The sequence below is a fragment of the Paenarthrobacter nitroguajacolicus genome (genome assembly GCF_007786235.1).
Classification (GTDB): Bacteria; Actinomycetota; Actinomycetes; order Actinomycetales; family Micrococcaceae; genus Arthrobacter; species Arthrobacter nitroguajacolicus_A.
This window is the reverse complement of record NZ_VNFK01000005.1, coordinates 57,672-113,949: the sequence shown is the minus strand read 5'-3', so window position 1 is coordinate 113,949 and position 56,278 is coordinate 57,672. Positions and strand designations below refer to the sequence as shown.

General features: G+C 63.9%; 55 protein-coding genes, 1 tRNA gene and 2 riboswitches (2 of these 58 only partly in view). Of the genes, 30 read left to right on the top strand and 26 right to left on the bottom strand.

Annotated features, from left to right (window positions below):
• Positions 1–1,117: the 3' portion of an aminodeoxychorismate synthase component I gene (gene pabB / locus FQP90_RS08060; protein WP_144649216.1), read on the top strand. 962 nt of this gene lie to the left of the window's left edge; only the last 1,117 of its 2,079 coding nucleotides appear in the window; the start codon falls outside the window, past its left edge; the stop codon is at positions 1,115–1,117.
• A gap of 29 nt (positions 1,118–1,146) precedes the next feature.
• Here the strand turns inward: pabB and cls are convergent, their stop codons facing one another.
• Positions 1,147–2,619 carry a cardiolipin synthase gene (gene cls, locus FQP90_RS08055; protein ID WP_144649215.1) on the bottom strand — a complete coding sequence of 491 codons (1,473 nt, stop codon included), beginning with the start codon at positions 2,617–2,619 and terminating at the stop codon, positions 1,147–1,149.
• A gap of 87 nt (positions 2,620–2,706) precedes the next feature.
• Here cls and FQP90_RS08050 point away from each other — a divergent pair, with 87 nt between their 5' ends.
• Both FQP90_RS08050 and FQP90_RS08045 read left to right on the top strand, forming a co-directional pair.
• Entirely contained in the window at positions 2,707–3,648 is a 942-nt protein-coding gene (locus FQP90_RS08050) for an aminodeoxychorismate lyase (RefSeq protein WP_144649214.1), read from the top strand.
• Between the two features lie 254 nt (positions 3,649–3,902).
• Positions 3,903–5,357 carry an amino acid permease gene (locus tag FQP90_RS08045; RefSeq protein ID WP_144649213.1) on the top strand — a complete coding sequence of 485 codons (1,455 nt, stop codon included), beginning with the start codon at positions 3,903–3,905 and terminating at the stop codon, positions 5,355–5,357.
• A 129-nt stretch (positions 5,358–5,486) separates the two neighbouring features.
• Here FQP90_RS08045 and FQP90_RS08040 read toward each other — a convergent pair whose 3' ends face one another.
• From FQP90_RS08040 to FQP90_RS08025, 4 genes are all read right to left on the bottom strand, one after another.
• The gene (locus FQP90_RS08040; RefSeq protein ID WP_144649212.1) at positions 5,487–5,969 is read right to left on the bottom strand and encodes a carboxymuconolactone decarboxylase family protein; all 483 of its coding nucleotides are present in this window, start codon (positions 5,967–5,969) and stop codon (positions 5,487–5,489) included.
• A 140-nt stretch (positions 5,970–6,109) separates the two neighbouring features.
• Positions 6,110–7,192: a PLP-dependent cysteine synthase family protein gene (locus FQP90_RS08035; protein ID WP_144649211.1), complete on the bottom strand. Its 1,083-nt coding sequence runs from the start codon at positions 7,190–7,192 to the stop codon at positions 6,110–6,112.
• Positions 7,186–8,748, bottom strand: a complete 1,563-nt coding sequence (locus FQP90_RS08030) for an aromatic amino acid ammonia-lyase (protein WP_144649210.1) — start codon at positions 8,746–8,748, stop codon at positions 7,186–7,188. Before FQP90_RS08030 ends, FQP90_RS08035 begins: the two co-directional genes overlap by 7 nt.
• A complete protein-coding gene (locus FQP90_RS08025) occupies positions 8,748–10,076 on the bottom strand; it encodes an NtaA/DmoA family FMN-dependent monooxygenase (RefSeq protein WP_144649209.1) in 1,329 nt (442 codons plus the stop codon). The genes FQP90_RS08030 and FQP90_RS08025 overlap by 1 nt, the downstream gene beginning before the upstream one ends.
• 129 nt (positions 10,077–10,205) lie before the next feature.
• On the opposite strand from FQP90_RS08025, the gene FQP90_RS08020 reads away from it, so the two are divergent.
• From FQP90_RS08020 to FQP90_RS08000, 5 genes are all read left to right on the top strand, one after another.
• Complete coding sequence (locus tag FQP90_RS08020) at positions 10,206–11,909, top strand: SulP family inorganic anion transporter (RefSeq protein WP_144649208.1); 1,704 nt, start codon at positions 10,206–10,208, stop codon at positions 11,907–11,909.
• A gap of 86 nt (positions 11,910–11,995) precedes the next feature.
• Positions 11,996–12,107: riboswitch (SAM riboswitch) on the top strand.
• 13 nt (positions 12,108–12,120) lie between these two features.
• On the top strand, positions 12,121–12,387 hold the full coding sequence (locus FQP90_RS08015) for a DUF1737 domain-containing protein (RefSeq protein ID WP_144649207.1): 267 nt from the start codon (positions 12,121–12,123) through the stop codon (positions 12,385–12,387).
• Complete coding sequence (locus FQP90_RS08010; RefSeq protein WP_144649206.1) at positions 12,384–12,794, top strand: rhodanese-like domain-containing protein; 411 nt, start codon at positions 12,384–12,386, stop codon at positions 12,792–12,794. Before FQP90_RS08015 ends, FQP90_RS08010 begins: the two co-directional genes overlap by 4 nt.
• Positions 12,795–14,003, top strand: a complete 1,209-nt coding sequence (locus FQP90_RS08005) for an O-succinylhomoserine sulfhydrylase (RefSeq protein WP_144649205.1) — start codon at positions 12,795–12,797, stop codon at positions 14,001–14,003.
• 10 nt (positions 14,004–14,013) lie between these two features.
• Positions 14,014–14,616 carry a hypothetical protein gene (locus FQP90_RS08000; protein ID WP_144649204.1) on the top strand — a complete coding sequence of 201 codons (603 nt, stop codon included), beginning with the start codon at positions 14,014–14,016 and terminating at the stop codon, positions 14,614–14,616.
• On the opposite strand, the gene FQP90_RS07995 is transcribed toward FQP90_RS08000, so the two are convergent.
• Positions 14,613–15,806, bottom strand: coding sequence for a glutamate--cysteine ligase 2 (locus FQP90_RS07995; protein WP_144649203.1), 1,194 nt, complete (start codon positions 15,804–15,806; stop codon positions 14,613–14,615). The two genes, FQP90_RS08000 and FQP90_RS07995, sit on opposite strands and share 4 nt — an antisense overlap.
• Before the next feature lie 517 nt (positions 15,807–16,323).
• Between FQP90_RS07995 and FQP90_RS23265 the strand changes: the two genes are divergently transcribed.
• Positions 16,324–16,845, top strand: a complete 522-nt coding sequence (locus FQP90_RS23265) for an endonuclease domain-containing protein (RefSeq protein WP_167510438.1) — start codon at positions 16,324–16,326, stop codon at positions 16,843–16,845.
• 91 nt (positions 16,846–16,936) lie between these two features.
• Here the strand turns inward: FQP90_RS23265 and FQP90_RS07985 are convergent, their stop codons facing one another.
• A complete protein-coding gene (locus tag FQP90_RS07985) occupies positions 16,937–18,460 on the bottom strand; it encodes a UDP-N-acetylglucosamine 1-carboxyvinyltransferase (protein WP_144649201.1) in 1,524 nt (507 codons plus the stop codon).
• 132 nt (positions 18,461–18,592) lie between these two features.
• The gene (locus FQP90_RS07980) at positions 18,593–19,327 is read right to left on the bottom strand and encodes a siderophore-interacting protein (protein ID WP_144649200.1); all 735 of its coding nucleotides are present in this window, start codon (positions 19,325–19,327) and stop codon (positions 18,593–18,595) included.
• A gap of 101 nt (positions 19,328–19,428) precedes the next feature.
• On the opposite strand from FQP90_RS07980, the gene FQP90_RS07975 reads away from it, so the two are divergent.
• Positions 19,429–21,552 (top strand): penicillin acylase family protein, encoded by a 2,124-nt coding sequence (locus FQP90_RS07975; RefSeq protein WP_144649199.1) that lies wholly within the window; start codon positions 19,429–19,431, stop codon positions 21,550–21,552.
• A gap of 31 nt (positions 21,553–21,583) precedes the next feature.
• Complete coding sequence (locus FQP90_RS07970) at positions 21,584–22,180, top strand: GNAT family N-acetyltransferase (RefSeq protein WP_144649198.1); 597 nt, start codon at positions 21,584–21,586, stop codon at positions 22,178–22,180.
• Positions 22,181–22,264: 84 nt separating this feature from the next.
• Here the strand turns inward: FQP90_RS07970 and FQP90_RS07965 are convergent, their stop codons facing one another.
• From FQP90_RS07965 to FQP90_RS07955, 3 genes are read right to left on the bottom strand one after another with little or no spacing between them, the layout of a single operon-like run.
• Entirely contained in the window at positions 22,265–23,059 is a 795-nt protein-coding gene (locus FQP90_RS07965) for an energy-coupling factor transporter transmembrane component T family protein (protein WP_144649197.1), read from the bottom strand.
• The gene (locus FQP90_RS07960) at positions 23,056–24,624 is read right to left on the bottom strand and encodes an ABC transporter ATP-binding protein (protein WP_144649196.1); all 1,569 of its coding nucleotides are present in this window, start codon (positions 24,622–24,624) and stop codon (positions 23,056–23,058) included. The genes FQP90_RS07965 and FQP90_RS07960 overlap by 4 nt, the downstream gene beginning before the upstream one ends.
• Positions 24,624–25,244, bottom strand: coding sequence for an ECF transporter S component (locus tag FQP90_RS07955; RefSeq protein WP_144649195.1), 621 nt, complete (start codon positions 25,242–25,244; stop codon positions 24,624–24,626). Before FQP90_RS07955 ends, FQP90_RS07960 begins: the two co-directional genes overlap by 1 nt.
• A 77-nt stretch (positions 25,245–25,321) precedes the next feature.
• Positions 25,322–25,458, bottom strand: a riboswitch (TPP riboswitch).
• A gap of 117 nt (positions 25,459–25,575) precedes the next feature.
• On the opposite strand from FQP90_RS07955, the gene FQP90_RS07950 reads away from it, so the two are divergent.
• Positions 25,576–26,253, top strand: coding sequence for an NUDIX hydrolase (locus FQP90_RS07950; RefSeq protein ID WP_144649194.1), 678 nt, complete (start codon positions 25,576–25,578; stop codon positions 26,251–26,253).
• Positions 26,254–26,289: 36 nt separating this feature from the next.
• Positions 26,290–26,550 carry a DUF4235 domain-containing protein gene (locus FQP90_RS07945; RefSeq protein ID WP_144649193.1) on the top strand — a complete coding sequence of 87 codons (261 nt, stop codon included), beginning with the start codon at positions 26,290–26,292 and terminating at the stop codon, positions 26,548–26,550.
• A gap of 61 nt (positions 26,551–26,611) precedes the next feature.
• On the opposite strand, the gene mnhG is transcribed toward FQP90_RS07945, so the two are convergent.
• The 6 genes from mnhG to FQP90_RS07915 are packed head-to-tail and all read right to left on the bottom strand — an operon-like array spanning position 26,612 to position 32,929.
• Positions 26,612–27,004, bottom strand: coding sequence for a monovalent cation/H(+) antiporter subunit G (gene mnhG, locus FQP90_RS07940; protein WP_144649192.1), 393 nt, complete (start codon positions 27,002–27,004; stop codon positions 26,612–26,614).
• Positions 26,994–27,272 carry a monovalent cation/H+ antiporter complex subunit F gene (locus FQP90_RS07935; protein WP_144649191.1) on the bottom strand — a complete coding sequence of 93 codons (279 nt, stop codon included), beginning with the start codon at positions 27,270–27,272 and terminating at the stop codon, positions 26,994–26,996. Before FQP90_RS07935 ends, mnhG begins: the two co-directional genes overlap by 11 nt.
• Positions 27,269–27,835 (bottom strand): Na+/H+ antiporter subunit E, encoded by a 567-nt coding sequence (locus tag FQP90_RS07930; protein ID WP_144649190.1) that lies wholly within the window; start codon positions 27,833–27,835, stop codon positions 27,269–27,271. The genes FQP90_RS07935 and FQP90_RS07930 overlap by 4 nt, the downstream gene beginning before the upstream one ends.
• A complete protein-coding gene (locus FQP90_RS07925; RefSeq protein WP_144649189.1) occupies positions 27,832–29,415 on the bottom strand; it encodes a Na+/H+ antiporter subunit D in 1,584 nt (527 codons plus the stop codon). Before FQP90_RS07925 ends, FQP90_RS07930 begins: the two co-directional genes overlap by 4 nt.
• Complete coding sequence (locus tag FQP90_RS07920) at positions 29,412–29,912, bottom strand: Na(+)/H(+) antiporter subunit C (protein ID WP_144649188.1); 501 nt, start codon at positions 29,910–29,912, stop codon at positions 29,412–29,414. The genes FQP90_RS07925 and FQP90_RS07920 overlap by 4 nt, the downstream gene beginning before the upstream one ends.
• On the bottom strand, positions 29,909–32,929 hold the full coding sequence (locus tag FQP90_RS07915) for a Na+/H+ antiporter subunit A (RefSeq protein WP_144649187.1): 3,021 nt from the start codon (positions 32,927–32,929) through the stop codon (positions 29,909–29,911). The genes FQP90_RS07920 and FQP90_RS07915 overlap by 4 nt, the downstream gene beginning before the upstream one ends.
• Positions 32,930–33,131: 202 nt before the next feature.
• Between FQP90_RS07915 and FQP90_RS07910 the strand changes: the two genes are divergently transcribed.
• The 3 genes from FQP90_RS07910 (at position 33,132) to FQP90_RS07900 (ending at position 36,287) form a co-directional block, all read left to right on the top strand.
• Positions 33,132–34,535, top strand: coding sequence for an MFS transporter (locus FQP90_RS07910; protein WP_144649186.1), 1,404 nt, complete (start codon positions 33,132–33,134; stop codon positions 34,533–34,535).
• Positions 34,536–34,599: 64 nt separating this feature from the next.
• On the top strand, positions 34,600–35,082 hold the full coding sequence (locus FQP90_RS07905; protein ID WP_144649185.1) for a cation:proton antiporter regulatory subunit: 483 nt from the start codon (positions 34,600–34,602) through the stop codon (positions 35,080–35,082).
• Between the two features lie 5 nt (positions 35,083–35,087).
• Positions 35,088–36,287, top strand: coding sequence for a cation:proton antiporter (locus FQP90_RS07900; RefSeq protein ID WP_144649184.1), 1,200 nt, complete (start codon positions 35,088–35,090; stop codon positions 36,285–36,287).
• A gap of 81 nt (positions 36,288–36,368) precedes the next feature.
• Here FQP90_RS07900 and dcd read toward each other — a convergent pair whose 3' ends face one another.
• Positions 36,369–36,944, bottom strand: coding sequence for a dCTP deaminase (gene dcd / locus FQP90_RS07895; protein WP_011776299.1), 576 nt, complete (start codon positions 36,942–36,944; stop codon positions 36,369–36,371).
• Between the two features lie 125 nt (positions 36,945–37,069).
• Between dcd and FQP90_RS07890 the strand changes: the two genes are divergently transcribed.
• Complete coding sequence (locus tag FQP90_RS07890) at positions 37,070–39,010, top strand: CAP domain-containing protein (RefSeq protein WP_244296595.1); 1,941 nt, start codon at positions 37,070–37,072, stop codon at positions 39,008–39,010.
• Positions 39,011–39,025: 15 nt separating this feature from the next.
• Here FQP90_RS07890 and FQP90_RS07885 read toward each other — a convergent pair whose 3' ends face one another.
• Positions 39,026–39,469, bottom strand: coding sequence for an SRPBCC family protein (locus FQP90_RS07885; protein WP_144649183.1), 444 nt, complete (start codon positions 39,467–39,469; stop codon positions 39,026–39,028).
• Between the two features lie 214 nt (positions 39,470–39,683).
• On the opposite strand from FQP90_RS07885, the gene FQP90_RS07880 reads away from it, so the two are divergent.
• From FQP90_RS07880 to FQP90_RS07865, 5 genes are all read left to right on the top strand, one after another.
• On the top strand, positions 39,684–41,204 hold the full coding sequence (locus FQP90_RS07880; protein WP_144649182.1) for a M15 family metallopeptidase: 1,521 nt from the start codon (positions 39,684–39,686) through the stop codon (positions 41,202–41,204).
• An 89-nt stretch (positions 41,205–41,293) separates the two neighbouring features.
• Positions 41,294–41,364: transfer RNA gene (locus FQP90_RS07875), tRNA-Gly, on the top strand.
• Between the two features lie 157 nt (positions 41,365–41,521).
• Entirely contained in the window at positions 41,522–41,980 is a 459-nt protein-coding gene (locus FQP90_RS07870) for a nuclear transport factor 2 family protein (protein ID WP_144649181.1), read from the top strand.
• A 97-nt stretch (positions 41,981–42,077) separates the two neighbouring features.
• A complete protein-coding gene (locus tag FQP90_RS23755) occupies positions 42,078–42,212 on the top strand; it encodes a hypothetical protein (RefSeq protein WP_011776304.1) in 135 nt (44 codons plus the stop codon).
• On the top strand, positions 42,209–43,366 hold the full coding sequence (locus tag FQP90_RS07865) for a N(5)-(carboxyethyl)ornithine synthase (RefSeq protein ID WP_144649180.1): 1,158 nt from the start codon (positions 42,209–42,211) through the stop codon (positions 43,364–43,366). Before FQP90_RS23755 ends, FQP90_RS07865 begins: the two co-directional genes overlap by 4 nt.
• 49 nt (positions 43,367–43,415) lie before the next feature.
• Here FQP90_RS07865 and FQP90_RS07860 read toward each other — a convergent pair whose 3' ends face one another.
• Positions 43,416–44,801 carry an MFS transporter gene (locus tag FQP90_RS07860; RefSeq protein WP_144649179.1) on the bottom strand — a complete coding sequence of 462 codons (1,386 nt, stop codon included), beginning with the start codon at positions 44,799–44,801 and terminating at the stop codon, positions 43,416–43,418.
• A gap of 165 nt (positions 44,802–44,966) precedes the next feature.
• Between FQP90_RS07860 and FQP90_RS07855 the strand changes: the two genes are divergently transcribed.
• From FQP90_RS07855 to FQP90_RS07845, 3 genes are all read left to right on the top strand, one after another.
• The gene (locus FQP90_RS07855; RefSeq protein ID WP_144649178.1) at positions 44,967–45,821 is read left to right on the top strand and encodes a LysR substrate-binding domain-containing protein; all 855 of its coding nucleotides are present in this window, start codon (positions 44,967–44,969) and stop codon (positions 45,819–45,821) included.
• 43 nt (positions 45,822–45,864) lie between these two features.
• Positions 45,865–46,431: a GNAT family N-acetyltransferase gene (locus tag FQP90_RS07850; protein ID WP_144649177.1), complete on the top strand. Its 567-nt coding sequence runs from the start codon at positions 45,865–45,867 to the stop codon at positions 46,429–46,431.
• 70 nt (positions 46,432–46,501) lie between these two features.
• Positions 46,502–47,275: a sugar phosphate isomerase/epimerase family protein gene (locus FQP90_RS07845; protein ID WP_144649176.1), complete on the top strand. Its 774-nt coding sequence runs from the start codon at positions 46,502–46,504 to the stop codon at positions 47,273–47,275.
• Here the strand turns inward: FQP90_RS07845 and FQP90_RS07840 are convergent.
• Both FQP90_RS07840 and FQP90_RS07835 read right to left on the bottom strand, forming a co-directional pair.
• Positions 47,272–48,024, bottom strand: a complete 753-nt coding sequence (locus tag FQP90_RS07840; RefSeq protein ID WP_144649175.1) for an alpha/beta hydrolase — start codon at positions 48,022–48,024, stop codon at positions 47,272–47,274. The two genes, FQP90_RS07845 and FQP90_RS07840, sit on opposite strands and share 4 nt — an antisense overlap.
• Entirely contained in the window at positions 48,021–49,058 is a 1,038-nt protein-coding gene (locus tag FQP90_RS07835) for a LacI family DNA-binding transcriptional regulator (protein ID WP_144649174.1), read from the bottom strand. The genes FQP90_RS07840 and FQP90_RS07835 overlap by 4 nt, the downstream gene beginning before the upstream one ends.
• Before the next feature lie 196 nt (positions 49,059–49,254).
• Between FQP90_RS07835 and FQP90_RS07830 the strand changes: the two genes are divergently transcribed.
• The 4 genes from FQP90_RS07830 (at position 49,255) to FQP90_RS23260 (ending at position 52,933) form a co-directional block, all read left to right on the top strand.
• The gene (locus FQP90_RS07830; RefSeq protein ID WP_141284948.1) at positions 49,255–50,424 is read left to right on the top strand and encodes a Gfo/Idh/MocA family protein; all 1,170 of its coding nucleotides are present in this window, start codon (positions 49,255–49,257) and stop codon (positions 50,422–50,424) included.
• Complete coding sequence (locus FQP90_RS07825) at positions 50,424–51,638, top strand: dihydrodipicolinate synthase family protein (RefSeq protein ID WP_144649173.1); 1,215 nt, start codon at positions 50,424–50,426, stop codon at positions 51,636–51,638. The genes FQP90_RS07830 and FQP90_RS07825 overlap by 1 nt, the downstream gene beginning before the upstream one ends.
• Entirely contained in the window at positions 51,635–52,477 is an 843-nt protein-coding gene (locus tag FQP90_RS07820) for a sugar phosphate isomerase/epimerase family protein (RefSeq protein WP_144649172.1), read from the top strand. Before FQP90_RS07825 ends, FQP90_RS07820 begins: the two co-directional genes overlap by 4 nt.
• A 285-nt stretch (positions 52,478–52,762) precedes the next feature.
• Positions 52,763–52,933 carry a hypothetical protein gene (locus FQP90_RS23260; protein WP_167510437.1) on the top strand — a complete coding sequence of 57 codons (171 nt, stop codon included), beginning with the start codon at positions 52,763–52,765 and terminating at the stop codon, positions 52,931–52,933.
• 95 nt (positions 52,934–53,028) lie between these two features.
• Here FQP90_RS23260 and FQP90_RS07815 read toward each other — a convergent pair whose 3' ends face one another.
• The 4 genes from FQP90_RS07815 to FQP90_RS07800 form a co-directional block, all read right to left on the bottom strand.
• Positions 53,029–53,238, bottom strand: a complete 210-nt coding sequence (locus FQP90_RS07815) for a hypothetical protein (RefSeq protein WP_144649171.1) — start codon at positions 53,236–53,238, stop codon at positions 53,029–53,031.
• Positions 53,239–53,243: 5 nt separating this feature from the next.
• The gene (locus tag FQP90_RS07810) at positions 53,244–54,323 is read right to left on the bottom strand and encodes a YihY/virulence factor BrkB family protein (RefSeq protein WP_144649170.1); all 1,080 of its coding nucleotides are present in this window, start codon (positions 54,321–54,323) and stop codon (positions 53,244–53,246) included.
• A gap of 89 nt (positions 54,324–54,412) precedes the next feature.
• Positions 54,413–55,174 carry an ABC transporter permease gene (locus FQP90_RS07805; protein ID WP_144649169.1) on the bottom strand — a complete coding sequence of 254 codons (762 nt, stop codon included), beginning with the start codon at positions 55,172–55,174 and terminating at the stop codon, positions 54,413–54,415.
• Complete coding sequence (locus tag FQP90_RS07800) at positions 55,171–56,103, bottom strand: ATP-binding cassette domain-containing protein (RefSeq protein ID WP_244296593.1); 933 nt, start codon at positions 56,101–56,103, stop codon at positions 55,171–55,173. Before FQP90_RS07800 ends, FQP90_RS07805 begins: the two co-directional genes overlap by 4 nt.
• Positions 56,104–56,222: 119 nt before the next feature.
• On the opposite strand from FQP90_RS07800, the gene FQP90_RS07795 reads away from it, so the two are divergent.
• A protein-coding gene (locus FQP90_RS07795; protein WP_144649167.1) for a TetR/AcrR family transcriptional regulator crosses the window boundary here: on the top strand, positions 56,223–56,278 show its beginning. It continues 718 nt past the right edge of the window; only the first 56 of its 774 coding nucleotides appear in the window; its start codon is at positions 56,223–56,225; its stop codon lies beyond the right edge, outside the window.

Sequence of the window (56,278 nt, the reverse complement as noted above, 5' to 3'; positions counted from 1 at the left end):
CAAGCGCGAAACCGGCGGCAACGACGTCCAGTCCGACACCCCTGACGCTGCCCTGCTCTTCGCTGGACGGGCCGTGGTGCTGGACCACCGTGAGCGCACCGTGTGGCTGCTCGCTCTGGACGCGCCCGACGCCGATGCGTGGCTCCGCGAGGCGCGCGCCGCCGTCGTCGGGGCTTCCGGTGGCGTTGACGCAGGCGGCGGTGCCGCTTCAGCCGCTGTCCCAGCGTCCGCTGTCCCGGCGTCCGCTGTCCCGGCGTCCGCTGCCCCCGAGTTCGCCAGCAGGGATTCCGCAACGGACTACAAGCGCAAGATCGCCGACTCCCAGCACCAGATCAGCGAAGGCAACACCTATGAGGTCTGCCTGACCACTACCCTCGAAGCGCCCGCCGGGGACCTTGATCCATGGCAGAGCTACCTGGCCCTTCGACGCCGGAACCCGGCTCCGTTCGCCAGTTACCTCCGGTTTGGCGAACTTGTGGTGGCCAGCACATCGCCCGAACGTTTCCTCCGTATCCTGTCCGACGGCGGTATGCGCGCCGAGCCGATCAAGGGAACCCGGGGCCGGGCTGCTGATCCGCATGAGGACGATGCCTTGAGGCACGACCTTGAGACGTCCCTGAAGGACCGCGCCGAGAACATCATGATCGTGGACCTGCTGCGCAACGACCTCAGCCACTTCGCCATCCCGGGATCCGTCACCGTTAGCCGACTCTGCGTGATCGAAAGCTACGCCACCGTCCACCAAATGGTGAGCACCGTGGATGCGCACCTACGTCCCGGGGCCCCTCGAGCCGAAGCCGTGGCGGCTGCCTTCCCGGCCGGCTCCATGACGGGAGCGCCCAAGATCAGCACCATGGACATCCTGGATCAGCTGGAATCGGGGCCACGAGGCATCTACTCGGGCGCCATTGGCTACTTTTCCCTGAACGCGGCAACAGACCTCGCGGTGGTGATCCGTACCCTGGTGGTGAACCCCGACGGTGCCGACGGACCAACGCTGAGCCTCGGCGTGGGCGGGGCCATTACAGCTGACTCCGTGGCCGACGACGAGTACGAGGAAATCCGGACCAAGGCATTCGGGGTGCTGTCCACGCTGGGCGCTGAATTTCCCGGCTGATTTCCCGAGGTGATTTCCTCTGTTGAGGGCTACTGGAGCGTGGCCGTCAATCTGGCCACGTTATCCACATACTTGGCCAGCGGGGGCCTGTCCATCCAGTCATCCAACATAAGCTCACGGGACACCTCGCGATACGTGGACTCCACGGCACGCATGAGGGTCACGGTTTCGGCACCCAGGAGCATCACCGAAACCTCCATGTTCAGGGAGAAGGAGCGCATGTCCATGTTGCTGGAGCCAAGAACCGCCACCTCGTCATCAATGGTGAAGTGCTTGGCGTGGAGGACGTACGGAGCCCGGTACAGGTAGATACGCACTCCAGCTTCCAGCAGGGCCTCGTAGTAGGACCTCTGCGCATGGTGGACCAGGAACTGGTCGCCCTTCTCGGACACGAAGAGCTCAACGTCCACGCCCCGCTGCGCCGCTGTGGTGATGGCGTACAGCAATGAGTCGTCGGGCACGAAGTACGGGCTGCAAATGGAGATTCGGTGCTGTGCCGAGTAGATGAGCGTATTGAACAGGCGAAGGTTGTTTTCGGTGGCGAATCCCGGCCCGCTTGGTACCACCTGCGCCGTCACCTTACCCGGCGACGGCTGGGTTGGCAGGCGCAGCTGGTCTTCCAGGGACTCGTCCGTTTCACTCAGCCAGTCCGTGGCGAAGACGACGTTCAGCGTGGCCACGATCGGGCCTTCAAGGCGGGACATGAGCTCAACCCATTTGCGGCCCACCTTGTGGTGCTTGGGGTTGTTGTAGGAGGGCTCGATCAGGTTTTGCGAGCCGGTGAACGCAACCTCGCCGTCGATCACCATGATCTTGCGGTGGTTCCGGAGGTCCGGGCGTCGCCATTGGCCGTGGATGGGCAGCAGCGGGAGCATCCGCTTCCACTGGATCTTGCCTGCCTTGAGCCTACGGATCAGGCGACGGTACCCCTTGACGCGCAGTGTTCCGATGTGGTCGAAGAGCAGCCTGACGGTGACACCCCGATCAGCTGCCTTCTCCAGTTCGGTGAGCAGCTCGTCCGTCACGGAGTCGCTGCTCATGATGTAGAACTCGGCATTGACGTAGCTCTTGGCACCGCTGACCGCTTGGGCCATGGCCTTGATGGATTCCTCATATCCGGGAATGAGCTCCACCTTGTTGCCGTCCACCATGGGCAGCGAACCGAGCCGATGGTTCAGTTCCCCCGCAGACTTCACCCACTCCGGACCGGAGTAGACGCTCACGGGGTCCGCGAGGTCCGAGGTGACAGCACGGACGCGTCGATTGACTTCTTCCTGCTGCTCACGCCGGCGCTTGGACAGCTTGAAATTTCCAAAGAGCAGGAACAGGACAAAACCCACGGAAGGGATCAGGAACACAGCCAACAGCCAGGCCATGGCTGTGGTGGGGCGTCGGTTACCGGGAATGATGCCCAGCAACACTATGCGCATGATGACTTCCGCAATGGCCCACACGCCCAGTAACCAGGTCCACTCCTGGCCAAACGGAAAAGGAAAGAGCACCCGACAAACCCCCACAGTTCATGAACAACAGTGACCACAGCCTATCCGGCAAAGTCCCCTCCACCGGGTCCGCACTAAGCTGGGGGCATGACTTCACCTGCTCCGACGGTCCTTGTTTTCCTGGACCCCGCCTTCGAAAACGGCCGAATCGCCGACTCCAGCCAACCCCAGCTCATGGCAACGGACTTGGGCGCCACGCGCGGCGACGGCGTCTTCGAATCCCTTTTGGCTGTCCAAGGACGTCCCCGCAAGGTCCAGGCACACCTGAACCGGCTGGGCAGCTCCGCGGCAGCACTGGACCTGGCACTCCCGGAGCAGGACGCGTGGCGCAAGGCGATCGACACTGCCATCAACGAATTCCGCAATGTCCACCCCGCCCCCACCCCGGAGGAGGACGAGGTCGTCGTCAAGCTGATCGTCACCCGCGGCGTCGAAGGCGCCGCCAGCCCCACCTGCTGGGTTCAGGCTTCGCCCTCACCCGCAGGGAGTCGCCGGCAACGCGAGACGGGTATCGACGTCGTGCTGTTGGACCGCGGCTTCGATACCGAAGCCGGTGAGCGCGCGCCTTGGCTGCTGCTGGGCGCCAAGACGCTCTCCTACGCCGTCAACATGGCTGCGCTGCGCTACGCCCACAAACAGGGCGCCGATGACGCGATCTTCACTTCCACCGACGGCCGCGTCCTGGAAGGGCCGACATCCACTGTGCTGTTGGCCCACCTTGAAACAGTCGACGACGGCGACGGTTCAGTCCGGACTGTCCGGCGCCTCATCACGCCGCAGCATGACAGTGGCATCCTCCCGGGCACCTCGCAGGGGGCGCTGTTCGCGGCGGCGAAAGCTGCCGGCTGGGAGCTTGGCTACGGACCCCTTGTGCCGCAGGACCTGTTCGATGCCGACGCCGTGTGGCTCATCTCAAGCATCCGTTTGATCGCCCCGGTCAACCACATCAACGGCAAGGAAATCGGCACCCCGGCCGTGCGCAAACAACTCACCGCAGAATTGAATGAACTGTTCGCGGGGATCGAGTAAATCACTCGGCTTCGGAGGCGGCTGCCTACGAAGCTCCGCTTGGAACCTAGCAGGTCGCAAGTAGAGTAATCGCTCGCATGACTCAATGATTAGCAAATCTTAGTCTCGGCCTTGGGCGGTTTGCGCGTGAAATCGCGTTTCTTATCCTCCTTGAATTGGCCGTCCGTCATGTGATGAATCTTGTTCTCGTGTTAGTTGGATCACGTCCTCCTGGCACTACTTCAGACTTTGCTGGCTAACTTCCCGGAGGGAACATGGGACTCAGCTCCCCCACAAAAGCCGAAGCATCGGCAACCGAGGCACAGTCCCAGACTGGCGCCTCACAGCCAGGACTCCGCCGGTCCATGGAGGCCCGGCACCTGGTGATGATCGCCATGGGTGGCGTCATCGGCTCAGGCCTGTTCGTCAGTTCCGGATACACCATCGCAACTGCCGGCCCGCTGGGTGCCGTGATTGCCTTCCTCATCGGCGCCGTAGTCGTTTACTTGGTAATGGCATGCCTCGGGGAGCTCGCCGTAGCGTTCCCCGTGTCAGGCGCTTTCCACATCTACGCTGCCCGAACCATCGGCCCAGCCACCGGTTTTGCTACCGCTTGGCTGTATTGGCTCTGCTGGGCGGTGGCTTTGGGCTCCGAATTCACCGCAGCGGGCCTACTCATGCAGCGCTGGTTCCCAGGCGTCGACGTCTGGATCTGGTGTTTCGTGTTCGCCACCGTCCTGTTCACACTGAACGCCATCTCATCGCGTGTCTTTGGTGAATCGGAGTTCTGGTTCGCGCTCATCAAGGTCGCCGCCGTCGTCGGCCTCATCATCCTGGGCGGCGCTGCGCTGGCAGGCTTCCATCCCCTTGCCGCGGGCGACTACCCGTCATTCGGCGAGAACTTCGCCACCTCGGACGGACTGTTCCCGAACGGCTTCACGGGTGTCTTCGTCACGTGCCTGGCCGTTTTCTACGCCTTCTCCGGCTCCGAGTTGATCGGCGTCGCTGCCGGCGAAACGGCCAACCCGGGCGCGAACATCCCCAAGGCCATGCGGACCACGGTCATCCGGCTGCTGATCTTCTTCGTCGGGGCCATCACGGTTATCGCGGCCACCATTCCCTACGAGAAAGTCAGCGTGGACGAGAGCCCGTTCGTGACGGTCTTCTCCATGCTCGGCATCCCGTATGCAGCGGACATCATGAACTTCGTGATCATCACTGCGCTGCTCTCGGCCGGCAACTGTGGGCTCTTCTCCTGCGCCCGCATGCTCTTCTCGTTGGCCGACGAAGGCCATGCGCCCAAGGCGTTCCGCAAGTTGACCAAGCGGGGCATCCCCATGGTTGCCCTCTGCGTGAGCATGCTCGGCGGCCTCGCGTCGCTGATCAGCAGCGTGGTGGCGCCAGCCACCGTCTACCTGGTGCTCGTCTCCGTGGCGGGTTTCGCAACGGTGGGCGTCTGGATGTCCATCGTCGCCTCGCACTTCATCTACCGGCGGACCTTCGTGAAGAACGGTGGCGACCTGAGCACCCTGGCCTACAAGGCTCCGCTGTTCCCGTTGGTTCCGATCCTCGCCTTTGCGCTGTGCGTTGTTTCGCTGATCGGCATCGCGTTCGACCCCAATCAAGTGGCAGCGCTGCTCTTCGGTGTTCCCTTTGTGGGGGCCTGCTACGCGTTCTTCTACTTCAAATACGGCCGACGCCGGTCGCTCAAGAAGGTCGTCGACGCTTAGTATTCGCGGCTTCCCGACCCCGGTCCCCCACCACCTACTTTGAATCGCCGGCCGCCTCGACACGCCCTCCAGAGGGGCGGGTCGAGGCGGCCCCAGCCGCCAAAGTAGATGGTGGGGGCGCAGGTCTTGCTACTTCTTGGCCGCGCGCACCGGGTGCTCGCTCAGGATGGACAGCCGGTTGAAGGCGTTGATTCCGATCGCTGCCATGCAGAGGACACTGATCTGCTCGTCGCTGTAGTATTGCCGCGCCTGTTCGAAGAGCTCGGGGCTGGGCCGCGACGAACTCATGCGGGTGATCTGCTCGGCGATCTCCATGGCCACCACCTCGGCCGGTTCGAAGAGTTGCACTTCCCTGTACACAGCAACCAGGGACAGCCGCTGTTCCGTTTCACCGTATTTCAAAGCTCGGCGATGGTGGAGGTCCAGGCAGAAGGCACAACCGTTGATCTGCGAGGACAGGTAGTTGATGAGTTCGAGGGTGCGTCGCTGGATACCAAGCCGGTCAGCTTCGTCGACGAGTTGCTGGGAGTAGTGGCTTAGCGTCGCATAAAGGTCGGGCTGTTGCTTGTCCAGATAGCCGGCCAGCCGTGGTTTTGTTTCCTGTTCGGGCATGGTTGGAGCCTAACGCAACGATTCACGGCAGCAGGAATGATCTCAGCGCGGTGCAGACGGGATGTGAGAGAGCGTCCACCAAAAACGGGTGGGAAGTGAGAGAGCGTCCACCAAAAACGGGTGGGATGTGAGAGAGCGTCCTAGCCCTGGATGTCCTGGATGTCCCGGGCGGCGGGGACGTCGGCGGCGAGGCGGATTCCGTGCTCTGCCAGCCACACCGGGTTGAAGGCCTTGCTCAGGTAGTTGGTGCCGGCGTCGGGGGCTATGGCTACCACCACCGAGCCGTGGGGTGCGGCGCGCGCCACCCGCACAGCGGCTGCCACCGCGAGGCCGGACGACGGGCCCAGCGCGAGACCTTCTTCGTCGAGGAGCCGATGCACCGTGGTGTAGACCTCGTCGTTAGGAATGCGCAGGAAGCGGTCAACGATGGAGCGGTCAAAGATCTTGGGCCACTCGGCTTGCGGCCAGGAGTTGCCCACTCCGTCCACCAGGATCTCGCCGGGATGACCGCCGCTGTAGGCGGAGCCATAGGGGTCGGCGCCGACAACTTCCACGTGCCCACCCGGTCGCAAGGCAGCAACGCGCTCCTTCAAAAACCGGCCGTTCCCGCTGATGGTCCCGCCGGTCCCGATGCCAGCCACGAAGTGTGTCACCAAGCCACCGGTTTGCTCCCAGATTTCCGGTCCAGTGGTTTCATAGTGCGCGGCGGGGTTGGCAGGGTTGTCGAACTGCATGGGCCGCCACGCGCCAGGGGTCTCAGCAGTGATGCGGGCAGCCACGGCCCGGGCGTTCTCCGGCGACTCGGACGGCGCATTCCAATCAGTCAGGATCACCCTGGCACCGTAATTGTGGAGCGCGGCAAGCTTCTCCTGCGAAATGGTGTCGCCCGTAACCACCACCACGGGATGGCCGGTCAGGTGCCCAATGAGGGCCAGCCCAATGCCGGTGTTCCCGGAGGTGCTCTCCACGATGGTCGCCCCAGGCCGCAGTTCACCAGATCTCTCAGCCGCCCGCACCATGCTCAGCGCCGTGCGGTCCTTGATGGAGCCGCCGGGGTTCTCGGACTCGAGCTTGATGTGGATGGCGCTGCCCAGCCCACGGCTCAGGGACTCCAACTTCACCAGCGGCGTGTTGCCCACCTTGTCCAGGACCGAGGCATCCAATCCGTCCGGCACCGAAGTCGCCGCGTGCACACCATGTTTGCGGATCGCCGTACTCACCACGCTTCCTCCCCTGTCTCCAAAAATTCCTGGGCTACGGCCTCGCGCAGTTCGGCCCGCGCCCGCTCCACGAGGTCAGGCGCCGACGGCCGGTCCGCCAGCACATCGGCCAAACGACCCACGACGGCGCCGGTCCCCTTCCCGAGCGGTTGCGCGGCTCCCGCTTCGAGCAGCAGATACGACGCCGTCAAGGCCTCTATTGCCAAGAGCTTTTCCAAGGCGTCCAACGACTTTTCCAGTTGCTGGAGGGCGAGCGGGGCGAGCGTCGAGTGGTCCTCGACGTCGGCCGAAAGTGTCGGGGCGCCGAGGGTCGCCGGTGCTGCCAGGACCTTCAGTTCGGCCAGCAGACCAGCGGCGGAGTACCAGAGCAGCCCGGGCAATTCTTCCTGCGCCAAGCCGGAGGCCGAAGAGGCCGCACCCTGCAAATGCTTCGCCCGGATGGCGCGCTGCGGCGGATACAACTTGGCAATGCGCCGCTCGCTGGAAATCCCTACATGCGCCAAAGCCAGTCGCAAACCCTCATAGGCAAGGGCCAACTGCATGGGTTGGAAGTTCCCGCCGGATACCATCAACCCGGATTCGACGTCGGCCAAGGGGTTGTCTCCGCGCCCGTTCAGCTCTACCTCCAGGGCCACACCAAGCTGATTCACCAGGGAACGGAAAGCCCCGTGCGTCTGGGGTGCGGCCCGAAATGACAACGCATCCTGCACCGATACCTCCGGCCGAACATCCTCCAACCATCCATTGCTCAACAGGCGGCGCACAACGGCAGCCGAGTCCCGCTGACCGTCCACCGCCTTGGCCGCCTGGATGGCCGGCGAGAACGGGCTGAGGTTCCCGCCGCCGTCGTACCGTGCGATGGTCTCCAGCGAGAGGGAAAGTGCGACGTCGGCCAGCTCGCTCAGGTGCTGCAGCCGCAGCAACGCCAGGGTTCCGGCACCTACCGAGTAGGCGTTGGCGCTCACCAGGGCGAGGGCCTCTCCGGGTGCGAGAACCAAGGGCTGGAGCCCTGCATCGGCCAGCGCCTTGGCGCCCGATACCAGCGTTCCGGACGCGTCTAATGCTTGGCCTTCACCGATGGCAACAGCGGCGACGGCGGCAAGCTGGGTCAGGTCCGATGAGCCCACCGAGCCTTCGCGCGGGATGGCGGGAATGACGCCACGGTTGAGCAGTTCGACATAGAAAAGGGCGGTCTCCGGGCGCACCCCCGAGCCCCCGCGGCTGAATCCGATGAGCCGGGCGAGGATCACTGCACGGGCAGCGGCGCGGTCCAGGTACGAGCCGACTCCGCTGTTGTGATACCTGACCACTTGGACTTGGTACGCCAGGAGGGACTTCTCCTCCACAGCGGTGTCCCGGCCGGAGCCGAGCAGGGTGTTGAGTCCGTAGACCCGTTGCCCGGAGGCAGCAGCCTTCTCCACGACCGCCCGGGATCGGTCGATCAGAGACAACGCATCTTGGTTGAGTTTCACGTGAAACGACGGATCAGATGCCGTCAAAGCCACGTCCACGGCGCGCACCGGCGCCGTACCAATCGTCAACGGCTCAGCAGAAGCCATCAGAAGTCCAGAAGGTTCTGGCGGAACCCACCGTTGCCGTAACTCGTCCTCAACAGGCCGCGGCGCCGCAGTTCGGGCGTGAGCTTGTCCAGCACACTGTGCACCGTCACCGGGTCGACAAAGCCGGAGAAGAGGAAGCCGTCGCCCCCTACGGCCGCGCCGGTTTCCTCCAGATAGTCGGCGATCTCGCCCACCGTGCCGATGATCGAGTCTCCGGCCCCGCCACTGCGTGCCTGCAGGATCTGGCGCAGCGTGGAACCGGGAGGCGCGGCCTTGGCGAAGTGTTCCAACGTGCCTTGGTTGCTGTTGGTGCTCAGCTCGGGAAGCGGGGCATCGAGGTCGAACCGCTTGAAGTCGATCACGGACAGGTAGGAGATGGAGTTGAGCTGGCTGTCGATATCGCGCTGGGTGAGTTCACGGCGCTGCGCCCGTAGCTCCTCCGCCTCTGCAGTAGAACCAACAACGGTGGGCTTCAGCACGAAAAGTACCTTCACGTCGTCGGGGTTCCTCCCGGCCTTGGCAGCCTCGGCGCGGATCGAATCCCGGTAGGCCTTCATGCCGTCAACGCCGCGGGCGAGCGCAATTGCCACATCAGCGTGACCGCCGGCGAACGCTTTGCCTCGGGGAGAGGCGCCGGCTTGGACCAGCACGGGCTCCTCGGGCAGCGGTGCCGTGTTCAGTGGACCACGAACCTTGAAGAAGTCGCCTTCGTGGTTGATCGGATGCACCTTGGTATGGTCCGCGAACACGCCGGCGGCAACATCCTCAAGCACAGCGCCAGGTTCCCAGCTCCGCCACAGGCGCCTGACGACGTCGACGAACTCTTCAGCCTTCTCATACCGGAGGTCGTGTTCAATCTGCTGGTCCAGTCCGTAGTTCTGGGCGGCGAGGTCGCTGCCGGAAGTGACCACGTTCCAGCCAAGCTGGCCCTCCGAGAAGTGCTGAAGGGTAGCGAGCAGCCGGGCCGCTGTGAACGGCGGATAGAACGAGGCACTGACGGTAGGAACAATTCCCAAGTGCTCCGTGGCAGACAGAAGGTATGGGACCAACGCGAGCGGATCATGCTTCGGGGCGAAGGACGCGTGGGCCAGAGAAACCTCGGCGGTGCCGCCATAAGTGTCCGGGACGGTCAGGGAATCCTCGATGATGAACAGGTCCAGTCCGGATCGCTCAAACGCGCGCACGGCTTCCTGGTACAGGGCGGGTTTCTTCCAGTCGTAGCCCAGGGCGTAACCGGGAGTCCCCCACCCCTGGACTCCGAAACCGTGGCCCACGAACCAACCAAAATGCAGCATGGGCTTGAGTGTAGAACTGCTCTGTCCGTTCACCGCGACCTGATTTCATGCGAAGTTACAGGGGGTCGTACTGCGTCAATTATGCTCCCGCGGCGTCACAAAAGAAGGGGCTGGGCGTTGCTCCGGGTTCCGCAAACAGCCCCCATCCGGAATGATCGCTGTATGAGTGCGCCAACCGCCCGCCGATCCGCCAAGGACCGGCTGTCCGGCGTCTGGGCGCTCAAGGGATACAAGCGCGAATGGCTCCGGCACGACGTCGTGGCGGGTGCTGCCCTGTTCGCCTTGCTGGTCCCGGCAGGCATGGCGTACGCGCAGGCTGCCGGGCTGCCGCCTGTCACCGGGCTTTACGCAACGGTGGTCCCCTTGCTGGTTTACGCCGTCGTCGGGCCTTCCCGCATCCTGGTCCTCGGCCCCGACTCCGCCCTCGCCCCGCTGATCGCAGCGGCGGTCATCCCGCTGGCGGCGGGGAGCAGCGAGAAATCCGTGGCATTGGCGGGGCTCTTGGCCGTGCTGGTAGGGGTGATCATGCTGGCGGGTTCCGCGCTGAAGCTGGGGACCATCACCGGCCTGCTCTCCAAGCCCATCCGGCTGGGGTACCTGAACGGGATCGCGCTGCTGGTAGCCCTCTCACAGCTGCCGGCCTTCCTGGGGATAGAGGCCGACGGCGACATCTGGCAGAAGCTGGCGAAGGTCACCACCGGGATACTCACGGGCGGTGTCAACGTCGCCGCGCTGCTGCTGGGGGTTGGTTCGTTGGCGCTCATTTGGATCCCGAAACTCCTGAAGTGGAAGGTGCCGGGCGTGCTTTTTGCCGTGGTTGGCTCGTGCGTTGCCACCGCGGTTTTGGGTTTGCACCACCACGTCAAGGTCACCGGAATCTTGCCGCAGGGCCTGCCCATGCCCGCGCTCGGCGGGCTTGGCTGGGCCGATGCCCTCACCCTGCTGCCCGCCGCCGCCGGCATTGCCCTCATGGCCTTCGCGGACACCGGCGTCCTGTCCCAAACACTGGCGGCAAAGGAAGGCAAGAGAGTGTCCGGGAACAGGGAGATGGCGGCGCTCGGTGCGGCCAATGCTGCGACGGGGCTGTTGGGTGGCTTCCCCGTTTCCGGAAGCACCTCCAGGACCCCAGTGGCCGTGGATGCGGGTGCCAAATCCCAAATGACCGGTGTGGTGGGTTCGGTGCTGGTGCTGGCCTTCATGCTCCTGGCCCCCGGCGTCACTGAGTACTTGCCGTCCGCAACGTTGGCCGCCGTCGTGATCGCTGCGGCCATCGCCCTCGCGGATCCGGCCGGCGTCAGGCGGCTCCTCAGCCTGAGCCGCAGCGAATCCGTGGTGATGCTCGCAGCGTTCCTCGGCGTCCTGACCGTCGGTGTCCTGCAGGGAATCGTGGTGGCCATCGCCTTGGCACTTCTGGACTTTGTTCGCCGGGCCTGGGATCCGTACCGCACCGAGCTTGGCGCAGAGGAAGGCCTCCCCGGCTATCACGATCTCGAGAGGCACCCCGACGGCGAGCGTGTTCCCGGGCTCCTGATCCTGCGTTTTGATGCCCCGCTCTTCTTCGGCAACGGTCAGGTTCTGGCGGAGTTTGTCCGGGAGCAGCTGGATGAGGCGCCGGACGAAGCGTCAGACGACATTTCCCACGTGATTCTCGCCGCCGAACCCATCACCGGGATCGACACCACGGCGTTGGATGACCTGGTCACCCTGGATGAATGGCTTGCCAGAAAGGGCGTGGACCTGGTGTTCGCCGAGCTCAAAGGGCCTGTCAAGGACAAACTGCTCCACCTCGGTACTGCGGCCCGTTTCACGCCCGACCATTTCTTCCCCACCATCGGCGCCGCAGTGCGCGCGCTCAGGCGCGAATAGCTCCGGCACCTCCGATTACGCAACATGACGAGCCCGCAGCCACCCGCAAGTGCAGGCCGATGCCCGTGGATGTTACGTTTTTCTTGAGTAATGAGTACCAGCGCAAAGCCCTGACTTGCTGGTCGGCAACCCTCTCTCCGGCGGGGTGCCTCAGGTGACTACTCGGCGTATCGACAACTCGAACTGCAAGCGTGACTGAGGAGCACCAGCAATGCCTGAACCCACTGAAGAAAAACTCTCTTACCGCCTGATTACGGGCCCGGACAATCGTGATTTTTGCGAACGTATCCACAACTCCCTCGCCGAGGGCTATGTGCTCCATGGCAGCCCGGCAGCCACGTTCAACGGAACGGACGTCATCGTCGCGCAGGCCATCGTGCTGCCCGCAGCCATCGCCAACGCCGATGCGGCCGTCGCCAACGCCGTTGACCAGCTGGAGAACTACGACGACGAAGAAGCATTCGAGGGCCACGCATGAGCTACGCAGGTGACCTGACCCCGCAGGACGCGTGGGCGAAGCTTGAAGAAGGCGCCATCCTGGTGGATGTCCGTACCGAGGGCGAATGGGCCCACATCGGCATCCCGGACACCAAAGCCACCGAGAACGATCCCCTGTTCATCCAGTGGAACCTCGCAGGCGGGGTTCCGAACTCCCGCTTCATCGAGGACCTTCAGCTGCAAGCCCCCGAGGGCGACGACGTTGAACTGGTCTTCCTGTGCCGCTCCGGGCAGCGTTCCATTTCCGCTGCCATCGCCGCAACGCAGGCCGGCTTCACCGCCTACAACGTCCTTGAGGGTTTTGAAGGCGAACCGGACCGTTACGGCGAGCGAACTGTGAATGGTTGGAAGAACCGTGGCCTGCCGACGAACCTGGGGACCGAGTAAGTGACTTTCAATCCCGACGCCGCCGGCTGGAGCCCAGACACCCAGGCCGTCCGAGGTGGCCTTGACCGCACCAATTTCCAGGAAACGGCCGAGCCTGTTTTCCTGAACTCCGGCTTCGTTTACGAATCCGCCGCAGCCGCCGAACGCGCCTTCACCGGCGAGGACGAACGCTTTGTCTACTCCCGTTACGGCAACCCCTCCGTGGCAACCTTCCAAGAGCGACTCCGGCTGCTCGAAGGAACCGAAGCGTGCTTTGCGACGGCGTCCGGCATGTCCGCGGTCTTCACCGCCTTGGGTGCGCTGCTGGCTGCCGGCGACCGCGTCGTTGCTGCCCGCTCCCTCTTCGGTTCCTGCTTTGTGATCCTCAACGAAATCCTGCCGCGCTGGGGTGTGGAGACCGTATTCGTGGATGGCCCGGACCTGGAGCAGTGGCGTGAGGCCCTCTCCGAACCGACCACTGCGGTGTTCTTCGAGTCTCCCTCCAACCCCATGCAGGAAATCGTGGACATCGCCGCCGTGAGCCAACTGGCGCATGCCGCCGGAGCGACCGTCGTCGTCGACAATGTCTTTGCCACTCCCCTGCTGCAGCGCTGCGGCGAGCTGGGTGCGGACGTGATCGTGTATTCGGGCACCAAGCACATTGACGGCCAGGGTCGTGTCCTCGGCGGCGCGATCCTGGGCACCAAGGAGTTCATCGACGGCCCGGTCAAGCAGCTCATGCGGCACACCGGCCCTTCGCTGTCCGCCTTCAACGCCTGGGTCCTGACCAAGGGCCTGGAAACCATCGGCCTCCGGGTAAACCACAGCTCGGCGTCCGCTTTGAAAATCGCGGAGTGGCTCGAGCAGCAGCCCGCCATCAGCTGGGTCAAATACCCGTTGTTGAAGTCACACCCGCAGTATGAGCTGGCCGCGAAGCAGATGAAGGCGGGCGGCACCGTGCTGACCTTCGAGCTCTCGCCGTCCGCTGGGCGTTCGGCCAAGGAAGCGGCTTTTGCGCTGCTCGATGGACTGCGCGTCATAGACATCTCCAACAACCTGGGCGATTCCAAGTCCCTCATCACCCACCCGGCCACCACCACTCACCGGGCCATGGGCCCTGAGGGCCGTGCGGCGATTGGGCTGAGCGACGGCGTGGTCCGCCTGTCGGTGGGCCTGGAAGACGTGGACGACCTCATCCTGGATCTGGAGAAGGCCCTCAAACAGGTCTAACCTTGCTGCCATGAGCGGGAAGTATCCGTATCGCCGTGCCGGAGCGGTCATCGTTGCCGGCACGGTGGTGTGGTTCGTTGGCATCTCACCGGTCAGCCGCGTTTACATCACGCCGGACGCTGCCGAACGGCTGCGGATGCTCCAGGCCGGCCAGCGTGGTTGGGTGGTGGGGCAGCACCTGACCGCCGCGGGAACCGTGGCAGTGCCGGTAGGTTTCGCAGCCTACGCGAGCGCGGTTCAGGGCACGGACGCTTCGCATCGTCAGGGCAAAAAGTGGGCAGTCGCAGCTGCCGCCGCCCTGCTCGCCGGCGCTCCGCCCTTTGTGTACAGCCTCACCCGGAGGGCTTCGGACCTGGAGCGCTTCGCCGACCGCAGGGGGTCCAACGCGCCGTTTCTGCTGTACTCCGGATTGCATGTTGTGGCGTTGGCTGCCCTCGGCGGGAGCCTGCTGACTTTGCCCGCGAAACGATGGATCGGAATCACGGCGGCGGCCAGCGCACCCGTCTACGGCGCCATCCTGGTGGCCAAGAAGGATATCCCCCCGTTCTGTTTCTACTTGGTGGAGGGGCTCACCGGCGCCTACCTGATGACGTGGAAAGAGCCGAAAGGCTAGGGCCTCCTCACCCTGGTCAGAATCGGAGCGGGGTCCTTAAGCGCGTCAGCGGCGACACCGCGCACAGTCACCCTTGCTGCATGCCCGACGACGGCGGCCAGGGCTTCGTCGTTGGGCGGACTGCCCGGCTGGCTGTGTCCGTCGCGCCGCCTGTTGCTGTATCGCACCGCCGCTTCGCGTTGCTCGTGGGCACCGTTGCCGCGCTCCAGAATGTCCGCGATCCCGGCTTTGACGAGTTTGAGTTCTCCTTGGTCGTCCAGCACGGGACTCACGTAGTCAACCAGCGCCCACACCACGTCCGCCGCCGGCTGGGGACGGAAATCGCCGAAGTCCAGGAGGTCTCCACGCAACCCCGAATTGCTGGCCTGCCAACTCGCCATCCGCAGCAGGGCAGTAGGCACTGAGGTGGGCTCGACGCCGTCGAGCATTTCCAGCGAAGCCGTCTCCACCAAAGCCCGCACCAGCACCGCAACCAGTGCCGCGTCTTCGGCCCGGAGGCAGACGTCGGCCACGCGCACCTCCACGGTGGGGTGGTTCCTGGAGATGCGGGCATCGAAGTAGATCATGCCCTCATCCATGATCACGCCCGTTTCCAGGAGACGCTTCACGATGCGCCGGTAGGCTGTCAGCGAGCCGAAGACCGATGAGGGTCCGGACGTGGGCCACCGGTTCCATGCCTGTGTGCGGTAGCTGTCAAAGCCCGTGGGGAGTCCGCGCCAATACGGCGAATTGGCGGCGAGGGCCGTGAGCACTGCGAGTTTGTCCCGCATGTGGTCCAGCACCACAACACCTTCCTCCGGTGACTCCACCGACGTGTGCACGTGGAACCCACAGGTCAACTGCTCTGTGGCGATAATCCCGAAGCGGTCCAGCATCGCGGCGTACCGAGGATCCGGGGTGGTGTGCGTGTTCGAGGCAAGTGGCGACGTGGCGATCGCAGCCACCCGGGCTCCGTGCCGGCGGGCGGCCTGGTTGGCCATGGCCCTGCCGCGGCGAATCTGGTGCAGGAGCTCGCCGTACGTGTGGCATGGACGGGTCTGGGTTTCGATCTGCTCCAGCTTCAGTTCATGGCTCAGGCCGGTCTCCGCGGGCTCATCGTGGCCGGCCAGCAGCGCATCAGCGAGGGCCAGGGGCTCCCCCGTCACAGGATCGACGATGAGCAGCTCTTCCTCAACCCCGAAAGTCCGCATGCTCCATTCTGCGTCACGAGGGCGAGGGAGGACAGGGCTGCTGCGTGCCCCCTTCCGTTCTGCTGGATCATCGCTCCATTGCGGTCTCCGAACGCCCGGATACTCCACCCCTCGTGAGCGCATACGCGAATGATCCAGCAGAAGTTCGGCGCTTTCATCCACATACGCCAGTATTTCCATGCCCCACCGCAGCAGTTCGTGGCCAGCTTGGACCATGGACGCACTCGAATTCCTGAGATCAGTGGGCGGAGTGGCACGAGTGGGGCTGCTCCGCGGTCATGGTTTCACTCCCTCGTCGGTTCGGAGAATCGCAGGGGCGTATCAACCCCGGAAGGGCATTTGGGCGTTGCCGTCCGCAGATACGGAGTACCTCTCGGCCCTCACGAACAATGGGCAGCTGACGTGCGCCAGTGCCGCTGTCAGATACGGGCTTTGGCTTAAGACGAAACCCAACAAAATCCACCTGGCAACAAGGCACAACCGAGGCCGGGGATTCGTTCGGCATGGTGGGCTCAGGGTGGGATCGGAGGCCCTTCTTCCCTTGGCATCCGTGGAAGACACCGTCATCCATGCGCTGACGTGCTTGGCGGAAGTTGACGCGATATCCGTAGCCCAGTCTGCGATGACGAGATTCGGGATTGCCCGGCATGTCCTCGAAAGTGAGCTCACCGCCAAATACTTCGGAGTAGCGAGGAAACGGTTGGCCATGGCAGATGGATTATCCGAATCGGTCCCCGAGATCAGTGCACGGCTACTCTTCGAATCGGAAGGGCTTTCGTTCAAGCGGCAAGTGGGCATCGAAGGTGTAGGTCGGGTGGACATCCTGATCGACGGGTGGCTCATCGTCGAGATCAACGGATACCAGTTCCACAGTTCCAGGTCCGCCTGGCGAAAGGACATGGGCAGGCTGAATGCTGCGCAAGTCCGTGGCTATCACGTGTTAAGTTACGCACCCGAGCAGATCTGGAACTCGCAGGAGCATGTCATGGCCCAGATCCGGGGACTACTGGCCCGGGGAAGGGACGGCAGACGCGGATAGGCAGGATTTTGCTGGATCATTCGTTCTCTGTCCATTCGGAAGCCCGGAATGGCGGGCCTCCTGAAGGCCACCGAGGAATGATCCAGCAAAACTAGTCCTGGAAGTACTCGATCTTCGCGCCAATGGTGTTCAGGCGCTCTGCAAGGTCCTCGTAACCACGCTCGATCACGTAGATGTTGCGCAGCTCTGAGGTTCCCCTCGCTGCCAGCATCGCCAGGAGCAGGCAAGCGGCGGGGCGCAGGGCGGGCGGGCAGCCGATTTCCGCCGCGCGCCACTTAGTGGGCCCGTTGACGTAGATCCGGTGTGGATCCAGCAGCTGCACCTGGGCGCCCAACTTGTTGAGTTCGGTCAAGTAGATGGCACGGTTCTCGTAGACCCAGTCGTGGATCATGGTCTGGCCCTCGGCGTTGCCCGCGATCACGGCGAAGAACGGCAGGTTGTCGATGTTGAGGCCGGGGAACGGCATCGGGTGGATCTTGTCCTGCGGGGCGCGGAGTTCGGAGGGCTTGGTGGTCACGTCCACCAGGCGCGTGCGGCCATTACGGGCCATGTATTCGCCGGAGATTTCCAGGTTTTGGCCCATCTGCTCCAACGTGGCGAGTTCGATTTCCATGAACTCGATGGGGACCCTGCGGATGGTGACCTCGGAGTTGGTGACGATTCCCGCGGTGATCAGGCTCATGGCCTCGATGGGGTCCTCGGACGGGAAGTACTCGATGTCCACGTCGATGGCGGGGCGGCCGGTGATCTTCAGGGTGGTGGTCCCCACGCCTTCGATATCCACGCCGAGTCCCTGCAGGTAGAAGCAGAGGTCCTGGACCATGTAGTTGGGGCTGGCGTTGCGGATCACCGTGGTGCCTTCGCGGTGGGCGGCAGCCATGATGGCGTTCTCGGTGACGGTATCGCCACGCTCAGTCAGCACGAACGAGCGGCTATGCCCATCGGCGGGAGGCGCAGTCACGGAGTAGAAACCGGACCTGGCTTCCACGGACAGTCCGAACTGGCGCAGGGCCTGCATGTGGGGCTCGACGGTACGCGTTCCGAGGTCGCAACCACCGGCATAGGGCAGCAAGTATTCGTTGGTCTCATCCAGGAGCGGCCCAAGCAGCATGATGACGCTGCGGGTTCGGCGGGCAGCATCGACGTCCATCGAACCGAGATCCAAGACCTCGGGCCTGCGGATGCGGAGGTCGCTTCCGTTAAGCCAGGTGCATTCGACGCCGATGGAGGTCAGGACTTCGACGATCCTGTTGACTTCTTCAATGCGGGCCAGCCGGCGCAGCGTGGTGGTGCCACGGTTGATCAAGCTGGCGCACAAGAGCGCGACGCCGGCGTTCTTACTGCTGTTCACATCGACTTCGCCGGACAGCGTCCGGCCGCCCTCCACACGGAGATGGGTCATCTGCGGCTTGCCGACTTTGACGATGGAACGCCCGAAGATCGCTTCGAGCCGCTCGATCATTCGCAGGCTGAGATTCTGTTTACCCTGTTCCATCCGGGCGATTGCGCTCTGGCTGGTTCCCAGCTCAGTAGCCAACTGCCCCTGCGTCCAACCCTTTTCACTGCGGGCGTTACGGAGCAGGAGGCCAACATGTTCGGGCGTAGCTTGCGTCATAACCCAGAAATATCACAAGTGAGTTAGAAGCTGCACGCAAATCGCCGTTTGAGCGGCAAAGATCACACCATACCCGTCCTGTGCGATAAACGGCGCCGGACGTCGCCCGTCAGCGCGACTAGCCCAGAGGGGTTAGACGCGCCAGTATCCCAAGGCGTCGATCCGATGTTTATCCACGCCCAAGCCCTTCCGCAAGTGCTTCACGATTGCACGGGTACTGGACGCCTCGCACGCTATCCAGAAGAAGTCGTCCGCCACGGACACCGTCTCCTCGGTCAGCGCACCGCAGACTTCCTCCACCAGCGCGGCACCGTCGCGTTTGCGCGGAATCCAGGTGACGACGTCGGATCCGGAGGTCCGCACCTCGAGCGAAGGGTCGGCGTCATGCTGGTATTCAAGCCAGGCCGTCACCGGGGATCCGTGGCCAGCCGAAAGCTGACGCTCATCCAGGAGTGAGTTGATGGCCGGGATGGACGCGGGATCGCCCACCACCCAGATCCGACGCGGAGCGGGCTGCGGGAAGCTGAAGGAACTGCCTTGGACCGTGGCGTCGATGGTGTCGCCGGCTTGCACTGAGCGGGCCCAGTCGGCCGCGACGCCATGGTGCATAGCGAAGTCCATACTGAACGTTCCTGCCACTGGATCCGCGTTCACCAGGGTGTAGGCGCGTTGGTGGGCCTTGCCGGAATCGTCGAACCACAGCCGGATCCACATGGTGGGGTGCAGGCCACTGCGCTCCAAGAGTCCACCATCGCGCACATGCACGCGCAGGAAGTCGGGGGTGATCTCCTCCCGCCCGGTGACTTCCAAGGTGAAGTCCTTGGCGCCCATCACTTTGAGGACGACGCCTTCCCAATTGCGCTTCAAGCAACACTCCTTCACGAACGGCCACGATTTGTGAACGGGGCCAAAGCCATTTATCTTGAGCTTAAGTAAGCCTAACCTAAGCTCGAAAGCGGCCTGAGATTATGACGCCTGCCCCGACTCACAATCCCGCCCCGGCAGGCGGCCCCGGCACCTACCGTGACTCGTGGGGGATCCCGCACTTGTGGGCGGAATCCGCCGACGACCTCGCCTACCTCCAAGGCCTGAACGCCGCCAGCGACCGCTCATGGCAGATCGAGCTGGAACGCTGGCGTTCCGAAGGCCGCGCGGCAGAAGTGCTGGGCCCTGACGCGGTGGTGTGGGACCGGTTCGCCCGGCAGGCCCGGTTGGATGACACCGCCCGCCGCTGCTTCGAGAACTTCGACGACGACACAAAACGCTGGTGCGGACAGTACGTCGCCGGCGTCAACCAGGCCTTGTCCGAAGGCCTCCGCGGTGGCCCGGAGTTCGATGAATCCGGCGGCGCCCCCGAGCTTTGGAACCCGTGGACACCGCTGGGCGTCTTCCTGGTCCACCACATCCTGTTCTCCACGTTCCCCAACAAACTCTTCCGCGCGCACGTCGCACGGACTCTCGGGGACGACGCCGTAGGCCTGTTCAGCATCGAAGCTCCCGTGTGGTCCGGCAGCAATGCCTGGGCTGCCCACGGTTCGGAGACAGCCAGCGGCCTTCCCCTGGTTGCCGGCGACCCCCACCGTTTGATGGAGCTGCCCGGCGTGTACCAGCAAGTGCGGCTGGCATGCCCCGAGTTCGACGCCATCGGGTTCGCCTTCCCAGGTGTCCCCGGCCTCCCGCACTTCGCCCACACCGGGCATACCGCCTGGGCCATCACCAACGCCATGGCCGACTACCAGGACCTTTTCGAAGAGGAACTGCGCCGGGTCACCGATGTGGATGGCGAGCGCGTGGAGGCTCGTGGAGCGGAAGGCTGGGAACCCGTCGTCGTCAGTACCGAGACTGTTCGCGTCCGCGGAGGTGACGCCGTTGACGTTGAGGTCATGGAGACCATGCGTGGGTCGGTGATCTCTGCAGCGCCCGACGGCGGTGCCCTCAGCTTGCGTTTCCCCGCACGGGTTGAGGGGCGGCTGGGTTTCGAGGCCCTCCTGCCGCTGTTGCGGAGCCGGAACGTGTCCGAGGTAGAGGCAGCGTTCGATGCCTGGGTGGAGCCTGTCAACAGTGTGGTGGCCGCGGACGACTCCGGGGCCGTCCGCCACTTTGTTGCCGGGCTTGTTCCGCAGCGGAATCCCTCCAACCGCCGCCTGCCGGCGCCCGCCTTCTCCGCCCGCCACGCGTGGGACGGGCAGTACGTGGTCCTCCCCCGTACCAAGGTCCAGCGTTTCGCGGTCAGCGCTAATGATCGGGCCGCGGGCGGCGGAGATGCGGTGGCCATGGAGTTCGCTCCTGCGCATCGTGCGCTGCGGATCCGGGAACTATTGGAGGCCGCTCCCGGAGGGTCACTCACCGTGGACACCATGCAGGCCATCCACACGGACACGCAGCTGGGTCCATGGCCGGTGTTCCGATCCATCCTCAGTGGCCTGGACGCCGATGACCTGTCCGGCGAAGCCAAGGAACTCCGGTCAGAGTTGTTGGGATGGGACGGCCGCATGGACGCGGCCAGTCACCAGGCAGCCGTGCTCGCGGCGTGGCGGGGAGTCTTGGTTCAACGCATTGCCAGGCATTCCGCGTTGGCCCCACTGCACGAGCCCACGGCATACTCCCCCTTGTTCGGGCCCTGGCTGTCTGTTCCTTCGCGCATCGGATTTGCTCTTGAAACGCTGCTGGCCCGGGGCTCCGAGCTTGGTATCAGTGTTGGTGTTGAAGCTGCCGCAGCGCTTGAGGACGTTGCCCTGGAGGAAGCGCTGCTGGACGGTGCGTCGTGGGGCGAGCGACACCAGCTCCTGGCCGTTCACGTCCTCCCGGGCGCTCTTTCCGAGGCCGCCCCCGCCGCCGACCTCAGTGGGGATACCGGTTGCGTGCTCTGCACCGAAAGCCTCCCTGGCGTGGACGACCGAAGCTTCCGTGGACCCGTGGCCCGCTACGTCTGGGACCTGTCCGATCGAGCCAACAGCCGGTGGATCGTCCCCTTCGGCGCCGCGGGTACACCCGAGCATGAGCATTTCGCCGACCAACTGCCACTCTGGACCGCCGGGAAGCTTGCCCCAGTGGTCACGGATTGGTCGGTCCTGACCAAAGACACGCCCTAGCCAATTCCGTTCGCAGCCCTAGAAGGAAACCATGACCACCACCACCCAGGACTTCGCCGTCCGCACCACCATCTACTCCGAAGAACTCGACGGTTGGGGTTCCCTGCGGATAGTCCCCCTGATCCCCAGCGAGGACATCGGCCTCATCTACGAGTGGGTGACCCAGCCCCGCGCAAAGTTCTGGGGAATGACCGAGCACTCCCGCGAACACGTCCGGGAGATCTACGAGTTCCTTGACTCATTGGAGACCCACCACGCGTTCCTGGTGGTGCTCGACGGGGAGCCGCTGGCCCTGTTCCAGACGTACGAACCACTGCACGACCCCGTGGGCGAGGCCTACCCTGCGCGCGAGGAGGACATTGGGATGCACCTGTTGCTGGCTCCGGCCACGCGGCCCATTCCACACTTCACGCCGAGGCTCGGAACGTCGCTGATCAAGTACATGTTCTCGCTGCCGGGCAAGGACCGGATCATCGTGGAGCCGGACTCCCGCAATGCCAAGGCCCTGCGTCGCCTGGAAGCCACCTGCTTCGAGCTCGGTCCCATCATCCAGCTCGCCGAGAAGGAAGCCCAACTGGGGTTCCTGACACGCGCCGGCTTTGACGAGATCCAGGAACAGCAGCGCTAAACCGCCACAAGGGAAGTGCCGCCGGCGGCCCCCCAACGCTACCGGCGGCACGTTTGGTGTCCAGCGTTCCAGCGCATGTCAGCGCTAGCGCCAGACGAAACTCCATGTCCCCGCGCCCACAGCGGCCAGCACTGCTCCCGCTGCAATCACCAACCCGCCAAGGACCACCCAAACGTCCAGCAACGAGTACGTTGATTCTCGTGCCCACGTGCGTTGACCGCCCCCAAAACCGCGGGCTTCCATGGTCACCGCTAGCCTCGACGCCCGGCGAACCGCCTGCACCAAGAGCCCGAAGCTCTGCCCGAGCGTAGCCTTGAGGCGCTGGAACGGGCTGCCCTGCGAGCCGACGCCGCGTGCCCGGCGGGCCATGCCGATGGTCTGCCACTCCTCTGCCATGAGGCCCACTAAACGCATGGCTGCCAGAGACCCGAGGACAAAGCGGTGCGGCAGCTTTGCTTTCTGCGCCAGCGCATCGGCCAGGTCCGTCGGATCGGTGCAGGTCATCAGCAGGATCGCCGGGAGCGCGATCGCCAAGCCGCGGAGCATGAAACCCAGCCCCAGCTCGAGGGAACCTTCGCTGATGGACCAGAGTCCGACGTCGAGCAGGACAGCGCCGCTGTCAGCAGCCACGATCGCTGTGCTCCACCCGCCGATCGCTGCCGCGATGATCAGCGGCCAGGCACGCTGCCACAGCAAGCGGAGAGTGAGGCCGGCCAGCGGGAAGAGCGCCAACTCCGCAACAAGCGCCGTAGACGCCGACACCCAGTCGATGGACAGCGCCAGCACCAGGGAGATGAGGAAGACCGAGCCGAACTTGGCCAAAGGATTCGCGCGGGTCAGCAGCGCCTGGTTACCCCGCAGGTTCAGTGCATCCCTCATGCTGCACCGGCTTCCTGGCGGTCGTTTTCCGTGCGCGTGGACGGGCCGAGCTGCAGTTCCGTGCCGCCGAGCACGGCGCTGAACTCTTGGTCATGGGTTACTGAGACCACGGCAGTTCCGGCGTCCAGCAATTCGGACAGGAAGGACGCCAATTCGGCCCAGGTGTTCGCATCCTGGCCAAACGTCGGCTCATCGAGCACCAAGACCTTCGGATGCGCCGCGAGCACGGTGGCCACCGAGAGCCGACGCTTCTCGCCGCCGGACAAGGTGTACGGATTGGCGTCCACCAGATGGGTGAGGCGCAACCGCTCCAACAGTTCGTCCACGCGTTCCTCGCCATGGCCCAGGTGCCTCGGGCCAAACATGAGTTCGTCCAGGACCTTGCCCGTGACGAACTGGTGCTCCGGCTCCTGGAAAACGGTTCCGATACGGGAAATCAGCTGCTCGGCTTTCCACTTGAAGGGGTCCATGCCCACTCCCTCTGAAAGCTCGACGGCGGCACTCACCGTGCCATCCACCGGCGCCAGAAGACCGGCCAACGTGAGCGCGAAGGTGGACTTTCCGGCACCGTTGGGACCCGTGATGGTGAGCGCCTGGCCTGCCCGGACCTGGGCACTGATGCCGGATTGCACGGGAACCGGCGGGATGGTCCTGAAGCCCTTCCTGCGTGGTTTCTCCCGTGAAACTGAGAGGTCCTGCGCCGCAAGGAGGAGCTGGGCGGTCCGGGGTTCGTTGCGGCGGGCGCGGGTTGCCGGGACATACCCCGGAACCCAAACGCCGGCACCCATCAGCATGGTGCGGGCCTCGGATAGGACGTGGTCCGGCGGGCCGTCCAGGAGGACGCCCGGCGTACCGGCTTCTGAGCCGGTACCCGGCTGCAGGACCACGATCCTGTCCACCAGGTCCTTCCACACAGACACCCGGTGCTCCACCACCACCAACGTGGCGCCGGTCTTGTCCACGCAGCGCTTCACGGCATCGCGGACCTCCAACACCCCTGCAGGATCGAGGTTGGCCGTAGGTTCATCCAGCAGGATCAGCCCGGGCCGCATCGCCAGGATGCCGGCCAGCGCAAGGCGCTGCTTCTGCCCACCGGAGAGTGCCGCCGTCGGGTGATCCAACGCCAAGCCGCCGCCTGCTGCGGTACGCAACCCGACGTCGTCGAGCGCTTCATGGACGCGGGACCAAATCTCGTCCCGCGGTACGGCCAGGTTCTCGGCACCGAAGGCGACGTCGTCACCCACCCGCGAGAGGACCACCTGCGTTTCCGGATCCTGTTGCATCAGGCCGGCGCGGCCTCGCTGCTCGCGGGGAGTGACGCCGTCGATCAGCAGGGAGCCGGTCTCGTCAGAGTCGTCCTCCTCGTCACCCAGCACCCCGGCGAGGGCGTGCAGGAGCGTGGACTTGCCGGCGCCTGAAGGCCCCAGCAGCAGTACGCGCTCCCCGGGTTCGATCCTGAGGTCAAGGCCTTGAATGGCAGGCTTGGCCCGACCGGCGTGCCGCCAACCCCAGCCCTCGGCCGAGATGGCGGCAGGCCTGACAGCGCCGCTGTTGGTGGCGGGCATCAGCTGAAGACTGGCTCCGAAGCGGCCTTGCGGGACGCGAAGGAGCTCAGGACGCCCGTCTTGGCCAAACCGCGGGTGGCGACCCATGACAGTGCGCCTGCGATGATCGCGCCGGAGATGGTGGTGAAAGTGATGTAGGCCAGCTTGTCGATGGCTTCGTAAGCGATGTTCCAACCCCAAGGCAGGAAGGAGTCGTTGAGGCCGCAGAAAAGGCCAGCACCGGCACCGGCAAGGAGTGCCGTGGGCAGGTTGAACTTCTTGTAGCGGAACGCGGCGAAGATCAGCTCGGCGCCGAGGCCCTGGAGGATGCCCGAGATGAGCACTGTGGTGCCGTACTGCGAACCCATAATGAGCTCACCCGTGGCTGCCACGGCTTCGCAGAACAGTGCCGCACCCGGCTTGCGGATAATGAGCATGCCCAAGACCGCCGGGATCATCCAGCCACCGGCGATCAGGCCGGTGAGCGGCGGATACGTCGCGTTCATGGGAATGGATACGAGTGCGGCGCCCTGGGACCATGCCCAGAAGATCACGCCGCCGGCGATGGCGATAAGGGCCGCCACCACGATGTCTACAACACGCCAGCTATAACTGGTCTTCTTCACGTTTACCGTGGTCATTTTTCTGCCTCCTGAGGTACAGGAGGGGAAAGTGCTCCCCGGATTCCCCAGCCGGCCTGCGCCGCCCGGATCCGGACACTCTGAGAAGCTCGACTCCCTTGCGCCGGTACTAACCGGATCAGGTTCGAGGGTCTGCGGCTGTCCGCACTCTCAGCGCCCTCGCGTCTCCCGCATTCCTGCAGGATTCGACGGCGGCGCTCCCCTGTCGTTATCAATCTGCCCTGATGGGCTGGTTCAGTTTACACCTGCGCGTGTGGCCGGCGCTGGGGCCCGGTCACAATCCTGCGAGAATGGACCAGCAGATCCGACCGCAGCAAAGGGGCACATTTTCATGACGGACATTCCCGGCTCAGGACTTCCAGGAACCAAACCCGTGCCCGAACCCCGGCTTGCTGCCAGCGTCATCCTGCTTCGCGACACCGCGGACGGGCTCGAGGCCTTCGTCCAGCACAGGGTCAGCACCATGGACTTCGCTGCCGGGATGGTGGTCTTCCCCGGAGGACGGGTGGACGCCGCGGATCAATCCGGGTGGGACTACCCCACCGAACTCCTGCAGGCCCACGCGGCGGACTGGCACCAGAGCTCCATCGGCACGGATCCCGACGCTGCAGCAATGGTACTCACAGCTGCCGTCCGGGAGGTCCAGGAGGAAGCCGGCCTGAGCATCGACGCCTCGGATCTCCGTCCTTGGGCCAACTGGATCACCCCTACGGACATGCCCAAGCGCTTCGATACCTATTTCTACGTCGCCAAGCCTTTGCCGGGAGCCGAGCCACAGCACCAAACCACGGAAGCGTGGCAATCCCTGTGGATGCCTGTGAACGGAATCCTGGAAGCCGAGGCTGCCGGCACCCTGCAGCTGATGCCGCCCACCTACTACCTGCTGAAGGAAATCGCCGGGTTTGGTTCTGTGGAGGCGATGTGGTCCGCCGAACATGCTGTGGTCCCCGTGCTGGCACCGGAGGGTTCCATGGCTGCGTTTTTGAAGGAACGGGAAAGCCGGCGCTAGCAGTGTTCCCCCGGCCTTTACAGCTAGGCTGGGGACATGAACCTCTTCTTCAAGCTGCTGGGTGCCGGAGTAAGCCTCGGAGCAGGCTTCGTCGGAACCAAACTCGTCAACAAAGGGTGGGAAAAGGCCACTGGCAACAAGCCACCCGTAGGCAACGATGACATGGAAACAAGCCTGCGCTCGGCCCTGACCTTCGCACTGATTTCCGCGTTCGTCAGTACCCTCATCCAGGTCCTTGCCAGCCGTGGCACGCAGCGTGCCATCGCACGCTTCGCCAAATCCCAGGACATCGTCTAGGAACCATCCGGACAACAAAGCGCGGGCCACCTTGGTGGGCCCGCGCTTTTTTATGGGCGGTTCAGCGGTCGTTCGCGGGTTCCTGGCCCGCTGCTGCCCGCTGGACGACGGCCTCAAGCTCATCTTTGGTGAGCATCTCGCGGTGCCCGTGCTTGGTGCGGTAGGCAGAGCGCCCCACCATGTGCGCAGAGACGGGGGCCGTCAGCAGCTGGAAAATCCACGCCACCACCAGGACAGGCCATACCCACCACGTCCGCATCTGCAGGCCGATCGCCGCCAGCATGAGGAACAACCCCAGGACCTGCGGTTTGGTGGCGGCGTGCATGCGGCTCATGAGGTCCGGGAAGCGCAGCAGGCCCACGGCCGCGCCGAGGGACATCAGGGCACCCACCACCAAGAACACAGCGGTCACAACATCAATGACGGCATCCACGCCGGTGGCGTCAGGACTCATTGTTCTGTTCCCTCCGCTCGGCCACGAACCGGGCAACCGTCACCGAGCCGATGAACCCAATCACCGCTAGGGCCACCAGCAGCATCAGGTTGTTGAGGTGCCGGTTCATCGCCATATCCACGGCAAGCGCGGCGCCGAGAATGGCCAGCAACACGTCGGACGCCAGAACGCGGTCCAGCAGGGACGGTCCGATGGCGATGCGGACAATCGCGCCTGCCGCAGCCAAACTCAGGATGACAGCCGTGGCCACCAGGACGAATTCCTTCACTGCGTTGCCCCTTCCATGCCGGGACGCGCTTCAGCCCTAAGCGCGTCGACTTCTTCACGAGTACCCATGATGCGGATCAGTCCCGCTTCGATGTTCTGGGTTTCCTGCCGGATCTTGTCGATGTCGGCTTCTTCATAGATGTTCAGCGCGTGCAGGTAAAGCGTTGACGTTGAACGGTCCACTTCCACCACCAGGGAGCCGGGAATCAGGGAAATGACGTGCCCGGTGGCGGTCACCATGAGGTCCGAATGGCTCCGCAGCGGAACAGCGACGACGGCGCTGCGCACCTTCGGGCCTTTGGCCACCGCCAGGTACAGCACCACGAAGCTCGCTGCCACAACTTTGGCGAGGAACATCAGGGCAAAGGGAATGGCGCGCAGGATGTTGAACCTGCCGCTCAGTTCCACGGGTGGGAGGTAGAAGAACTTGGCCACCAGCACTGCGATCAGGGCACCAAACAGCAGGTTGCCGGGGCTGAAGTCCCGCCACAGAGCGCCCCAGACAATCACCAACCAGATGAGCAGTGGCAGTTCGGTGCGGAACGAAATCGGTTTGCGGCTCATTTGGCATCACCCGTCTGCACTTCATCCGTTTGTGCAAGGGGCGGCACCTCGACGGAATCGCCCAGGACCGAATGGATGTAGGCGGATCGGTCCAGCATGATGCGGGCGGAACCGTCTGCCACCTGGAAGAGCGGTCCGGCGAAGACCGTCAGGGCGACGCCAAATATGACCAGGCCGGCCGTGGAACCCACCATTGTCCGGGGCAGCACGCCGACGTTGCCGGTAGCCTTCAGCACGGGGTCGGGGAACTCGGCGTCCTCGGGCTTCCGCCAGAAGGCCCTGTTCCACACACGGGCGATCGCCAGCAGAGTCAGCAGGCTGGTGACTACGCCGCCCACCACCAGCACGATGGCCAGGGGTGTCCCCAACTCCACTCCGGCCTGCAACAGACCCAACTTGCCCAGGAACCCGGAGAAGGGCGGAATGCCGGCCAGGTTCATTGCCGGGACAAAGAACAGCAAAGCCAGAAGCGGAGACAACTTGGCCAAGCCGCCCAATCGGTCAATGGACGAGCTGCCGCCACGTCGCTCTATGAGACCCGTGACCAGGAACAGGCTGGTTTGCACGGTGATGTGGTGCGCCACGTAGAAGACGGCTGAACCCAACCCCGCCACCGAGCTCATCGCCAAACCGAACACCATGTACCCGATGTGGCTGACCAAGGTGAAGGACAGGAGACGTTTGATGTCGCTCTGGGCCAGGGCGCCCAGAATACCGACCACCATGGTAAGGAGCGCCACCACCATCAAGGGGACGTTCAGGGTGTCCCCCGGGAACAGGAGTGTCTCCGTGCGGACCATGGCATAGACGCCCACTTTGGTCAGCAGCCCGGCAAACACCGCGGTGACCGGCGCCGGCGCCGTGGGGTAGGAGTCAGGCAGCCAGAAGGACAATGGGAACACAGCGGCCTTGATGCCGAAGGCCACCAACAGCATCACGTGCAGGAGGTTCTGCGTGCCTTGGTCCAGTTCGGCGAGCTTGATGGCCAGGTCCGCCATGGTGATGGTTCCGGTGGCGCCATAGATCATGGCAATGGCTACGAGGAACAACACGGAGGACACCACGGAAACCACCACGTAGGTGACACCCGCACGAATGCGCGGACCCGTCCCTCCCAAGGTCATGAGCACGTAGCTTGCCGTCAGCAGGATTTCGAAGCCGACATAGAGGTTGAAGAGGTCGCCTGTGAGGAAGGCGTTGGACACGCCTGCCACCAGGATCAGGTAGGTGGGGTGGAAAATCGAGACCGGCGCTTCCTGGTCTCCGTCAGCCATGCCTTGGCCGGTGGCGTAGATCAGGACGGCGAGGCTCACCACGGTGGAAACCACCAGCATGAGGGAGGAGAACTGGTCCACCACCAGGACAACGCCCCACGGCGGCAACCAACCACCCAGAGTCACGGACGTGGTGCCACCGTTCCACACGGAGATCAGCAGCAGGCACTCCAGCAGGAGGGTCGCGCTCAGGATGCCGATGCTGACCATCCGCTGCGCAGAGTGGTGCCTGATGAGCAGGAACGCGAGGGCAGCACCCAGAATCGGTAGGAGGACAGCTAGCGGCGACAGGTTCGCAAGGTTCACGCGCTGCCTCCTTCCTGGGTTGATGCCGTGTTGGGGGTTTCTGTGGCTTCCGGGTGGCCGTGGTCCGAGGTGTTGGACGGTGTAATCGCGAACTCCGAGGTTTCCAGGGGCACGATCGCGTCGTCCTCCGCATCGAAGCTGGGAGTCTTGGCCACGCGGACGTCCTCAAGGTCGTCCTGGATCTCGTCCTGGCGGGCGAGGACCCAGGTGCGGTAAATGATGCCCAGCATGAACGCCGTCACCGCGAAGGAAATGACGATCGACGTCAGGATCAGTGCCTGGGGCAGGGGATCACTGTAGGCATCAGGGCCGGTTTCCTTGTCGAACAAGGGTGCTAGCCCGGCGTATCCCCCAGTGCTCAGGATCAGGATGTTGGTGGCATTGGCCAGCAACATCAATCCCAACAGCACGCGGGTCAGGCTGCGTTCCAGGATCAGGTAGATGCCGCAGGCGTACAGGACGCCCATGACGATCAGCAGGGTCAGGTTGATGCTCATGCGGTACCTTTCCCGGACGCCGCGGACTCAGCGGCCTCGCCGGCCAGCACGGAATGGTCAGCGGCGTCTTCTTCTTCTGCGAGGGGTGCGCCCTTGCCTTCAAAGTGTTCGTCGATTTCGGCACCGAGGCTGCGGAGGACGTCCAGCGCCAATCCCACCACCACGATGTAGACACCGATATCGAAGATGGTGGACGTGACGAATTTGACGTCTCCGAACACGGGCAACCAGAACTCGATGATGGCGCTCTGGAACACCTGCCCGCCCAGGAACAGCGGCACCACACCGGACGCTGCCGCCGTCGCAAGTCCCGTCCCCAGCAGCGTTCCGGCACTGACGGTCGCTGCCTCACTCAACTCAAACCGGCCGCCGGCCAAATAGCGGATGGTGAGGGCCAGGCCTGCGGTCAGGCCGCCTGCGAAACCGCCGCCAGGCAGGTTGTGCCCGGCAAGGAGCAGATAGATGGAGAAGACGATCATGGAGTGGAAGATCAGCCTGGTGACCACTTCGAAGATGATCGATCGCCGTTCGGGTGCCAGCGTGCGACCGGCCACCAGCCACGCGTCACGGCTGACGTCGGTGAACTTCTTCGCCACGGCCAGCGTGGCTCCGTCGCGGGAACCACGGTCGACGTCGGTGCGGCGCCCCACGCTGCCTTCCGGCACTGCTTCCGAGGTCTTGATGCGGTCGCCGCGGCTTCGGACGAAGATCAGGCTGGCCACGCCCGTTGCGGCAATCGCCAGTACGGAAATTTCGCCGAACGTATCCCAGGCGCGAATGTCCACGAGCGTCACGTTCACTACGTTCAGCCCGCCGCCGCCCTCGTAGGCCAAGCGCGGGAAGTCGAGTGAAATGGGGGTGGCAACGCGGGCGCCCATGGCGTAGATGGCCACGAAGATCATGGTGATGCCGAAGGCCGCGCCGATGATCACGCGGATCACCCGGAGCCTGCCACCGGTCCGGTCCCTGAGCTCAGCGGGCAGGCTGCGCATGGCGAGCACAAAGGCTACCAGCACGATGGTTTCCACGAGCATCTGCGTGAGGGCAAGGTCCGGAGCGCCCTGCAGGGCGAACATGAGCGCGATGCCGTAGCCCGTGACGGACACCATGAGGACGGCAAGGAAACGTTTGTTGGCGCGGACGGCAGCCAGCGCGCCCACCACGATTCCGGCACCGGCCACCATCTGCAGCGGGGAGTTCGGGTCGATGAAGTAGATGCCGTCCGGCAAGGGCTTGTTGGCCACGATCAAAGCGGTGGCCGGTACAGCGAAGGCGACGGTGAGGATCACTGCCAGGTAGAAGTACAGAGAACCACGCTGGGTGCGGCCGGTGACCCACACGGCTACATCGTCCAGGGCGCCAATCGTGTGTTGGTAGGCGCGGTCGCCATCCACCCAGTCGGGGACCAGGCCTTGGGCGCGGGAGACGAGGTTGCGGCCATAGAACATCGCGGCACCTGCCGCGAACGTGATCGCCGTCAGTCCCAGCGCCGGGGTGAGGCCATGCCACAAAGCCAGGTGTCCGGCGTCGACGGCGTCAGGACGATCGGCGAACAACGCCGCATAAGGCTGGATCCACGTGTCCACAGGCGCCGGCCAGAGGCCGTACACGATGGTGAGGAAACTGAGGATGGCCGGGGCGGCGAGGAACGCCGGCTTGATGGGTTTGAACGGTGTGGGTTCCACTCCCGGTTTCGTGGCAAACGCGCCCCACATGAAACGGGCGCTGTAGGCGAAGGTGAGGATGGAGCCGATCACCAAGCCCACCAGGATCCAGATGCCCCAGGCCGGAGCGTCGTCGCCAGTGCCGTAGTGGACGAACGCCTCGAACACCGACTCTTTGGCGACAAAACCTGCCAGCGGTGGCACTCCAGCCATCGATGCGGCGGCAATTGCCGCCACGACGCCAAGAGCCCGCGAAGAACGGAAGACACCGGAGAGTTTGCGGATATCGCGGGTCCCGGATTGGTGGTCGATGATGCCCACCACCAGGAACAGGGCGGCTTTGAACAGGCCGTGGGCCAGCAGCAGCCCGAGCCCTGCCAGGGCGGCATCGGGACGGCCCAGGCCCACCACCATGGTGAGGAAGCCCAGTTGACTCACCGTGCCGTAGGCGAGGATCAGCTTGATGTCAGTCTGGCGAAGGGCCCGGTATCCACCCACCAGCATGGTGGCCAAGCCGAGTCCGAGGACCACGGGCAGCCAGAACTGCGACTCCGAGAAGCCCGGCGCCAGTCGGGCGACGATGTAGATGCCGGCCTTCACCATGGCAGCAGCGTGCAGATAAGCGCTCACCGGGGTGGGGGCTGCCATCGCGCCCGGTAGCCAGAAGTGGAACGGAACCAGAGCCGATTTGGTCACCGCACCTGCCAAGACCAGCACGACGGCGGCAGTCACCGCCCCCGCCATGGGTCCGGTCATGAGCGCTCCGGCTTGGTCCAGGATGGCCGAGATCCGGTACGTTCCGGCAGCCTGGCCCAGGATGATGAGGCCCACAAGCATGGCGAGGCCGCCCGCGGTGGTGACCATGAGCGCCTGCAGGGCCGAGCGGCGCGCAGCCAAGCGGGTGCGGGCATAGCCGATCAGCAGGTAGGACAGGATGGTGGTGAGCTCCCAGAAGATGAACAGCATCAGGAGGTCATCGGAGGTCACCAGACCAAACATGGCGCCCGCAAAGGCGAGCAGCTGCGCACCGAAGCCGCCCAGGTCCGCGTCCTTGTTCTTGAAGTAACGGGCACAGTAGACCAGCACTAAGGATCCAACGCCGAGGATCAGCAGGGACATCACCCACGCCAAGGGATCCATGCGGAACGCGAGCTCGAGCTTCAAGCTGGGGATCCACGGCAGGACTTCTTCTATGCCGCCGTCGGAATATACAGGTCCGTATTGGAAGAGGAGCCAGACGAATGCTGCCGCGGGGACCGCTGCCAATGCGTAGAACGCGTTTCGGCCGAGTTTGCGAAAGATCAAGGGCGCCACAGTTGCCGCTACAAAGGTGATGGCGAGAACTGTGATCACTGTTATCTCCGCAAAGTCAGGAACGAATTGTCAAAAGTTGGAGCAGGCGGTCATACGTTGGGTTCGGTTTACCTAGTTTATCAAGGCGAACAGACAGTTTTTGGCCACTTTTCGTCGTCGGAGGTCACGTTTCAATCCGCGTTCTCCACAACGCCGCCCATCATCCGCCCGCCGTTCCCGCTGGCCCTATAGCATTCAAGCTATGAACGCGGCCGCAGTTCCCGAAGCCTCCCACCCCACGTCCGAGCTCGCCTCAGGACCCGTCGCTTCCAAGAAGGGACAGATCCTCGCGTGGGCGTCCTGGGACTGGGGTTCGGCTGCGTTCAATGCCGTCATGACCACCTTCGTTTTCACGGTCTACCTCACGTCGAATGCGTTCGGTGGAGAGGACGCGGCCTCCGCCGCCCTGGGCGCCGCGTTGGCCGTTGCCGGCCTGGCCATCGCCTTGCTGGCACCAGTCACGGGCCAACGCTCGGACGCCGGAGGACGACGCAAGCTATGGCTCGGGGTCAACACCGCTGCCACCGCAGTTCTTACGGCGCTGTGCTTCTTTGTGTTCCCGCAGCCCGAATTCCTGCTGCTGGGAGTGTGCCTGATCGCACTCGGGAACGTCTTCTTCGAGTTCGCCGGCGTCAACTACAACGCCATGTTGGCCCAAATTTCCACGCCCAAGAACATTGGCAAGGTCAGCGGCTTCGGATGGGCCATGGGGTACCTCGGTGGAATCGTGGCACTGCTGCTGGTGCTGCAGTTGTTTGTCCAGCCCTCTTTCGACTGGTTCGGTTCGTCAACCGAGGAGTCGCTCAACATCCGGCTCGTCGCTGTTTTCTCGGCCCTGTGGTTCTTCATCTTCGCCCTTCCCGTCATGTTCGCTGTTCCCGAAGTATCCGTGAAGAAGGACACTGCGTCGCTGGGTTTCCTTGCCTCCTACAGGCTGCTGTTGCGGCGCATCGGAGCCATCTACCGGACAAGCCCCCACACCATCTACTTCCTGCTGTCCAGCGCCATTTTCCGTGACGGCCTGGCTGCGGTGTTCACCTTTGGCGGCGTCATTGCTGCCGGCACTTTCGGCTTCGAACTCAAGGACGTCATTTTCTTCGCCATCTTCGGCAACGTGGTGGCGGCCGTGGGGGCCATCATCGGAGGCTTCCTCGATGACAAGATCGGGCCCAAAGCCGTCATCGTCCTGTCATTGGTTGGCCTCCTGATTTCTGGCACGTTCATCCTCGTCCTGGGTAACGGCGACTACGTCTTCCTCGGTAACGATTGGCCCGGCTCCAGCACTTTCTGGGTCTTCGGCCTCTTGCTCTGCCTGTTCGTGGGCCCGGCCCAGTCGTCCTCACGGGCATACCTCGCCAGGTTGGCACCCGCCGGTGAATCCGGCGAACTGTTCGGCCTCTATGCCACCACCGGGCGCGCTGTCAGTTTCCTGGCTCCCACGCTGTTTACCCTGTGCATCACCATTGCTTCTCCGCTTGTCGCAGAAGGCGAAGCCCAGCGTTGGGGCATCCTGGGAATCATGGTGGTGCTCCTGGCGGGCCTCTTGGTGATCCTGCCGGTCAAGCCGCCAGCGAAAGTGGAAATAGCGGTAGTCCCAGAGCGTTAACTACATAGGCCGGCAGAGCGTAAACAACGTACCGGACCGGTTCAACAGAGTTTAGGGTGGAGCTATGAACGTGGATGAGACCGAACTCCCGGGCCTTGGGGTCCGCAAGGATTTCGTCACGGCGTCGGGCCGACGCATCGGTGTAGTGGAGTTGCGCGAGGGAGAAACCGAACTTTTCGTGTCCACGTGGGACGATCCTGACACGTGCCAGGCTTCCATCCCGTTGACGGCCGACGAAGCGTCGACGCTCGGGAACCTCCTCAGCGGGCAGCACATTGCCATGCGATTGGCGGAAGCTCACCGCGAGGTTCCAGGCATCGTCACTCGCCAGTTCTCCATCACGCCGGATTCGCCGTTCGTGAATCAACCTATGGGCAAAGCGCAGATCCGTACCCGCAGTGGCGTGTCGATCGTGGCGATCATGCGCGAAGGCGAGGTGGTCCCTTCGCCGGCGCCCGACGTCGTACTTCACTCGGGTGATTTGCTCGTAGCCGTCGGCACCCAGGAAGGACTTGACTCGGCAGCCGACATCCTCCGCAACGGCTGACCGGAATGGATCCGCTCGCACTAGCCCTCGTTGAACTGGGGGCCGTCGTCTTCTGCCTCGGTCTCCTGGCTCGACTAGCGGGCCGAATCGGCATGTCCCCCATCCCCCTCTACCTCGTGGGTGGCTTGGCCTTCGGTGCCGGCGGGTTCGTCAAGCTGGACGGCATGCATGAGTTCGCCCACCTCTCCGGCGAAATCGGCGTCATTCTGTTGTTGCTTATGCTCGGGTTGGAATATACGGCGTCGGAGCTGGTCACCGGGCTCCGGCGATCCTGGCAGGCCGGCGTCATGGATTTCGTCCTCAACTTCATTCCCGGCGCCGGGTTGGCAGTCCTTCTGGGCTGGGGACTTGTGGGCGCCATCGTGATGGGTGGCGTTACGTATATCTCGTCATCCGGCATCGCGGCCAAGGTCATCACCGACCTGGGACGGATCGGTAACCGCGAAACTCCCGTGGTGCTGTCCATCCTCGTTTTCGAAGACCTGGCCATGGCCATCTATCTTCCAATCCTCACCGCCATCCTTGCCGGCGTCGGATTCCTTGGCGGCCTGCAGACCGTGGGCATTGCGCTTGCCGTTGTCACTGTCGTCCTGATCATCGCGCTCAAGCACGGCCATCGGGTGTCGCAAGCCGTTCACAGTGAGAACTCCGAGGTCTTCCTGCTCAACGTCCTGGGACTCGCGCTGCTGGTGGCCGGCATCGCCTCCGCACTTCAGGTCTCTGCTGCGGTTGGTGCCTTCATGTTGGGAATTGCCATCTCCGGCGCCACGGCCCACAACGCGACACGGATCCTGGAACCGCTACGGGATCTCTTCGCCGCTATCTTCTTTGTGGCCTTCGGACTCAACACCGATCCCACGTCCATTCCGCCCGTTCTTGGTTGGGCTCTGGTGTTGGCCGTCCTCACGTCAGCTACCAAGATGGTCACCGGGTTCTGGGCCGCCAAGCGTGCCGGCATCGCGGTGCCCGGCCGTTTCCGTGCGGGCGCGGCGTTGATCGCCCGCGGCGAATTCTCCATCGTCATCGCCGGCTTGGCCGTTGCTTCCGGCGCCGTGCCGGACGAGCTCGCAGCACTCGCCACCGCGTACGTCCTCATCATGGCCATCCTGGGCCCGCTCGCCGCACGCTTCGTGGAGCCCGTGGTCAAGGCTCTCCGGAAAACGCCCGGCGCACCCCCGCGAACACCTGAACGCGCCCCGGCCTAGTCTCTCCGCGGGGGCGGCATCTCGCGTGAACGCACTCCTCAAACTCCCGAGAACCCACCCCTCGGCGCAAGGAGAGAAACGCTAGATGGATGTCCGGTGGAAGTTCTGGTGGCTGCGGCTGGCGGTGGGGCCGCGCTGGCCCTGGTACCGGTTGCCGTATTCGCCGGAACCGTAGGGGTGCTCTGCCGATGACGTCAGGCGGAAGAAGCACAGCTGGCCGATCTTCATTCCCGGCCACAGCTTGATGGGCAAGGTTGCCACGTTGGAGAGCTCCAGCGTCACGTGACCCGAGAAGCCGGGATCGATGAAGCCGGCCGTGGAGTGCGTCAGCAGGCCCAGCCGCCCCAGGGACGACTTCCCCTCAAGACGTGCAGCGATGTCGTCGGCGAGGCTGACAGTTTCGTAAGTGGAGCCCAGGACGAATTCACCGGGGTGCAGGATGAAGGGTTCGTCGCCTTCCACCTCCACCAGCCGGGTCAGTTCAGGCTGTTCCTCGGCGGGGTCGATGTGGGCGTATTTGTGGTTGTCGAACAGCCGGAAGAACCGGTCAATACGGACGTCCACGGAAGACGGCTGCACCATCGCGGGGTCGTACGGCTCGAGAACAATCCGTTGGGAGTCTATTTCGGCACGTATGTCGCGGTCAGAGATCAGCACAGCATCAAAAATACCCCATGCGTCCAACACGGCATGCATTGTCCGGGCCGCCCCGTGGGACTATAGTTCCCGGACATGTAGAACCGCGCCCGTACCTGGGGGCAACGAGCATTCGCGGGGTAATTGTGAAAAAACTGGCAGCGCCGGCCGCTATTGTGCTGGCCGGAGCGTTGGCCCTTGTCATTGCCGGGTCCAGCCAGATCCTTCCTGCCACCCAGGCGGTCCCGGACGGGACCACCACCCCGTCCGCGAGCGTCCCCTCGGGTCTGACCGCCCCCGAAGGAAGTACGACGCCGGACACCGCACCTTCGGCGGGCGCCCCCGCGGCCGGCGAAAGTTCCGACCCCGCCACAGTGACCACTCAGGAACCCGAACCGGAAAGCGAAGCGCCGGGCAGGCCCATAGCTGTGGACCCGGTCATCGAGACGCCGCCGCCCGTGCCGAATATCGGTCCTTCGTGGGGTCCGGATGGGCCTTACTCGGAGTCCCCGAGCCCCAGCGACCCCGCCGTTCCCGCCCCGGATCCCGGTGGGCCGGCCCCGGACCAGCCGCAGTCACCGTCCGCGACCCCGACGCCGTCAGCACCCGCAGCAGGCCCACTGCCGTCAAGCTCGCCGTCGCCAACAGCCACACCCACGACGTCGCCGTCGCCAACAGCCACGACCTCCCCTTCCCCCACAGCCACACGCACACCTTCCGCGTCCCCCACCCCCACCCCGACACCAACTCCGAGCACCACCGCAACGCCATTCCCGGGCAAGGCCCCCAGCAGCGATCCCAATCTGGACAACGGCGCCCTGGCGCTTCTCCCGGACAGCAACACGGCCGCCATCCTGACGGTGTTCAACGCGATCAACAATTACCGCGCGTCCCTCGGCCTGGCACCGGTGAAGTACCACGCAACGGTGGCCAGCCTGGCCCAGGACTGGTCCAACAACATCGCCTCGCGTGAAGTGATCCAGCACCGTGCAAACTTCTGGACCGACCCCCGGGCGCTCAATCCGAACAACGGTGCGGGCGAAGTTATTGCGGTCCGTTGGGATCGTGATGCCGCCCAGCTGGTGGAGTGGTGGAAGGGTTCCCCCGGCCATGATGCCCTGCTGCGTGATCCCCGCTTCAACGTGATGGGCATCGGCATCACGTACACGGACGGCAACTGGCAGACCACCCCCAACCGCTACACACTCTGGGGTGTGGTGAACTTCTTCGGCTACACCACGTTGCCCGCCGGAACCACAACACGGCCCGGCGGAACCGTCACGCCTCCTGCCGATCCTGTGGGTGTCTGCGAACCGGATGCCAAGCACCAACCGCCCACAGTGGACCTCAAGGCGGCATCGATCCGAAGCGCCGCGGACCTTGTATCCATCGGCTCCGACGGCGGCGTCTACTCCTATCAATCCTTGGGCAACGCCAAGTACGGCGCTGCCCGCAAGATCGGGGTCGGCTTCACGGGCCTCAAGGAGCTCTTTGTCTCGGACTGGGACCGTGATGGCGTCTTCGACCTCATCGCCCAGCGCAACGACGGCGCCTTGTTGGTTTATCCGGGCCGCCAGACAGGTGGCTTCGGATCGCCGGGGGTGCTGGGCCACGGCTGGCAGTCCTTGAACATCTCGGTAGGCAACTGGTGTGCAAATAACCGCTTGCCGCAGATCGTCGCCATGGACGGATCAGGCGGTCTCTGGTTCTACAAGAACTCAGGGATGACGTACATCCGTACGCAGGCTGCCATCGGTACGGGTAACCCGGCGGTGAGGCTCAGCATGGTGGATTACAACGCCGATGGATTCCAGGATCTTCTGACTGTCGAAGCCAACGGCTCCCTGAGGTTGTATCGCGGCAGCGGCCTGGCCACCCCCAAGCAGGAAGCCAGGCCTGTGGTGGGCGCGGCTTGGACGGACTACTCCGGGCTGCGCGCACTGCAGGGAGTCACCGGAGCGGGAACCACTGGCATCGCGGGCCTAGGCACCAACGGGGTACTGGAGTACTGGGACCTCACCTCTGGAAGGCTTACGACGCCGGTGGCGGTCGGCGGCGGTTGGAACGGCTTCAAGCTCGCTCAGTAGCCGTATGACGGCGGCTCAGACCACCGAGCGCGACTCCATGACGGTTTTCAGTTGCTCCAGTTGGGCCACTTCGCCCTCCATGGTCTTCTGGATCATGCCGTTCATGAGCTTCTGCAGGCCTTTGGGGTGGTACTCCAGCGCAAACCTGAGCCGCGTGGTTGCACCCTCGGTACTGAGGTAATAGCCACCCGTGGGCCTGGCAGGTCCAGCCACCACGGCGAACCGGACTTCCGCTCCGGGCCGCGCTTCGGTGATCTTGAAATCTGCGGCTATGGGTCGGCCGCCCGGACCGTTGATGGTCTGCTGGTAGAGCGCGCCCTTCTGCCCGCGGATGCCGGACCGCACCGAAATGCTCCGGATACCTGAGCGCCACAAGGAGTTGTTCAGGCCGTCCATCAGGAATCCGTAGACGGTCATGGCGTCCCGGCTGATCACCACTTCATAGGCTGCGAATGCCACGGATACCTCTTTCGGCGTACGGTTCGATGTCGTAGCCCGGTTCCCCATACGCTGCAGCTAACACCTTCAGAATAGTCAGCGGATGGCCCGCCGGCACATATCGGGGACGAGCCTTGACCGAATGGTTATGAGGCGGTGTGGAAGGTTACGGCTGACACACCCGGCCCCGCGCGGTAGAGTTCCCGAGGCTGCAAAAAACCGAATTGGGGGCGTTATGCGGGTTCTGGATCATCAATCATTTGCACGGAAAGCCCGACGACGGCTGGCTGCCGGCGCGGCTTTCCTCGCCGTTGCGGTGGGGACCGGGGTGCTCTCAGCAGCGCCCGCAGTGGCCGTGGCACCGCCTGCGGCGGCCATCGCCACGGTGGCCAAAGCGGCTGTGGCCAAAGCGGCGGTACCGACAACTGCTAACCCGCTGCCGAGCGTGGACCCCATTGGGAACCCCGCCAGCATTTCTGTGCTGGTCAACAAGTCGAGGCCCCTGAATCCGGCGAGCTACGCCCCTAACGATCTCATCAACGCCCGCGGCTCAGGCCAATACATGCGGGCTGAAGCTGCCGCCTGGCTCAACGGCCTGTTTCAGGGAGCGGCGGATGCGGGGACGGGCGGCTTGTCGATCGTGAGCGGCTACCGGTCTTATGCCCAACAGCAGCAGGTGTATTCCTATTACGTCAGCATCTACGGGCAGGCCTACGCGGACACCATCTCGGCACGGCCCGGCTACAGCGAGCATCAGACAGGCCTCGCCATGGACATCGGCAACGCAGCAGGAAACTGTGGTCTGAGCACCTGTTTCGGAGACACGGCAGCGGGTAAGTGGGTTGCCGCGAACGCCCATAAATACGGGTTCATCGTCCGCTATCCCAACGGCTACACGGGCACCACCGGCTACAGCTACGAGCCCTGGCATTTGCGCTATGTGGGTGTTGCCTTGGCTACTGACATGAACCGGCGTGGGTTCCCCACCCTGGAGCACTACTTCGCCGGGAACACGGCAGCCGCGGCCAGCATCAAGTCCGGTGCCGACTTGGTGGCCGCCGACTCTTCGGGTCGTTTGCTGCGCTACCCGGCGACGGCGGTGGGCAGTTACGCGGGTGCCGTCCAGATTGGTTCGGGCTGGACAGGCCTGAAGCAGGCCTTCGTGGTGGATTGGGACATTGATGGCGTGTACGACATCCTTGCGCAGTGGAACAACGGCGTCCTTGGTGTGTATCGAGGCCTTCCCGGCGGTGGCTTTGCCGGCCAGGTTGTTGTTGGCAACGGTGGCTGGGATCGCATGACCATCACCGTGGGTAAGTGGACACACGCACATGGCCGGCCCGGCGTCGTCGGATATTTCCCGGACGGTGTCCTGCGCTACTACCCCAACACCTTCGGTGGTGCGCTCAGCAGCCCGCAGATCATCGGCAAGGGTTGGAACGGCATGGAACTGACCATTGCCGATTGGGAAGGTGACGGCGCCAATGACATCCTGGCGCGGACCGCTTCCGGCGCCCTGATCAATTACCGTGGCGATGGTTGGGCTGGCTTCTACGGACCTGCCACCACCGTGGGCACTGGCTGGCAATACATGCGCGTGCTCGCCCCGAATTTTGGGCTGACTGGCGCTGGCACCCGCGGCATCACTGCGCAGACAGCCGACGGCAACCTCTACAACTATGGTTTGGGCCGAGGCCAGTGGACAACCTACAGCCAGGTGGGCTCCGGCTGGAACGGCTTGAAACTGTTCAAGTAGGCCTTCGCACTGCCAGCGGTGTGCCTGTCATGAGGGTCCTCGCAACTGCGCTAAGCTAGGACTCGCTCGGGGGATTTTTCCCGGGCATTGCGGGCGTAGCTCAATGGTAGAGCGCTAGCTTCCCAAGCTCGATACGCGGGTTCGATTCCCGTCGCCCGCTCAAAGAAAACCCCGGATCCAGCGATCCGGGGTTTCTTTTGTTCCAAGCAAGAACCGTTCGACGGCGGCACTCGCCAATCGGGGCCGCGCACCCGTCGACTGGGAGGCCACGCGAGCCTACACTCGTACGTACATCCACCTATCCGGGAGGTCCTCCAATGACTCTCACCGACGGGGAGGCGGGTCCACTCGCCGTTATCAACCGCCTGCTGGAAGCCACGAACAAGCACGATTTGGAAGCCTTGGCAGAGTGCTTTGCGCCGGGCTACGTGAATGAAACGCCGGCACACCCGACAAGGGGTTTCACAGGACGGGACACCATTCGCAGCAACTGGGAGCAGCTCTTCACGGGTGTGCCGGACATTGCTGCCCGCATGCTGGCCCACAGTGTCAGTGGCAGCAGCGTGTGGACCGAACTGCATCTGACGGGCGCCCGCCGTGACGGCACCCCGCACGAGATGACCGGTGTCATTATCTTCGGCGTGGACGAGGGCATCATCAGCAGTGCCCGTTTCTATCTTGAACCTGTGGAGAAGGTGGCCACCGTGGACGATACCGCGGACCGTGTCACCCATAGGGTCACGCACGGCCGTCCGGCGGTACAGCCGACGCAGTGACGCCGGCCAGTCTCTGGTGACTCCGGCCACAGGGCTATCCGGGTAGGTGTATCGTCAGGAGTCAGGAGCCATTTCGGTTCCGCTCTAGGGAGCAAACATGGGCGACAAATCACCGCGCCAAACCGCATCAAAGAAATCCAGTAAATCCATCAAGGAAAAACGTGCGGACAAGAGGGCTTCCGAGTCCTCCGCCACCGAGGCCGCAAAGCCCTCTACCGGCAACAAGAAGTGACCGCGCCAACTGGCCAGCTGAGCATAGGCGTCCTTGCTACCTCGCTGAAACCCAACGAGCGGCGCCTGCCGATCCACCCGCAGCATTTGGAACGCATCGCCCCGGAAGTGCGCCAACAACTACGTTTTGAGTTTGGCTACGGCGAACGCTTCGGTGTCCCGGACAGCAAGCTCGAATCGCTGGTGGGCGGACTGGGCACTCGCCAGGAACTGATCGCCAACAGCGACGTGATCCTCCTGCCGAAGCCGCAGGCCCAGGACCTGGCCGAACTCCGCGACGGCCAGACTCTCTGGGGTTGGCCACATTGTGTTCAGGACCGGGCTATCACGCAATTGGCCATCGACAAGAAGCTCACCCTGATCGCCTTTGAGGCCATGAACCACTGGGCCGGCGATGGTGGTTTTGGCCTGCACGTTTTCCACAAGAACAACGAGCTCGCCGGGTATTGCTCCGTGCTGCATGCGTTGGCCCTGACTGGTTCCACTGGTGACTACGGCCGCCGGTTGAGTGCTGTGGTGATTGGATTCGGGGCAACGGCCCGCGGTGCAGTCACTGCGCTCAATGCCCACGGCGTCCACGACGTGCAGGTGCTGACCAACCGGGGCGTCGCCGCCGTCGGGTCCCCGATCCACTCGGTACGGATTGTACAGTTCGACCACGACAGCAAGGCCCCGTTTCTCAGCGAGGTCATCACGAACAACGGTCGCAAGCCATTGGCACCGTTCCTGGCTGCGGCGGACATCGTGGTCAATTGCACCCTGCAGGACCCGAACGCGCCGCTGACCTACTTGCGGACCGAAGACCTGGCGGAGTTCCAGCCGGACAGCTTGATCGTCGACGTTTCCTGCGACGAAGGCATGGGCTTCAGCTGGGCGCGGACCACCACGTTCGACCAGCCTATGTTCCGCGTGGGCGGACACGTCAACTACTACGCGGTGGACCACAGCCCCTCCTATCTTTGGAACTCGGCCAGCTGGGAAATCAGCGAGGCCTTGCTGCCCTTCCTGGACACTGTGGTGGCGGGCCCGGACGGGTGGGACGCCAACGAGACCATCTCGCGCGCCATCGAAATCCGCGAGGGCGTAATCCGTAACCCGGACGTATTGGAGTTCCAGGGTCGCTCGGCGGAGTACCCGCACTTGCCCACCGCCTGACGAAACACAAAAGGCAGCGCCCGCGGTTCATCGCAGGCGCTGCCTTTCTCTAAACTGTCTGCGGCTCCTGAACGATCCGCAGCACCCGCCGCCGGTCCCGCAGGTCCACCTTCAGGTGCAGGGAAGACTTTCGGGCCAGTACGACGGCGACTACCGCAGCCGCGATGGCCGGCACACCGCCGGAAACGAGAACTGCCAGGTGCGGACCGAGGTGCTCGGCGAGCCAACCCATCATGGGGCCGCCGATTGCCTGGCCGCCGATGAGTACCACCAAGTACAGGCTCATGACGCGCCCGCGGATGCTCATGTTGGAGCTGGTCTGCACCATTTGGTTGGCCGCGGTGAGGAACATGAGGCACCAGAATCCTGCCAGGACCATGGTGACGCTGAACCACACCATGGTGGGCATGACCGAGGACACGCAGAGCATCAATCCGTACAACCCGGCTGACGTCACTACCGACCGTAACCGCAACTGGCGGCGACGGGTCGACGCAACCGCGCCCGCCAGTGCACCGAGCGCAACCATGGCGTTCAGCAGGCCGTAGCCTCCGGCACCGGCGTCGTACACGTGGTCCGCAAAGGCTGCCAACAGCACTGGCAGGCTCATCGCGAAAACTGCCACGAAACCGGCCATCAACCACGGCCAGTAGATGGTGGGCTTGCTGAGCGCATAGTTGAGGCCTTCGCGCAGCATGCCCTTCTTGCGGGGTGTGGGCTGGCTGATGTGCAGCTGGTCCTTGCGGAGGATGAGCAGCATGGCAACCGTGGAGCAGCAGGCAACGGCATTAGCGGCGAAGGCCCAACCGGCGCCCACGGCGGTCAACAGGACACCGGCCAGCGCGGGGCCGATCAGGCCGCCGAGCTGGAACGTCGTGGAGTTCACGCTGATGGCGTTGCGCAGGTACTTGGGCCCGACGAGTTCGTTGACGAACACCTGCCTTGCCGGCTGGTCCAGGACGGTCACGAAGCCAAGCGCCAGTGCGATGACGTAGACGTGCCAGACCTCGACGCGCTGGCTCAAGGAAAGGAATGCCAGCACGGCTGCGAGGACCGCTGCCGCCGACTGGCAGATGATGAGGATCTTTCGCTTGGCGAAGCGGTCGGCAATCATGCCGCCCCACGGACCAAGGAAGAGTGACGGCATGAACTGAAGCGCCACGGTGATGCCCACCGCTGTGACCGACCCGGACAGCTGGAGGACCATCCAGTCCTGGGCAATGCGCTGCATCCAGATGGCGATCACGGCAATGAAATGGCCGATTGCGAAGATTCGGAAGTTGGGAACCTTCAGGGAAATGAACGTGTGCCGCCAGGGCAGCTTTTCACTCACGACGGCGAGTGGCTGGGTGACGGTGTCCGGCGGCTGAGGCGCGGATAAGGAATCGATGACGGGCTGGCTGACATTTGCCGCTGAAGGCGGTGGGGGTGCCAAAAGTAGTCCTCGGATGAGAGTTTCGGTGGGATGCGTTTAACGCTATGGTTGCCAGCAGCAATTATGGAAGCGTATTGCGCCTATAACTAGCATTGCGGAATGCAATGACCCCGCTGCACTGGCGCAGTACTCCGGCCCGGCGCTGACCTGCGCCTTAGGAGTCCCGTGTTCGAACCTGTCCAGCTCCGATCCTTTTTGGCGGTTGCGGAAACCCTGAGTTTCACCAAGGCCGCCGAACGGCTCGGACTGGCCCAACCCACGGTGAGCCAGCACGTCCGCAAGCTCGAAGCGGCAGCCAAGCGCGTACTCGTCGCCCGTGATACCCGTGAAGTCAGGCTCACCGACAACGGCGATGCGATGGCCGGCTTCGCCCGCAGCATCCTCGCTGCCCACGACTCCGCCGCCAGGTACTTCTCCGGCTCGGCCATGCGCGGACGACTCCGCTTTGGCACCGCCGACGACCTCGCTATCACTGGCCTCCCCCGGATTCTTCGCGAATTCCGGCAGCTTTACCCGCAGATCAACTTGGAACTCACCGTCAGCCAAAGCGACCAGCTCTATAAGCGACTGAACGCCGGGCAGCTGGACCTCGTATTCGTGAAATGGGTGGCAGGCGCGAAGGAAGGGACGGTGGTCCGGCACGACAACTTCGCCTGGGTTGGAGTCGAGCAGACCGTCTTGGAACCCGGCGCACCCGTCCCACTCATTGCCTACCCGGCGCCCAGCCTCAGCCGGAAACTGGCCATCGACGCCTTGGAGGCCGAGGGCCGGACGTGGCGGATTACATGCAGCACCAAGCAAATCAGCGGCGTGCTCGCCGCGGTACGGGCGGGCATCGGCGTAGCTGTGATGCCGGCGTCGCTGGTTCCCGAGGACCTGAAAGTCATCACTCAGCGGTTTGGCCTGCCGCCGGTGGGAGACGTGGATTTCACCCTGATCCGCAACCCGCTCGCCAACGCCGAGGTGATCGACGCCCTCACCCAGGCGATCATGGGGCGGACGTTGAGCAAGTCGAGCTAGAGGCCGGACCGGTTCGCAACCCCGGCCGTAGTACGCTCGCCCCATGACCCACGCCAAGCTCACGCAACCGTCATCAAGCTTTCACGCCTCCTGGCTGGAAAGTTACGACGAGTGGGGGACCCTCGACCAAGACGGTTCGGCAGCATTCCTGGCCGCGCGGTACGACCTCAATCTCCGCGAGGGGGGCCATTTCTCGCAGTGGGTGGACCTACTCCATCAGATGCCCAGGGCGGAATTTTCGCCACCCGAAGGCCTGGCCAACCAGACCACCATTTGGGTCACCGACGGCGTGGCTTACTTGGGCGCTGCCAGCCTAAGGCACTCCTTGGCGAATGAATACCTCAAGGAAGTTGGCGGGCACATCGGCTATGGAATCAGGCCAAGCGCCAGAGGTAACGGCCTGGCCAAACTTGCCCTCAACGGCGCCCTCCAGGAGGGACGCTCGCTGGGGATGGAGCGCGTGCTGGTGACCTGCAAGCAGCCCAACCGGGCCTCTGCCCGCACCATTGAGGCTTGCGGCGGCGTGCTTGAGGCCATCCGACCGCCGGCGAGCTTCGCTCCGGCCTTGGGAGTCACAGAACCGATCTGCCGCTATTGGTTCACTCTTTAGCGGCGTTCGCTTTTGTTCAGCAGGCGATACGCCCTTACCGGGTAAGCGCATTCCCGGTATCCTGTGAAGCATGATCGACCTCACCACCTTGGCTGACCTCACGCCTGGCATCTGTTCCGTCACCCTTCGCGCGCACGGCATTGATGATGTGGTCCGCATTTCCTCGGAGGCCGGACTGGCGGGGATCGAGTGGGGCACCGATATCCATGTCAGTGACGCGGAATCAGCCGCGCACGCCAAGGAGGCTACGGAAGCAGCCGGGCTGAGTGTCCTGTCACTTGGCTCGTACTACCGTTGCGGAGCATTCGGAGACTTCACCGGCGCCCTGGACATTGCCACAGCCTTGGGCGCCCCAAGAATCCGGGTATGGGCGGGGGAACTCGGTTCCGCAGACGCTGGCCGGGAACACTGGGATGCCGTGGTGAAGGACACTCAGCGGATCGCGGACCTCGCGTCCGAACGCGGAATCGCCATCGCGTTCGAGTACCACGGCCGAACCCTGACGGACTCCCCCGCCACCACCCTTGAACTTCTGGACAGGGTCGGCCACGCCAACGTCGGCACCTATTGGCAGCCCGCCGTCGGGCTTTCGGACCAGCAAGCCCTTGAGTCCCTCCACGACGTCCTCCCGCACCTTGTGGGCGTCCACTGTTTCTCCTGGGGACCGGAGGCCGAGCGATATCCGCTGCGCGGCAGGAAATTGTTGTGGCAGACCGTCTCCGACGTCCTGCGCGGCAACGGCAAGGACATGGACATCATGCTGGAGTTCGTCGAGGACGACCTCCCGGACAACGTGCTCAACGACGCCGCTTTCCTGCACACCATCGCCCTGGGCGAGGACTAAACCGCCCAGCCCATTCGACGGAGCCAACCGGCGCAGAGGCCCGTCCACTGGTCAGCGCCGGGTGTTCCCGCCGCAAGACCAATGCCGTGAATTCCGCTGGGGAACACGTGCAATTCTGCGGAAACGCCGGCCCTGCTGAGCGCCCCGGCGTAGGCAAGGCTGTGGCTGACGGGGACCGATTCATCGTCGGCGGTGTGCCAGAGGAATGCGGGCGGCGTGGCGGCGGTGACGTGCAGCTCGGCGGAGAGCTCATGGAGAACTTCACCGGCCGCACCCGCTCCGGCCAGGTTGTCCACGGATCCCTGATGCACCGAGTCCACGAAGGAAATCACGGGATAGCAGAGAATGCTGAGGTCCGGCACAGAACCTGAAGTGTCCAAGGCAGGATCTCCCGTAGCTACCTGCACCGACAAGGTGGCAGCGAGGTGCCCGCCGGCCGAGAAACCGAGGACACCCACTCGCTCCGGATCAACACTCAGCCCATGCGCGCCTTCGCGTATCCACAACATGGCTTCCTTGGCGGCGGCCAGGGACACCGGATGCCGATTCGGCGCTACTGGATATCGCAGCACGAAGGCGTGGATTCCCAACGAAGCCAGCCATTCAGCCACAGGTTCGGCTTCATGGTCGGCCTGCTTGGCATAGCCACCGCCGGGAAACACCAGGACCGCAGGCGCAGCAACAACGGAACGCCCGACGGCGGGAACTACCGTGAGTGCGTGAGGCGCCTTAGCCAACGTGGGGGTCATACCTGCGATTCCACCGGAGTTTCCGTGCTGCGGCGGAGCTTGACCACGCCGCTGACTGGAGGCGTGTCGGTATCGCCCGCAGCGAGACGGCCGATGTCCTCCAGCGGCAGGTGCACCGTGGACAGGGCGGGCCGGAAGTCGCGCAGGGTTTCGATATCGTCAAAGCCGGCAATGGTGGCATCGCGGGGAATCCATACACCTTCAGGCCGCAGGGCGGCGGTGACTCCAATGGCCATCACGTCGTTCACCGCGAAGATGCAGAGCCGCGACTCGGAAGCCTTGATTCTGTCCGCGAGGGCCAATCCGGCGTCATAGCCTCCGGCTCGGTTGAAGCCGGTGCGGATGACCTCGGCGGCGGGCTTTCCGGCCTCGGCCAGCCCACGTTGGAAACCGCGGACCCGGTCGTCGGAGGTGTACAGGCCTTCCGGGCCCGCAATGATCAGGAAGGCACCTTCGTGCGAGGCGGCCAATTCAGCGGCCAGGCCGGCAGCGAGTTCCTCGTTGGGGACCTTCACCACGTGGTAGCCCTCGGAGACGGAAGCGCCAACGATCGGATGCCCCACCACTCCTACATGCCCACCATTGCGGCAGTAGCGGTCCAACTCGGCGGCGAGCTCGGCGTTGCCCTGCTGGTCCTCCGCCCTGACCGAACGTGAACCGGCAATCACGATGGAATCCGCGCGACGCGCAGCGAACGCCGCGACCGCTTCTTTTTCGTCGAGCGAAGCGCCGGACGTGCTGGCGAGCAGCACCATCCGGTTTTGTTGGCGCGCGGCATCCTGGACGCCGCGCGCGATGGCAGCGAAGTAGGGATCAGCGATGTCGTGGACAATCAATCCGATCAGCCCGGAGCTGGACTTGGCCAGCGCCTGGGCCTGCGCGTTGGGAACATAGCCGAGCTTGTCGGCGGCTGCTCGGACCCGTTCGGCAATGTCCTCGGCCGGCTTACGGGACGAGCCGTTGAGGACCCGGGACGCCGTGGCCAGGGAGACCCCGGCCAAACGGGCAACTTCACTCAGTGTGCTGGCGGCCACGGGGCCCTCCTTTTCTGCAAGCGTCGGGACTGGCGCTAAGGAAATTATGGCAGTTCTTCACGAGTTTTGGGAAAGCGCTTGCCAACCCGGCGCGCCATGGTGCATGATCGATGGCAACGGGAATGCGCTTTCCCATCTGAAATCGGCAAGCACCGGCATCCGCACAGCGACCGGCACACAAGGCACTGGAGAAAACATGGGCTACGAAACAAAGACGATCCGCATCGCCATGAACGGCATCACCGGCCGTATGGGCTACCGCCAGCACCTGCTGCGGTCCATCCTCCCCATCCGTGACGCAGGCGGCTTCACTCTTGAAGACGGCACCAAGGTCCAGGTTGAACCCATCCTGGTTGGCCGCAACGAAGCCAAGATCCGTGAGCTGGCCGAACTCCACAAGGTTTCCGAATGGACCACGGACCTGGACGCAGTCATCGCCGACCCCACCGTTGACATCATCTTTGACGCCTCCATGACCAGCCTCCGCGCCGCCACCCTGAAGAAGGCCATGCGCGCCGGCAAGCACATCTTCACCGAGAAGCCCACGGCCGAGACCCTCCAGGAAGCCATCGAACTGGCACAGATCGGCAAGGAAGCCGGAGTCACCGCCGGCGTTGTGCACGACAAGCTGTACCTCCCCGGCCTTGTGAAGCTCCGCCGTCTGGTGGACGAGGGCTTCTTCGGCCGCATCCTCTCCATCCGTGGCGAATTCGGCTACTGGGTCTTCGAAGGCGACGTCCAGGCTGCACAGCGTCCGTCCTGGAACTACCGCAAGGAAGACGGCGGTGGAATGACCACGGACATGTTCTGCCACTGGAACTACGTCCTTGAAGGCATCATCGGCAAGGTCAAGAGCGTCAACGCCAAGACCGCCACGCACATTCCCGCTCGCTGGGACGAGGCCGGCAAGGAATACAAGGCAACCGCTGACGACGCTTCTTACGGCATCTTCGAGCTCGAAACCCCGGGCGGCGACGACGTCATCGGCCAGATCAACTCCTCCTGGGCCGTCCGCGTCTACCGCGACGAACTGGTTGAGTTCCAGATCGACGGTACGCACGGTTCCGCCGTCGCCGGTTTGAACAAGTGCGTTGCGCAGCAGCGCGCCCACACCCCCAAGCCTGTCTGGAACCCGGACCTGCCCGTGACGGAATCCTTCCGCAGCCAGTGGCAGGAAGTGCCCGCCAACGCTGAACTGGACAACGGCTTCAAGCTGCAGTGGGAAGAATTCCTGCGCGACGTCGTCGCAGGCCGCGAGCACCGCTTCGGCCTGCTCTCCGCCGCACGCGGCGTGCAGCTGGCCGAACTCGGCCTGCAGTCCTCTGCTGAGCGCCGCACCATCGACATCCCGGAGATCACCCTCTAATGACGTCACTGATTCTTCCCACTGACGACGGCGGCACCCGCGAGTACCGCCTTCAGCCCGCCACCTCCTGGATCAAGCCGACCGCTCCGTTGACGGCCCGCCGCGCCTACGCCGCAGCGCACGTCATCCCCGAGGTAGCTGCAGACAACACCCCCGGCGCCCCGGCGCAGCTCGACTGGGATGCCACCTTGGCATACCGCCACGAGCTGTGGTCCTACGGGCTTGGCGTTGCCGATGCCATGGACACCGCGCAGCGCGGCATGGGCTTGGACTGGGCCGCGACCCAGCAGCTCATCAAGCGCACCGGCGCCGAGGCCGCTTCCGTGGTGGCTGCGGGCAACGCCGCCATCACCGGTAAGTCCGTCCGCGACCTCGTTTCCTGCGGCGCGGGAACGGACCAGCTGGACATCACTGCACTTCCCGAGGGCGCTGCGGGCATCCAAGCCGTCGTCGACGCCTACCGCGAGCAGATCGCGGTCGTCAGTGAAGCTGGCCCCAAGGTCATCCTCATGGCGTCCCGCGCGCTGGCCAAGGTTGCCAACGGTGCCGACGACTACCTGCACGTCTACTCGACGCTGCTCCAGGAAGTCGATCAGCCGGTCATCCTGCACTGGCTCGGCACCATGTTCGACCCCGCACTGGCCGGCTACTGGGGCTCCGACGACGTCTCCGTCGCCACCGAAACGTTCCTCAGCCTCATCCGCGAGCACTCGGACAAGGTTGACGGCGTGAAGGTGTCGCTGCTGGATGCCTCGCACGAGGTCGCCCTCCGCGCCAACCTTCCGGAAGGCGTCCGTCTCTACACCGGCGACGACTTCAACTACCCGGAACTGATCGACGGCGACCAGACGCACCACTCGGACGCACTGCTGGGCATCTTCGCTGCCATCTACCCGGCCGCTTCAGTCGCCTTGCAGAAGTACGACGCCGGCCAAGGTGCTGAAGGGCGCGCCATCCTGGACTCCACGCGTGAGCTTGGAAAGCACATCTTCAGCGCGCCGACGTTCTACTACAAGACCGGCATCGCGTTCATGTCCTGGCTCAACGGCAAGCAGCCCGGTTTCCAGATGGTGGGTGGCCTGCACTCGGGCCGTTCGGTCCTGCATTTGGCCAAGACCTTCGAACTGGCCGACCAGGCCGGTTTGCTGAAGGATCCTTCCCTGGCTGCGTTCCGCATGTCGGACTTCCTGCGGATCAACGGGGTGGGCGCATGAGCACGGACTTCTCACGACTTTCGCTGAACAGTGCAACCACCAAGAAGTGGACCCTGGCCGAAGCTGTGGATGGTTGCGCCCGCGCCGGCATCCCCGCGATCGGTCCGTGGCGTGACCGCGTGGCCGAGGCTGGCTTGGACAAGGCTGCCAAACTCATCAAGGACGCCGGCCTCCGGGTGTCCTCGTTGTGCCGCGGTGGTTTCCTGACCGCTGCCGACCCCGAGGGCCAGGCAGCCGCACTCGCTGACAACTTCGAGGCCGTCCGCGAAGCCGTTGCCCTCGACACCCAGGAGCTGTTCCTGGTGGTCGGCGGGCTCGCTCCCGGCGAGAAGGACGTGGTCGCCGCCCGCCAGCGTGTGGCCGACCGCCTCGAAGAACTGGTGCCTTTCGCCTCCGAAAACGGCGTCCGTTTGGTGTTGGAACCCCTGCACCCGATGTACGCCGCTGACCGCGCACTCATCTCCACCCTTGGCCAGGCACTGGATCTGGCCGCGCCGTACGACGCGAAGGCGGTGGGCGTCGCCGTCGACACTTTCCACGTGTGGTGGGACCCCGAGCTGAAGGCGCAGATCGACCGCGCCGGGCGCGAAAACCGCATCGCCTCCTACCAGGTGTGCGATTTCAACCTGCCGATCGCTGCGGACGCGCTGTTGTCCCGCGGCATGATGGGCGACGGCGTCATCGACTTCGGCACCATCGGCACCTGGGTCAGGGACGCCGGGTACAAGGGCGACATCGAAGTTGAAATCTTCAATCAGGAAATCTGGGACACCGATGGCGACACCGTCCTGGAAACCATGAAGCAGCGCTACGCGGAGCTCGTCCTCCCGTTCGCCTAACCACGTGATCCTCCCGCGGATGCCCTAAGCTCCGCGGGAGGATCGCTCCAAAGCCAGCGGGCTCCTGCCAAGGTCACGGCAGGGGCCCGCTTTTTTGTCTACGCCACGGGCACTGTGGCATGGCCGGCAGCGGCTGCCCTCTTGTGTCTGCTGTGAGTCGTCGGACGGCCAGGTGAGATAAGTGGTACACAGCTGAAACATTGCGTCGACGCGAGGAAACAATGGCCACCTACGCTGGTTTTACCTGGACAAGGACGTCCACGACACCACTGAAAGGACACCACCATGATGCTCTTGAAGACACTGAACTTTTTCCTCGACGCCAGCGGCAGCCACAGCGGATCCGGCGATTCCACCAGTGAGCCCGCGCCTGTCTTTGCTACGGAACGCCTCACGTCCAGCGCTTGGGAGGGCTGGTGGGACGACGCCGATCAGGGCTTCCCCGCCGAAGCGTGACAGCCCAAGTAGTCGTGCAGGACCCGGCGGACCCGGGCATCAGACGGGCAGACATTCACGAGTACCTGATCGAAGGACTCGAAGCCCCACCAGGCTTAGGAGGCTCGCGTAGCGAGCTGGACCCGGGCCTTCGGCAGGCCGATGAAGGTGACGGATCCGCCGTCGGGCCCTTGCAGTTCCAGCCTGACGCTCCGTGAGCCTTTGTTCGACTCCACGGAATTGACGCGGAAGTCCTGACCCTTGATCTGCACGGTGTCACCGTTCTTGATGCCTTTGAGCTTCTTAAGCCGGGCGGTAGATTCCATTCCGGCTACTTGCTCCTCTGCGGCTCGTCGCCATGGGTTTCGCGGATTTCCTCGCCGTCCCGAATGACTTCGTCTTCCTTTTTCTGCATCTTGTCGCTCTTCTTGGTATCGCGGGGCGGCAGTTGGATGCTCTCTTCTGCTTCAATGCCTCCCTGCAACTGGCGGCCGCGCTCCATCTCGGCGTCGAATTCCGCGCCGAACAGCAGTGACATGTTGAGGATCCAGAGCCACAGCAACATGATGATCACGCCCGCCAGGGCGCCGTACGTCTTGTTGTAGTTGCTGAAGTTCGCTACGTAGAACCCAAAGCCCAAAGATGCGAGGGCGAAAATCACCAACGCGATGAGGGAACCCATGCTCATCCAGCGGAACTTGGGCTGCTTGACGTTGGGAGTGAAGTAGTAGAGCACCGCGATGATGGCCACCACGATGAGAATCAGGACCGGCCACTTGGCGATGTTCCAGACGGTCAGGAACGCCTCGGACAATCCGATGACACCGCCGATCGTTTCTGCAACGGGGCCACTGAGGACCAGCATGGCCGCCACCAATGCAGCGCCCACAACAGCCACAACCGTGACCGCGAGCATCGTGCCACGCAGCTTGATGAAGCCGCGCCCTTCGTCCACTTCGTAGACGCGGTTCATCGCGCGGCTGAAGGCCGTGACGTAGCCGGAGGCCGACCACAGCGCCACCACAATGCCGAAGACCAGCGCAAAGCCGGCCGCGTTGGACTGGGTCAGCTCCTCGATGGGCTGCCGCAAGGTGTCAACGCCCGGTCCGGGCGCGAACTGCTGGACGATATCCAGCAGGGCGGACGTGGTCTTTCCCGCATCGCCAAAAATTCCCAACAGGGAGACCAAGGCCAAGAGCGCAGGGAAGAGGGCCAGGACACCGTAGTAGGTGAGACCTGCTGCTGCATCCGGGCATTGGTCCTTGGTGAATTCCCGTAAAGTCCGCTTGGCAATGTACATCCAAGTGGGCTTGGCCAGGTCGTTGGGACTATCCGGCTTGCGTGAGTCTTCCGGGGAGGGCGCCGTCTGCGCTTTGGTTGTGCTGGTGTGGGCTGAGTCGTGTGTAGGCATGAGCACTCGTTCGTGGGGGTAGTTTGCGCGAACAACTGACCCACCAATAGTAAGCATGCTGATGATTCTTTGGAAGAACCCGCGCCGATTTATCGCCTGCGCCCCCGGAAGACTACCGCGGAGCCCACCCACCCCACCAAGCCGAGGCCAAGGCACCACGCCACCGCGGACCAGCCCGAAGTCCCGGCGTCACCACCCAGCAGGAAGGCCCGGAGTGCTTCTGTGACGGGGGTAAACGGCTGGTGCTCAGCGAATCCCTGCAACCATGCGGGCATGGTTTCAGGCTTCACGAACGCGCTGCTGACATAGGGCAGGAAAATGGTGGCACTGGTCAAACCACTGGCAGCTTCCGGGCTCAGGAGCAGCCCCGCCAAGGTGGACAACCACGTGAAGGCAAGGACGAACGCCAGGAGCAAGGCCGCCGCTGCGAACGCACTCCCCAAGGTAGGCTGTGGCCGAAATCCCAGGAGCAGGGCGCAGGTAATTAGCACTGCACTGGTGGCCAGATTCCTGAGGGTGCTCGCCACAACATGTCCCGCCAGCACCGTGGAGCCGGCAATGGGCATGGTTCTAAACCGATCCACCACCCCGGACTTGACGTCCTGGGCCACACTGACAGCAGTCTGCGACGAGCCGAACGCTGCACACATGAGCAGCAGGCCGGGCATCACGTAATTCACGTACCCGCCACCGGTTTGGATGGCACCGCCAAAAACCCAGACGAAGGCAAAAAGGATACCCACCGGGACCATCAGTGAGATCACAATGGAGTCCACGGTCCGCATCGTCCGGAAAACTTCACGCCGGACCATGGTCCCGGTATTGGCGACATAGAGGGATGCCGAGGTCATTGGTTCGCCTCCTGCTTGGTAGTCAACGCCAGAAAGACGTCGTCCAACGTGGGCTTGATGATGGCGATACTGTCGGCAGCACAGCCCGCGGCGCCCAGGGTACTCACCACCGAGGTGATGACCGCAGCGGTGTCGGCTGTCGCGATGCGCAGGGTGAGGCGCTCGCCATCCTGGTCGGCCTCACTGCCGCTTGCCTCAAGAAGTGCCACGGCCCTGGCGAAGTCGTTCGGGTCTTGGAACCCGAATTCCACATGGCCAACGGGAACCAACCGCTTCAGTTCTTCGGCCGTTCCCAGCGCAACGATGCGTCCTTCATTCAGCACCGCGATGGAGTCGGCCAGCTGATCGGCTTCTTCCAAGTATTGGGTGGTCAGGAATACCGTGACCCCTTGCTCCGATAAAGTGCGCACCGCACTCCATACCGCCAGCCTGCTGCGGGGGTCCAATCCCGTGGTGGGCTCGTCAAGGAACAGAACTTCCGGGCGCCGCACCAGGCTCATGGCAAGATCCAGGCGCCGAACCATGCCGCCGGAGTAGGAGGAGACCTTGCGGTCCGCGGCATCCTGGAGATCGAAGACTTTCAGCAGCTCGTCGGCCCGGCCACGGGCATCCTTGCCACCCAAGCGGAGCAATCGGCCGATCATGGCCAGGTTTTCCCTGCCGGTCAGGAAGTCATCCACCGCGGACGACTGACTGGTGACGCTGAGAAGGTCCCGGACGGCGGCACTTTGGCGTCCGACGTCGAACCCTCCTACGGCGGCCGACCCGCCGTCGGCTCGCAGGAGCGTGGTGAGGACCCCAACGAGCGTGGACTTGCCGGCGCCATTGGGGCCCAGAAGGGCGAAAACAGCACCTTCGGGAACCCTCAGGCTGACGCCATCCAACGCCGTCTTGTGGCCATAGCTCTTGCGGAGGTCAGATACATCCAAAGCTGGTCCTGCATTCATCATCCATCCCATCGAGTGTTTACGGCATAAACTGTTTATAGCATAAACAGTTTATGTGTGTATACCCGAAACAGTTAGGCTGGCCGTGAAGGAAGGAAGCCATGCCACAGAAAGACCCAAGCCTCACGGACCTGCCTCCGGGCGTCGCCATTGCGTG

Excerpts from the sequence above, each read along its gene's own strand:
- FQP90_RS07900 (WP_144649184.1), top strand. The coding sequence starts at position 35,088 with ATGGATCCGCTCGCACTAGCCCTCGTTGAACTGGGGGCCGTCGTCTTC.
- FQP90_RS08040 (WP_144649212.1), bottom strand. The coding sequence starts at position 5,969 with ATGCCCGAACAGGAAACAAAACCACGGCTGGCCGGCTATCTGGACAAG.
- FQP90_RS07825 (WP_144649173.1), top strand. The coding sequence starts at position 50,424 with ATGACGTCACTGATTCTTCCCACTGACGACGGCGGCACCCGCGAGTAC.
- FQP90_RS07815 (WP_144649171.1), bottom strand. The coding sequence starts at position 53,238 with ATGGAATCTACCGCCCGGCTTAAGAAGCTCAAAGGCATCAAGAACGGT.
- FQP90_RS08045 (WP_144649213.1), top strand. The coding sequence starts at position 3,903 with ATGGGACTCAGCTCCCCCACAAAAGCCGAAGCATCGGCAACCGAGGCA.
- FQP90_RS08030 (WP_144649210.1), bottom strand. The coding sequence starts at position 8,748 with ATGGCTTCTGCTGAGCCGTTGACGATTGGTACGGCGCCGGTGCGCGCC.
- mnhG (WP_144649192.1), bottom strand. The coding sequence starts at position 27,004 with ATGAGTCCTGACGCCACCGGCGTGGATGCCGTCATTGATGTTGTGACC.
- FQP90_RS07965 (WP_144649197.1), bottom strand. The coding sequence starts at position 23,059 with ATGAGGGATGCACTGAACCTGCGGGGTAACCAGGCGCTGCTGACCCGC.
- FQP90_RS07840 (WP_144649175.1), bottom strand. The coding sequence starts at position 48,024 with ATGACCCCCACGTTGGCTAAGGCGCCTCACGCACTCACGGTAGTTCCC.
- FQP90_RS07905 (WP_144649185.1), top strand. The coding sequence starts at position 34,600 with ATGAACGTGGATGAGACCGAACTCCCGGGCCTTGGGGTCCGCAAGGAT.
- FQP90_RS07870 (WP_144649181.1), top strand. The coding sequence starts at position 41,522 with ATGACTCTCACCGACGGGGAGGCGGGTCCACTCGCCGTTATCAACCGC.
- FQP90_RS07950 (WP_144649194.1), top strand. The coding sequence starts at position 25,576 with ATGACGGACATTCCCGGCTCAGGACTTCCAGGAACCAAACCCGTGCCC.
- FQP90_RS07960 (WP_144649196.1), bottom strand. The coding sequence starts at position 24,624 with ATGCCCGCCACCAACAGCGGCGCTGTCAGGCCTGCCGCCATCTCGGCC.
- FQP90_RS07945 (WP_144649193.1), top strand. The coding sequence starts at position 26,290 with ATGAACCTCTTCTTCAAGCTGCTGGGTGCCGGAGTAAGCCTCGGAGCA.
- FQP90_RS07805 (WP_144649169.1), bottom strand. The coding sequence starts at position 55,174 with ATGACCTCGGCATCCCTCTATGTCGCCAATACCGGGACCATGGTCCGG.
- FQP90_RS07930 (WP_144649190.1), bottom strand. The coding sequence starts at position 27,835 with ATGAGCCGCAAACCGATTTCGTTCCGCACCGAACTGCCACTGCTCATC.
- FQP90_RS07995 (WP_144649203.1), bottom strand. The coding sequence starts at position 15,806 with ATGCGGACTTTCGGGGTTGAGGAAGAGCTGCTCATCGTCGATCCTGTG.
- FQP90_RS08020 (WP_144649208.1), top strand. The coding sequence starts at position 10,206 with ATGAGTGCGCCAACCGCCCGCCGATCCGCCAAGGACCGGCTGTCCGGC.
- FQP90_RS08000 (WP_144649204.1), top strand. The coding sequence starts at position 14,014 with ATGAGCGGGAAGTATCCGTATCGCCGTGCCGGAGCGGTCATCGTTGCC.
- FQP90_RS08010 (WP_144649206.1), top strand. The coding sequence starts at position 12,384 with ATGAGCTACGCAGGTGACCTGACCCCGCAGGACGCGTGGGCGAAGCTT.
- FQP90_RS23755 (WP_011776304.1), top strand. The coding sequence starts at position 42,078 with ATGGGCGACAAATCACCGCGCCAAACCGCATCAAAGAAATCCAGTAAA.
- FQP90_RS08015 (WP_144649207.1), top strand. The coding sequence starts at position 12,121 with ATGCCTGAACCCACTGAAGAAAAACTCTCTTACCGCCTGATTACGGGC.
- FQP90_RS23260 (WP_167510437.1), top strand. The coding sequence starts at position 52,763 with ATGATGCTCTTGAAGACACTGAACTTTTTCCTCGACGCCAGCGGCAGC.
- FQP90_RS07845 (WP_144649176.1), top strand. The coding sequence starts at position 46,502 with ATGATCGACCTCACCACCTTGGCTGACCTCACGCCTGGCATCTGTTCC.
- FQP90_RS07985 (WP_144649201.1), bottom strand. The coding sequence starts at position 18,460 with ATGACGCAAGCTACGCCCGAACATGTTGGCCTCCTGCTCCGTAACGCC.
- FQP90_RS08050 (WP_144649214.1), top strand. The coding sequence starts at position 2,707 with ATGACTTCACCTGCTCCGACGGTCCTTGTTTTCCTGGACCCCGCCTTC.
- FQP90_RS07970 (WP_144649198.1), top strand. The coding sequence starts at position 21,584 with ATGACCACCACCACCCAGGACTTCGCCGTCCGCACCACCATCTACTCC.
- FQP90_RS07820 (WP_144649172.1), top strand. The coding sequence starts at position 51,635 with ATGAGCACGGACTTCTCACGACTTTCGCTGAACAGTGCAACCACCAAG.
- FQP90_RS07830 (WP_141284948.1), top strand. The coding sequence starts at position 49,255 with ATGGGCTACGAAACAAAGACGATCCGCATCGCCATGAACGGCATCACC.
- FQP90_RS07810 (WP_144649170.1), bottom strand. The coding sequence starts at position 54,323 with ATGCCTACACACGACTCAGCCCACACCAGCACAACCAAAGCGCAGACG.
- FQP90_RS07920 (WP_144649188.1), bottom strand. The coding sequence starts at position 29,912 with ATGAGCATCAACCTGACCCTGCTGATCGTCATGGGCGTCCTGTACGCC.
- FQP90_RS07955 (WP_144649195.1), bottom strand. The coding sequence starts at position 25,244 with ATGACCACGGTAAACGTGAAGAAGACCAGTTATAGCTGGCGTGTTGTA.
- FQP90_RS07880 (WP_144649182.1), top strand. The coding sequence starts at position 39,684 with ATGCGGGTTCTGGATCATCAATCATTTGCACGGAAAGCCCGACGACGG.
- FQP90_RS07850 (WP_144649177.1), top strand. The coding sequence starts at position 45,865 with ATGACCCACGCCAAGCTCACGCAACCGTCATCAAGCTTTCACGCCTCC.
- FQP90_RS07910 (WP_144649186.1), top strand. The coding sequence starts at position 33,132 with ATGAACGCGGCCGCAGTTCCCGAAGCCTCCCACCCCACGTCCGAGCTC.
- FQP90_RS07975 (WP_144649199.1), top strand. The coding sequence starts at position 19,429 with ATGACGCCTGCCCCGACTCACAATCCCGCCCCGGCAGGCGGCCCCGGC.